The sequence below is a fragment of the Yersinia enterocolitica subsp. enterocolitica genome (assembly GCF_901472495.1).
In the GTDB taxonomy this organism is placed as follows: Bacteria; Pseudomonadota; Gammaproteobacteria; order Enterobacterales; family Enterobacteriaceae; genus Yersinia; species Yersinia enterocolitica.
Genome location: NZ_LR590469.1, coordinates 4,205,450 through 4,263,120 on the forward strand (window position 1 = coordinate 4,205,450; position 57,671 = coordinate 4,263,120).

A 57,671-nucleotide genomic window follows, 5' to 3' on the forward strand; every position below is an offset into this window, starting at 1 on the left:
TGGTCGGCACGGGTTTTGCTAACATGCGGGCCATTTGATGCAATAAAAGAATGGCTGATTTTAGGTTCTGTAACCAATCCATTTCCTCTATGACACTGTATTTCTGGATAATTTATTTTTGGGGCATTAACTATGTGTTCGTTTTGATTTGGCGATTGTACCTGACAAGATGGCACTATAGTCAGTTGTACATTTATTGTGCCGCTTAGCCCCTGGGCTAGCGACGGACTGGCAAGAAAGACCAGCCAAAACATCAACAAAAAATATTTCATGATTTATAACAACATTTTTAACTGCCGCTACCGGAGTTGGTAGCGAGAACTCTAGATATCGGCTAATTATTTAAAAACTTGAAGATTTAACTCACACTAAAAACGTATTTCATTTTTGTTTACAGCACTTGTAGGCTCAGTAAGAGCCTACAAGGAAGCATATTGTATAAAAAATAATCTACACCTGACAATCAAAAACTGAAAATTATGGCTACTACTCTATTTCAAATGTGGGTAGTTTTAAGCGCCAGCGGATAGCGGCAAGCCGGATACCAAGGGTTATCACCATGCCCAGCATCATTGCTTGTTGCAGTGGCATACCAAAAGTATAAAACGCAGTAGCATGCACAATGCCACCAATGATGCAGGCAGTGGCATAGATTTCAGTACGCAGGATCATTGGGATCTCGCGGGCTAATACATCACGGATGATCCCACCTCCGACGCCGGTTATCACCCCCATACAGATAGCGACTAGCGGGCTGGCATCAGCAGCAAAGGCTTTATTGACCCCGATACCCACGAATACCGCCAGACCAATAGCATCCAGTACGGGCAGGATCCATTTTGGGGTTCGCCGTGGTTGCCGCACCAGCAAAATAGTTGCCAGACAAGTTACCATCGCAACAACCAGATCTGTAGGATCTTTCACCCAAAATACTGGGCCATTGGCTAAGGCCATATCGCGAATTGTGCCACCACCAACGGCTGTCACCACACCCAATACCAGCACACCAAACGGATCCATACGCAACTTCCCCGCCAGCAATACACCAGAGATTGCAAATACCGCAGTACCTAAAATATCCAGCCAATAAACCAGCATTAATGTGACTCCGCCACAGAGGATGGAAGGCTGGCCATTTGTTGGCACAGCTGTTTAGCGGCCAGCAGAATACGTGGGCCAGCGCGATTAAACCAGTCCTCATTGAGAGTTATTATTGGTACTGCAAGTTGGGGACGCCAGAAAGCGCTGATGTTATCTGCTTGAGACTTATCACCGCTGACTACGATCACCTGTGGTTGGCGGATCATCACTTGTTCACGGCTGACCTGCGGCCAGGGAACGCGACTACCAGCAAAAATATTTTCACCACCACAAAGGGAAATAACCTCACTCTGCAATGTATGTCCAGAACTGGTAAACAGTGGCTGAGTACCAAATTGCAGGAACGTGCGTAATGGTTGGCTGCGCGCATTATGGCTACGTAACTCGCGAACTTCCTGGCGTAGCTGTTGCGCAGATTGATGTGCTTGCTCTGGATATGGGCTGTATTGGGCCAATTTATCCAGATCATCCGCTATCTGATCAATATTAACGGGATCAGAATAGAAGATCGGAATACCAAAAGAGGCTAATTGATCCAGTGGACGTTGCGGATTCCCCCCACGCCAGGCGAGGATCAAATCAGGCTTTAATGCCAGAATACGTTCGACATTTACCCCCTGCCACGAAGCAACATGTTCTAGTTTTTTAGCGGCTGCTGGGTAGTCAGAGTAAGCACTTACGGCAACCAGTTTATCCCCAAGCCCAGCGGCATAGGCCATTTCTGTAGTGCTGGGTGATAAACTGATAATCCGCTCTGCCGCTAGCACGGGTGAGTTAAACAGGCCAAGCAACAATAACATCGCTGCTTGGGGCAGGATTATTGTTGCTCGTAGCAAGGAGATAATATTAAACCGCACCATTAACCGCGTTTAGCCAGTGACGTTAACATTGCTTCTATCATCAGCGTCGACTGTTTAGCAGCGACAACCAGGAATTCATCAAAACTTAAATGAGATTCTTGATCAGCAACATCAGAAATAGCACGGACGACAACAAAAGGTGTCTTGAATAGGTAACAAACATGACCGATAGCCGCTGCTTCCATTTCAACGGCTGCAACGCTCGGGAAGGTGGTGCGAATGCGAGCCAAAGGAGCTGCACCATTGATAAAGGCATCGCCGCTGCAAATCAGGCCGCGTACTGCATTTAAATCCAATTGTTTGATGCAACTTTCAGCTAATTCAATCAACTTTAGATCTGCAATGAAAGCGGCTGGACAACCGGCCATTTGGCCAGGCTCGTAACCAAAAGCCGTCACATCAGCATCGTGATAGCGTACTTCTGTAGAAACCACGATATCACCGACTTTCAGGCTAGAGGCCAGGCCACCAGCAGAACCGGTATTGATAACAATGTCGGGTTGGCAATGTTCTAACAAGAGAGTGGTGCCCATTGCGGCAGACACTTTACCTATACCGGATTTCAGTAAGGCGACATCAATGCCATTGAGTTGGCCGGTGTAAATCTCACAACCCGCGCGAGACAAGGTTTGGCGATTTTCAATTTTGTCACGTAGCAATGTGACTTCTTCTTCCATTGCACCAATAATTCCTACTTTCATATGAATACCCGCCGATTTTAAAGAATGGATTAACCTGTAATGAGCAATGCACAGTTTATCAGGTAAGTGAGATGGTCGGGTAGTTCACCCAAGATAATGCGTAATGTGCCGCAGTTCATACGCAATCAGCCAAAGTTCACACGTAATCAATTGCATCTTCTGCTGAGAGTGAGTATCACTGTATTTAGATGAATGATCAGGGGGTAATATGTCCGGGATCGACTTTAAACAGAAAATTAGTGTTCAGCGGCCATTTGGTAAACCCAGTTCGGCTGAAGATGAGTATGAGATTACCCGGGTATTTGAAAGTGATCGCGGCCGAATTGTAAACTCTGCGGCTATCCGGCGTTTACAACAAAAAACACAAGTCTTCCCGTTGGAGCGCAATGCCGCTGTTCGTAGCCGTTTGACTCATTCGCTGGAAGTTCAGCAAGTTGGCCGTTATATCGCCAAAGAGATCCTCAATCGTTTTAAGCAAGATAAAAAAATCAGCGCCTATGGGCTGGATAAACTGCTGGATCCTTTTGAAAGTATTGTAGAAATGGCGTGTCTGATGCATGACATCGGTAACCCGCCTTTTGGGCATTTCGGTGAATCAGCAATTAATAATTGGTTTACTAAACAAATGGATCCTAATGGTGGCGGTGCTGAGCCGCGGGGTAAGGATCAATGCCTGGTTAATACATTAAAATTGCGGGAAGGGGAGACTGAGCTCAATATTCTACGTAGTAAAATTCGCCAGGATTTAAGCCATTTTGAAGGTAATGCACAAGCGATTCGTTTGGTTTACAGCTTATTAAAGCTTAACCTCACTTATGCACAGGTTGGCTGTATTCTTAAATATACCAAACCGGCTTATTGGTCTGGCGATATTCCAACCTCTCATAACTATTTGATGAAGAAACCAGGCTTTTATCTTGCTGAAGAAGAATATGTTAAAGATTTACGTCGCGAACTGAATATGGGGGAGTTTAATCGTTTTCCGTTGACCTATATTATGGAAGCTGCGGATGACATCTCTTATTGCATTGCCGATTTAGAAGACGCGGTCGAAAAAAATATTTTCAGTGTTGAACAACTTTATGATCATATGGTGCAAGAGTGGGGTGAGACTACTCATGGTGATTTGTTTGATAAAGTTGTTGGCGGTGCATTTCGTCAATTAGGTCGAGGGCAAGGTCGGCGTAGTTCGGAAGACCAATTCTTTATGTATTTACGGGTGAATACTGTCGGGAAATTAGTTCCGCATGCTGCTCAGCGTTTTATTGAGAATCTACCCGCTGTGTTTTCTGGTTCGTTTAATCAGGCTTTATTAGAAGATTCCAGTCCGGCGTGTAAATTACTGCAAATTTTTAAAAAGGTAGCAGTGAAACACGTATTTAATTATCCAGAAGTGGAACAGCTTGAATTACAAGGATATAGAGTTATTAGTGGTTTGCTTGATATTTATAGCCCGCTATTAGCGATGCCACAAACGGCATTTACGCAATTAGTCGCTGAAGACAGCCACCGGGAATACCCCATTGAGACGAGATTGTTCCATAAGTTGTCGACTAAACATCGCCTGGCTTATGCAGAGTCAACAGAGCGGTTGCGACATTTATCGCCAGAACAACATGAGATATATGAATATTATTACCGAGCGCGTTTAATTCAAGACTATATCAGTGGCATGACCGATCTTTATGCCTATGATGAATATCGGCGTTTGATGGCTGCGGAATAGTATGCAGGAAAACAAAAATGTCCGTTTAATTAACTATAGATTTGTAAAGACGGACAATATTTTTTACTTTTCTGATTATTGGTTCTCTGAACTTCATCCCCCATATTTAATCTTACTATGCAAGACGACTATATCCTTCTTAACTTGAATTGCTGCGTTGCATCCACCCGATTCACTAAATTGAGTTCGATTATCGGGTTCATCAGCTTGACCTGCGGCAAGGCCAATTATTATGGGATAAGTCTGTTATACACCATTTATTGACTCATTATTAATTGTATAGCGAGAGCCAGAATACATGAAAAAAACAACTTTAGTGTTAAGTGCATTGGCATTGAGCATCGGTTTAGCCATGGGGCCGGTTTCTTCTGTCGTTGCGGCAGAAACGGCCTCTTCCAGCAGCCAGCAGCTCCCTAGCCTGGCGCCAATGCTAGAGAAGGTAATGCCTTCGGTTGTGAGTATCAATGTGGAGGGAAGTGCTCAGGTAAGTAATGCCGGCGGCATACCACCACAGTTCCAGCAATTCTTTGGTGATGATTCGCCATTCTGCCAGGACGGTTCTCCGTTCCAAGGGTCACCAATGTGTCAGGGGGGGCCTGGTAGCAGGGGGGGAGCACCCAGCAAGCAGGATTTCCGTGCGCTGGGTTCTGGCGTAATTATTGATGCTGCTAAAGGTTATGTCGTCACTAATAACCACGTAGTAGATAATGCAACCAAAATCAATGTTAAGCTCAGTGATGGCCGTAGTTATGAAGCAAAAGTGATTGGTAAAGATCCGCGTACTGATATTGCATTATTGCAGCTGAAAGACGCTAAAAATCTGACTGCGATTAAAATTGCCGACTCCGATCAACTGCGCGTTGGGGATTATACCGTAGCTATCGGTAACCCATACGGCCTGGGTGAAACCGTCACTTCCGGTATCGTGTCGGCGTTGGGCCGCAGTGGTTTGAATGTGGAAAACTACGAAAACTTTATCCAGACTGATGCGGCAATTAACCGTGGTAACTCCGGTGGTGCATTGATCAATCTGAACGGTGAACTGATCGGGATCAACACGGCTATTCTGGCACCGGATGGTGGCAACATCGGTATCGGTTTTGCTATCCCAAGTAACATGGTGAAAAACCTGACCTCACAGATGGTTGAATTTGGTCAGGTGAAACGCGGTGAACTGGGCATTATGGGTACAGAGCTGAACTCTGAGCTGGCGAAAGCCATGAAGGTTGATGCGCAGAAAGGGGCCTTTATCAGTCAGGTACTGCCAAAATCTGCTGCAGCTAAAGCAGGGATTAAAGCGGGTGATGTGATTGTCAGCATGAATGGCAAAGCCATCAATAGCTTCGCTGGCTTCCGTGCCGAGATTGGTACTTTGCCTGTGGGCAGCAAAATGACCTTGGGTCTGTTGCGCGACGGTAAGCCTGTCAACGTGGAAGTGACATTAGAGCAAAGCAGCCAAACTCAAGTTGATTCAGGCAATCTCTACACTGGTATTGAAGGGGCTGAGCTGAGCAACTCTGATGTGAATGGTAAGAAAGGTGTGAAAGTTGATAGTGTGAAACCTGGCACTGCTGCTGCGCGTATCGGCCTGAAAAAAGGCGATATCATCATGGGTGTCAACCAGCAACCCGTTCAGAATCTGGGTGAGCTGCGGAAAATCCTTGATACCAAACCATCGGTATTGGCATTGAGCATTCAGCGTGGTGATACTTCACTCTATCTGCTGATGCAGTAATCACCACTGATGCAGTAACAAGTATTTATGTAGTAAAAGTATAGATACCGCCACAAAGGGCACAACCGCTTATCGTTGTGCCCTTTCTATTTAGGTTTTGTGGCGGCCGGTATTAGGCTGCGCCGAGATAATTCCGTGCAGCAAAGCGGACATTGTCTATCTCATCTAACAACTCAAGCCACTCAGGTTGTAAGTCTTGTACGTCAGTTTGTTGGCGCAATTGTTGTTCAATCGTCATGCACAATTGCCGCAGTCGCGGTACACCGCTACATGCGCAACTGCCATGAAACTTGTGAATCAGATTCAGAATATCATCGTCATGGCTACCGGCTAGAATCGCCTGCACGCGCTGTATCACTTGTGGCGTAAACTCTAACAACATGGTTAAAAGGTCTTTAGCCAGTGCTTCTTTATTTGCTGCTTGCCTCACCGCAAGTGGCCAGTCTATTGACTCTTTACATTCAGATTGCGGAACTGACTGAATATGAGCCTCACTTTCGCCCTGTTGTTGTAAGGTGTGGGATTGTTGTAAAACATGAGATTGTTGTAAAACATGAGATTGCTGTAAAGCGTGAGGCTGTTCATCATGAAGTTGTGAAGCACTATCAGGTAGATAACGCGAAAGAGCTTGTATCAGCCGAGCTTCATCAATAGGTTTCGCGAGATAATCAGCCATACCCAATTTTAGTAATTGTTCCTGCTGCCCTCTAACGGCGTGAGCCGTGACTGCAATGATCGGGGTGTCCTGATGATGTGACATCTGATGAATCACTTCACTGGCGCGGATGCCGTCAATTTCCGGCATTTGAATATCCATTAAAATGATATCTAGCGTATTTTCACGGGCATAGGCTATGGCTTTTGCTCCGCTGTCACATAACACTGTTTCTTCAACCTGTTCTTCCAGCAAAGTCCCCATTAATTTCAAGTTAGCTGGGTTGTCATCAACGGCCATCACTTTGAAAGGCAGCTTGGGCTGCTTGTGTGCTTGCTCTACCACCGGTAATTCACTATGCGCCTTTTCATAAGACAATAAAGGAATTAACCGGTTAGCGGATATGGGCTTAACCAGGCATGCTTTAGCGCCGATCTGTTTAAGTTGCTCCGCTTCTACCTGTGATTGGCTCGGCAATGCCAAAATAACTTGCTCGGAAATTTTCATTGCTGCGATCAGTTTGTCTTGATGAACAGCCATATTATTGCGGTACGGGATAGGCACCCCGACGAGCAGGAAATCATAATGTTGTATCGGCAACTGGGCCAACGTCAGGCGATGAGTCACCTGTAAAGGAGTGATGCTGAGAATATCTAATGTTGCTCTTGCCGCAGCGGCATTACGTTCAATATAGGCCAGCGTTTTCCCTTCCAGATGCGACATATCTGGGCGGCGGGAGGGAATGGCTTCATTGAGATCCAACGTCAGGTGGAACCTGAAAGTTGAACCCCGATCAACCTGACTGTGGAAGCTGATATCGCCACCCATTTCCTTCACCAATCTTTCGGTGATAACTAGCCCAAGGCCGGTACCCCCGTGGCGACGTGAAATACTGGCATCGGCCTGACGGAATGCCTGGAACAGTTGGGCTTGCTGAGATTCGGAAATACCAATGCCGGTATCGTGAATTTCTACCACCAGCGTCACCTGTTGGCTGGCTATTGCTCGTACTGCCACCAGAATATCGATATTGCCCTGTTCGGTGAATTTAATCGCATTACCCAGCAAGTTTGTGACTATTTGCTGCAAACGCATGGCATCGCCAATCACTTGTTCCGGCACATCTTTATTAACATGTAGGGTCAGTTCCAGGCCTTTTTCATGAGCGGTGTGTGCCAGCAGAATAATGACTTCATCTAGCGCGCCGCGTAGTGAGAACGGGATATGCTCAAGAATCAGCTTTTCGGCCTCTAACTTGGAGAAATCCAGCACGTCATTAATGATGCATAACAGGTTATTTGCTGATCGCTGGATAGTTTGCAGATAGTCAGTTTGCGTTGGGGTCAGTGATGTTTTCAGTGTCTGGCGGGTAAAACCAATCACCCCATTGAGTGGAGTACGTAATTCATGGGACATATTAGCCAGAAATTCGGATTTAATTCGCGCGGCTTCTTGCGCACGTTTTTTCGCCAGCCCCAATTCCACGTTCTGGATTTCCATCTGCTCCAGCGTTTCACGCAAGTCTGACGTGGCTTGATCGATATTCTGTTGCATCTCTTCGTGATAGGCCGCCAGTGACATTGCCATCGAGTTGATACCATTTTTCAAAATATTCAACTCGCCGAGCATATGCCCTTCCACCCGGCTGTCTAATTGCCCGCGGCGAATGCGGTCAACAGCGTTCACCATGTTACGGATGGGGCCAGTGACATCACGCATCAGCCGATAAGCAAACAAGATTGCCACACACATACAGAACAGCAGCAGTAGAGTCGAAATAAAGATTTCTTTATATTGCTGCAAGCGTACGGATTGTAAATCCAAGTCCATGGCGATATAGCCCAATGGCCGATTGGTTATGTCTGAATCAGAAGACCGGTCACTGGACAGGTTGGATTCTGAAACAATAGGCATGCGCAGAATCAAAGAGTCGCCACGGTAGGAAAGCATCAGTGAACTGGGAATAGCGTCGTCTTTCGGCAATCTTAATTGTGAGGAATTGTAATTATAGTTAGATGTGACAAAAAGATTATTATCTGCGTCAAAAACTGATATTGACCGAACAATATTCGAATGGCGACGGTGAAGCAGATTAATTAACTGACGGACAGTATCGCGGTTGCGAAAGGTCATTCCGTACTCACTGGCAACCGCCAGCGGTTCGATAATATTTGTACCTGCGTTAACTAATTGTTTTTGCAGTTCATTGTAACGATTGACCATAAAGGTCGTACTGAGTAACAGCCCAAGAAGCAGTGTGGGGGCCAGGATTAAAATCATCATGCGCGCGCGAAGACTGTATTTGGTCATGGTATTCCAATGTGGGAGAATTAGCAGCTTACGAAACCGATGCTTGATCAATCAATATGGCGCAATTCTACTCTCCAAACCGACGTGTGACGACCAAACAAACGCTCACTGTGACCGTAAACTCGCTTGACCCTTTTGGCCAAGGGGTAGCACACCACCAAGGTAAAGCTATCTTTATTCCTGGCGCTTTACCAGGAGAGCAAGCTGAAATAGAGCTTACCGAGCAAAAGCGCCAATATAGCCGCGGTAAGCTTAAACGTTTGTTGAACCGATGCAACGAAAGGGTGGTTCCTGCTTGCCCTCACTTCGGAATTTGTGGAGGCTGTCAGCAGCAACACGCCAATAGCCAGCTACAGCAAATGAGCAAAGCAGATTCACTCCAGCGTTTGATTATGCGAGAGGCTGGCGCTTGCCCTCAATTAGACCCGGTTATTTGTGGGTCGGAATACGGCTATCGGCGGCGGGCGAGGTTAGGGCTGCTCTATCAACCCAAGCAGCATCGATTGCAAATGGGGTTTCGCCAAACCGAGTCTCATGATTTAGTTTGCATCAAGCACTGCCCGGTTTTACGACCTGAGTTGGAGCGCTTGTTATTACCACTTTATCAATGTTTATCGGGCTTGCAGGCTGTTCGCCGCCTTGGGCATGTGGAGCTGGTATTAGCCGATAATGGTCCGTTGATGGTTTTACGCCACCTTGATACCCTTAAAGAGGTAGACCGTGCGGCGTTAATTGACTTTGCCAAACGAGAGCAGGTCGCCGTCTATCTGGCTGGTGATAGTGATAATGTGGAAAAACTCATTGGTGAGGAACCTTATTACCAGATTGAGGGTCTACGCTTAGCGTTTCATCCGCGTGATTTTATTCAAGTCAATGATACGGTCAACCAGCAAATGGTGGCTCAGGCTATAGCATGGCTGGATGTGCAGCCTGATGAGCGGGTGCTGGATCTGTTCTGCGGTATGGGCAATTTCACCTTGCCGTTGGCAAAGTTGGCTCGTGAAGTGGTTGGCGTGGAAGGAGTTGCGGCGTTGGTAGCGAATGGGCAGTATAATGCTCTGAATAACGCGTTGCCCAATGTGTCTTTTTTCCATGAAAATCTGGAATCTGACATCAGTCGTCAGCCGTGGGCAACACAAGGGTTCGATAAAGTATTGTTAGATCCCGCCCGCGCAGGTGCTGCCGGGGTCATGTCACATATAGTTAAACTGGCGCCAAAGCGGGTGGTATATGTTTCGTGTAATCCCACTACGCTGGCACGAGATAGTCAGGTGTTGTTAGCCGCCGGTTACCGTCTTGCTCAGGTGCGAATGTTGGATATGTTTCCCCACACCGGGCATCTTGAATCTATGGCGCTGTTCATGCAGGAGCCAGGGGTCGCAAAGTAGGGAGAAGTTATGGTTGCGGTACGAAGTGCACATTTGAATCCAGCGGGCGAGTTTGCTCTCGACGATTGGATCGCCAGTTTGGGGCTTCCTAATCCGCAGTCAGGTGAGCGCCTGGCCGAAACCTGGCGGTATTGTGAGCAGCAGACGCAAAACCATCCCGATGCCTCATTGTTGCTGTGGCGCGGCCTTGAAATGGTTGAAATTCTTTCCACCCTTAGCATGGATAATGACAGTATGCGCGCGGCGCTGCTATTCCCGCTGGTGGATGCCAACGTGGTGGATGAAGCTACGCTGACCGAACAATTCGGTAAAGGTATTACTTATCTGGTGCACGGTGTGCGCGATATGGATGCCATCCGTCAGTTGAAAGCGACCCATAATGACTCCATGAGCTCTGAGCAAGTGGATAACGTGCGCCGTATGTTATTGGCGATGGTGGAAGATTTCCGTTGTGTGGTCATCAAACTGGCAGAGCGTATTGCTCATTTGCGCGAAGTGAAGGATGCACCGGAAGACGAGCGCGTGCTGGCGGCCAAAGAGTGTTCCAATATCTATGCGCCACTGGCTAATCGCTTGGGTATCGGCCAGATCAAGTGGGAGTTGGAAGACTTCTGCTTCCGCTATTTGCATCCAGATGAATATAAGCAAATTGCTAAATTGCTTCATGAGCGCCGTATCGATCGTGAGCAATTCATTGATGATTTTGTAGCCACATTGCACAAAGCTATGGCAGATGAAGGGATCAAAGCCGACATTTATGGTCGTCCCAAGCATATCTACAGTATCTGGCGCAAAATGCAGAAGAAGTCGCTGGCCTTCGATGAACTGTTTGATGTGCGAGCCGTACGGGTGGTAGTGGAGCGCTTGCAGGATTGCTATGCCGCACTCGGTATTGTCCATACCCATTTCCGCCATTTGCCTGATGAATTTGATGATTACGTTGCTAACCCTAAACCCAATGGTTACCAGTCAATCCACACCGTAGTGCTTGGGCCACGCGGCAAAACACTCGAAATTCAAATCCGTACCCGTCAGATGCATGAAGATGCTGAACTGGGCGTTGCTGCGCACTGGAAGTATAAAGAAGGTGCTGTCGCCGCCGGTCGTTCCGGTTACGAAGGGCGGATTGCCTGGTTGCGTAAATTGATTGCGTGGCAGGAAGAGATGGCGGATTCCGGTGAAATGCTGGATGAAGTGCGCAGTCAGGTATTTGACGATCGGGTATATGTGTTTACGCCGAAAGGTGATGTCATTGATTTGCCTGCGGGTTCGACACCGCTGGACTTCGCTTACCATATTCATAGCGATGTGGGCCACCGCTGTATTGGGGCTAAAATCAGTGGCCGAATTGTACCGTTTACTTACCAGTTACAGATGGGTGATCAGATTGAGATTATCACCCAGAAACAGCCTAACCCGAGTCGTGACTGGCTGAATCCGAACCTCGGCTATGTGACCACCAGCCGTGGTCGTTCCAAGATTCATAACTGGTTTAGAAAACAAGATAGAGACAAGAATATTCTTGCTGGCCGGCAGATGTTGGATGACGAGCTGGAGCATCTGGATATCAGCCTGAAAGAGGCAGAGAAGCTGCTGGTACCGCGCTATAACATGAATTCAATGGATGAAGTGTTGGCGGCTATTGGCGGTGGTGATATCCGCCTAAACCAGATGGTTAACTTCCTGCAAGGCAAACTGAATAAGCCCACAGCGGAAGAGGCTGATTTAGAAGCATTACGCCATCTGAATAATAAGCATCAGCCGCCACCACGTAACGCCAGCAAAGACAGTGGGCGCATTGTGGTCGAAGGCGTTGGCAATCTGATGCACCATATTGCCCGCTGCTGCCAACCCATCCCCGGTGATGAGATTATTGGCTTTATCACCCAAGGGCGGGGGATATCCATTCATCGCGCTGATTGCGAGCAGCTAGCTGAATTGCAATCCCATGCCCCTGAGCGGATTGTCGATGCGGTCTGGGGCGAGAGTTACTCCAGTGGCTATTCATTAGTGGTGCGGGTGACCGCCAATGATCGCAGTGGTTTGCTACGTGATATCACCACCATTTTGGCGAACGAAAAGGTCAATGTACTGGGGGTTGCCAGCCGTAGTGATACCAAAAAGATGATGGCAACCATCGATATGGATATCGAGATCTACAATCTACAGGTGCTGGGTAGAGTGCTGGCTAAGCTGAATCAGTTGCCGGATGTGATAGATGCCCGTCGGCTCCACGGCAATTGAAATTATCTATACCCAAAGCCATTGGAGTTGCAGGTAGGCGGCAAGCAAACAAATCCCGATGAACTTACTCAGGTAAGTGATTCGGGTGCGTGAGCGCCGCTAACAACCCTGCGACTTTAAGGGCGAAGGATATAAACGGCTACTGCGCTTTGGCATATTGATATTGGGCAGTGCTCGCCCTCCTCACGTACTACGTGTACATTCCGGGGGCTGTGCGCTGGCCGCAATCAATCTGCCTGCGCTCACTACGCCTCGACTGACTATAGCGAAAAATAATGAATCAAAATCATCCTACAACTGACTCCACCGCCTTAGCTTTGCAACGTCTGTTGGACATTATGCGTACCTTACGTGACCCGGAGCACGGCTGTCCGTGGGATCGTAAGCAGACTTTCGACACTATCGCGCCTTATACATTAGAAGAAACCTATGAGGTGCTTGACGCGATTCAGCGTAAGGATTTTGACGATCTTCGTGATGAATTGGGGGATTTGCTGTTTCAGGTAGTGTTTTATGCACAGATGGGGCAGGAGCAAGGGCTATTTGCGTTCGATGATGTTTGTCATGCCATCAGCGATAAGTTGGTACGCCGCCACCCACATGTGTTTCCTGATGCGCCGCAAAACGTTTCAGACGCTATAATTAGCAGTGACACTGCATTGGCAGGGTGGGAATCGCGTAAAGCCGAGGAAAGGGCGGAAAAGGCCTTATATTCGGCATTAGATGATATCCCTGACGCGCTGCCCGCGCTGATGAAAGCGCATAAAATCCAGAAACGTTGCGCATCAGTCGGTTTTGATTGGGACACTCTGGGACCGGTGCTGGATAAAGTCTACGAAGAGATCGATGAAGTGATGTTTGAAGCTCGCCAGGCGGTGGTGGATGAGGAGAAGTTAGGTGAGGAAATCGGTGATTTACTGTTTGCCACCGTCAACTTATCTCGCCATTTAGGCCATAAAGCTGAAAATGCCTTACAGGCGGCAAATCGTAAGTTTGAACGTCGTTTTCGTCAGGTAGAACAAATAGTTACGGCGTCAGGTAAGACTATGGAGAGCGCGACATTGAATGAAATGGAATCTGCCTGGCAGCAAGTTAAAAAGCAAGAAACTGAAATGTAAGGTGTTTTAATTCATTTGATGGATGGTTGTTGAATTTTAATTACGTTAATATATTGAATTATAACGGATAGCAAGACGATATTCCGCACAGAAAAAACGGCGAAAACGGCCACTGATGCGGAGATAGTTTGTAGCGAAACCAAGGTTCGGGTATACTACTTTCCCGTCTTGGTTCTTCCATCGTCTTTAAACCTAAACTCTCAGGTTCAGCATGACAACTAATTATATTTTTGTGACCGGCGGGGTCGTATCCTCTCTGGGTAAAGGCATTGCCGCAGCCTCTCTGGCGGCTATACTTGAAGCCCGTGGCCTCAACGTTACCATCATGAAACTGGACCCGTATATCAACGTGGATCCGGGCACCATGAGCCCGACACAACACGGGGAAGTTTTTGTCACCGAAGATGGTGCTGAAACCGATCTGGATTTAGGGCATTACGAGCGCTTCATTCGCACTAAAATGACCCGCCGTAACAACTTCACTACTGGCCGTATCTACTCTGAAGTTCTGCGCAAAGAGCGCCGCGGCGACTATCTGGGTGCGACTATCCAGGTTATTCCTCATATCACCAATGCAATCAAAGAACGTATCATCGAAGGCGGCGAAGGCCACGATGTGGTATTGGTTGAAATTGGTGGCACCGTAGGTGATATCGAATCCCTGCCATTCCTGGAAGCTATTCGTCAGATGGCGGTTGATGTTGGCCGCGAGCATACGCTTTATATGCACCTGACATTGGTTCCTTATCTGGCAGCGGCTGGTGAAGTGAAAACTAAGCCAACGCAACATTCGGTAAAAGAGCTGCTTTCAATCGGTATTCAGCCAGATGTGCTGATTTGCCGTTCTGACCGCGCAGTTCCTGCTAATGAACGGGCTAAAATCGCCTTGTTCTGCAATGTGCCAGAAAAAGCGGTTATCTCCCTAAAAGATGTTGATTCCATTTATAAAATCCCAGGGCTATTGAAATCACAGGGCCTTGACGATTATATTTGTAAACGATTCAGCTTAACTTGTCCTGAAGCAAATCTCGCAGAATGGGAACAGGTATTATACGAAGAGTCGAATCCAGGTGGCGAAGTGACCATTGGGATGATCGGCAAATACGTAGAATTGCCGGATGCCTATAAATCTGTGATTGAAGCCTTGAAGCACGGCGGGCTGAAAAATCGCCTGACGGTGAACATCAAGCTGATTGATTCACAGGATGTTGAGACGCGCGGCGAAGAGATGTTGAAAGGATTAGATGCTATCCTGATTCCTGGTGGCTTTGGCTACCGTGGTGTGGAAGGCAAGGTTCTGGCGGCACGTTATGCTCGTGAACACAATATTCCTTATCTGGGCATTTGCTTGGGTATGCAGGTTGCACTGATGGAGTTTGCCCGCAATGTAGCGGGAATGGAAAATGCGAACTCCACAGAATTTGTGCCAGACTGTAAGTATCCGGTGGTTGCATTAATCACCGAATGGCGTGATGAAGACGGCAACGTTGAAGTTCGCACGGAAGAGAGCGATTTGGGCGGTACCATGCGAGTGGGGGGGCAGCAATGTCACCTGACTGAAGGTAGCCTGGTTCGTCAGATGTATGGCGAGCCAACCATCGTTGAGCGCCATCGTCATCGCTATGAAGTAAACAACATGTTGTTGAAGCAGATTGAAGCCGCCGGGTTACGTGTAGCAGGGCGTTCTGCGGATAACAAACTGGTGGAGATTATCGAGTTGCCAAATCATCCGTGGTTTGTAGCTTGTCAGTTCCATCCAGAATTTACTTCGACGCCACGTGATGGTCACCCGTTGTTTGCTGGCTTTGTGAAAGCGGCTGGTGAGTATCAGAAGCGCCAGGTGAAATAAAATATTTGGTAGAAGGGGCGGCAGCGATGTCGCCCCCTCTGTCTGGAGTTTTAGTTTAACTTGTACTGAGGAAAATCTAATGTCCAAAATCGTTAAAGTCATCGGTCGCGAAATCATCGACTCCCGTGGTAACCCAACTGTAGAAGCCGAAGTTCATCTGGAAGGCGGTTTTGTTGGTTTGGCTGCGGCACCATCAGGTGCTTCTACTGGTTCCCGTGAAGCACTGGAACTGCGTGACGGTGACAAATCCCGTTTCCTGGGCAAAGGCGTTCTGAAAGCCGTTGCAGCAGTAAATGGCCCAATTGCTCAGGCAGTTATCGGTAAAGATGCCAAAGATCAGGCTAATATCGATAAAATCATGATCGATCTGGACGGTACTGAGAACAAATCCCAGTTTGGTGCTAACGCCATCCTGGCTGTTTCTCTGGCAGCAGCGAAAGCAGCAGCAGCATCTAAAGGCATGCCTTTGTATGAGCACATTGCTGAACTGAATGGTACCCCAGGCAAATTCTCTATGCCACTGCCTATGATGAATATCATCAACGGCGGCGAGCATGCTGATAACAACGTTGATATTCAAGAGTTTATGATTCAGCCAGTCGGCGCTAAAACTCTGAAAGAAGCCGTTCGTATCGGTTCTGAAGTGTTCCATACTTTGGCTAAGGTTCTGAAAGCTAAAGGTATGAGCACAGCGGTAGGCGACGAAGGTGGCTACGCGCCAAACCTGGGTTCTAACGCCGAAGCACTGGCTGTTATCGCTGAAGCGGTAAAACAGGCTGGTTACGAGTTGGGCAAAGACGTGACTCTGGCGATGGACTGTGCTGCATCTGAATTCTATAAAGATGGCAAATATGTTCTGGCTGGCGAAGGCAACAAAGCTTTCACTTCTGAAGAGTTCACTCACTTCCTGGAAGACCTGACCAAACAGTACCCAATCGTCTCTATCGAAGACGGTCTGGACGAATCTGACTGGGCTGGCTTCAAATACCAGACCGAAGTTCTGGGTGACAAAATCCAGTTGGTTGGTGACGATCTGTTTGTAACCAACACCAAGATCCTGAAAGAAGGTATCGAGAAAGGTGTTGCTAACTCTATCCTGATTAAATTCAACCAGATCGGTTCTCTGACCGAAACTCTGGCTGCTATCAAGATGGCGAAAGATGCAGGTTACACCGCGGTTATCTCTCACCGTTCAGGCGAAACCGAAGATGCCACTATTGCCGATCTGGCAGTAGGTACCGCAGCAGGCCAGATCAAAACCGGTTCTATGAGCCGCTCTGACCGTGTTGCTAAATACAACCAACTGATCCGTATCGAAGAAGCGCTGGGCGACCGCGCACCATTCAACGGCCTGAAAGAAGTCAAAGGCCAGTAATTACTGTGCCTTAGCTTTGATTAAAGTTGATGGAAAACCCGCTTCGGCGGGTTAATGAGATGGTCACCCCCACCCTGTGAGCGGTAAGCTGACAGGGTTTTCTTTTTGGAGGGATCATCATGCAAAACGTTACGCTCATCGGCATCGACCTTGGTAAGAATTCATTCCATATTCATTGCCAGGAAAAACACGGCAACACATTATTACGCAAGAGGTTTTCCCGCATTCAACTCACCCAGTTTCTCGCCACCTGCCCGCCTTGCATTGTCGCGATGGAGTCCTGTGCCGGGGCGCATTTTATGGCCCGTCATATCAGCCAGTTAGGGCATCAGGTCAAACTCATTTCTCCGCAGTTTGTCCAACCCTTTGTTAAAATTAATAAAAATGACTTCATCGACGCTGAGGCCATATGCGAAGCCGCTTCCCGTCCCTCCATGCGCTTTGTGACACCCAGAACCGAAGACCAGCAGGCCATGTCGGCTCTGCATCGTGTCCGCGATGCACTGGTGAGGGAGCGGGTCAAAGCCACCAACCAAATGCATGCTTTTTTACTTGAGTTTGGCATAAGCATGCCACGCGGTATTGCGGTGATAAAACGACTGGCGACTGTGCCTGAGGAGCACGAGCTACCGCCTTATTTGGTGCGACTGCTCACCCGACTTCATCAGCATTATGGCTATCTCTGTGAACAGATCGAAGAAATCGAAAGAGAGTGAAAAAACCATCTGGCCGATGATGAAACAGCACAACGCCTGCTCACCATTCCCGGTATCGGGACAAGCACTGCCAGTTTGCTCGCCACCAAACTGGGAGATGGGAAAAACTACCTCAGCAGCCGGGATTTTGCTGCGTCAACGGGATTAGTACCCCGCCAATACAGTACCGGCGGGAAAAGTACCCTGATGGGCATCAGCAAGCGGGGGGATAAAAATCTGAGACGGCTACTGGTGCAGTGCGCGCGGGTCTATATGCAACGGCTGGAGTATCAGTCAGGACGACTGGCGGAGTGGGTTAATGGGCAACTGACACGACATCACTCGAATGTGGTGGCCTGCGCATTAGCGAACAAACTGGCGCGAATAGCCTGGGCAGTCACCACACAAGGAACCGTCTTCAGTAAATAAAAGAGCCAACAGTAAATCTACTGTCAGCTCAATGAGTTACCAAGTGACTTTCTGGTTTTGCGACGACTGATTATTGATGACATGAACGGCACAGCGGCCTGATGATGAACCTGACACAAAAAATGGCTCTTTGAAGCCGACGGGTTTTTTAAGGTTCATCAGGTGCGGAACTCATCATGGCGCGGACATTTTTGTCCACCAGACGCCGAATAGATTTAAGCAAGCCCATCATAAATCAAAATCGGTGTTGCAAAAACGGGGGTGACCATAGATTTTTTATGGCAGTATTTTGGCGCTAAAGAATAATAATATTTATAAAGATAATTTGAGATGGCATTAAACCTATTTTAGATAGAATAGATTGGCGTGACCATATGAAAATATATTAGCTATCTACTCATTTATAAGGATTTATATGAGCGATCTCTCATCTATACTATCTGAAAATACATCATCATTAAGCTATAATAATTTTGAAAACAAAAGAAGTGAATTCAATAATGCTGTTAAAATAAAAGGAGATTATATTTATAGTGTTATGGAACGTGATTTTAGCGGAAAGTCTAGTTTATCAGATCTTTTTCATCACCTATTGCCAAAATTGAGTAAATCTGATTTTGATAATTACTTGAATAAAGCCGATGGTTCATCCAGACGCTATAATTTAGCGAGGATGTTAGTATTACAAGACTCTGGTGTATCCAAAGGGTTAATTTTTCAATCTGTTGAAAATGAGAGTAAATATAGCCTTGTTTACTCTCTTATTAACATCGGATTTAATGAAAATGAGATAAATGATTTATTTCTCAAGCATGATTCTCCCCACGAGATAGATGTAAAAAAATTGTCTCGGGATGCGGATACTTTATTGCGAGAAAAGGCGATACTACAAAATTTAAAAGAACAGTCTACTAATAATACCTCGTTAACTGAAACTTCATTCTCTAAGCGAGATGCGAGTGGATTGAACCCGCCATTCTCTGAGGAGATAGTCTCTTCTCCCCCTAATCAAAAAAAAGAAAACTCAAATAAAAAAACCAAGATAGATATCATAGAGAAAAATAGAAAGATAGCTCGAGCTGTAGAGGATTATGGCGTTAGTAAAAAACTGGCAAGATTTGCATATAACAATAAAATAGTTTTCCATAAATCCATTGTTGTATTAAATAAATTAATAGCTAATGGTATTGGTGATGATAATTTAAAGAAATTAGTGAGAGGGAAATTTGATTTATCTATGCTAAATCATGCTCCGTCTATTACGAATTTCTTTTTGGAGCAATATAACTACAATATTAGTATTGAAGGAAGCAAAGCAAATAATACACTTACAGGTTCTTTGATTATAGACTCCAATGATGTTCTTTCAGGTAAGCCCCGTGAGTTACGCAAGAAGATAATTGAATTTATTAGCTTAAAAAAGGATGATGTGGGTTTTAGTGCAGTAGAGTTAATCACCTTGGTTAACGGCGGTGTATCCGATGAGTTATTATACTCGGTTGCTAAGGGGGAAGTGACAGCCAGCGATGCTTATCTTATTCATGTATTTAAAGTGAGGAGAAATGAGATAAAAACAATATGCAACAAGCTTAGAAACAAGGAATTATCCTCAGAAGATATTTTTAGGTATGCAAGGGGCGTACGTCAAGATGGAAATACCCAACCAGACATAAATAATAAGTTAGCATCCAGTGTTCAAGATACCTTGAGTGGTGAAGTTGAATCTGAGAGAGGGATATCCAGAATTAATGTTGGCACCAATATATCGGAAAATAGATCAGCATTAGACAGACAGAAATCTTAAATAGATGAAGGTGTGAGTAAATCTTTTATTTTATACTTGAATTTATCTAAAGAAACGAATGATGTGATTTTTGACAAAATGAATATCGAGGGCATTTTTCAGAATGTTCGCTTAAAGGATCATAAAAAAATAATTAGCTTTCTTTCGCCAGAACACAATTATGGACTTATGGAAATTTCAAACTTGGTTGTTTTGGCTGAAAATAAGGCATCTGACGATCTATTAAAAAAAGTCGCGAATGGAGATGTCTTATTTCAACAGGCTTATGTTGAAACTCAAAACAGTGTAATTGATACGAATATAGTTGAAAAACGTATTAAACGTGAAATTGGAGAAAATACCGAACAGCAATTTATTGGTGGTGAAATGATAATGGCTAGCCCAAAAGGGTGCCAAGAAAACCAGACATTTGATGAATGCCTCGATATGTTTAATAATAAGAATGAGATAGTTAAATTGGTTGATAAAGCGGTTAATGAGGCAGCAGGAAAATACAAACCTGTTGCGAACAATATTAACTCCACGGTAATATCATCTCAGAAGAGTAATATTTCATCTGAAGGGAACTTCTCCCCCTTAACGTATCTAATGTCATCTATCCTGGAAAATAGCGAAATGCTCTGCTCATATAACTCACCAACCAATTCTAACGCGTGGGCAAGTCTCGGTGATATGTTGGCCGTGAGTTAACGTTAAATACCGGCTTGCTGGTTTGACTCTTCTAAAACTAACCTATTATTACCGCTTGTTTCCTGCGAGATTAATCTGAATCTCGCAGGAACGACCTCATCTGACTCACATCTAACACACCACGGCCGTGCAGATAATTCACCGCCAGTTATAATTAATCATTACTCGAATGATTCGGCAATAATGCATAAAGGAAGATAACTGATGAAACTGAAATACTTAGTGTTACCCGCAATGCTTTTTACCAGCAGTGTGCTGGCAGCAGAGGTTACTGTGACCATGAATGAAGCGCTACCGGAAGGCAATGGTAAAGCTTTGGGTACCGTGACAGTAACCGAAACTCCTTATGGTTTATTGTTCACACCGAACCTGACTGGGCTGGTAGCGGGTATTCATGGTTTCCATCTGCATGAAAATCCAAGTTGTACACCGGGGCAGAAAGACGGTAAAGCGGTGCCCGCACTTACCGCTGGCGGCCACTTTGACCCACAAAAAACCGCTGCTCATCTCGGGCCGTACAATGATAAAGGGCATTTAGGCGACCTACCTGGGCTGGTGGTGAATGCCGATGGGACTTCTACTTATCAGATATTGGCTCCACGGCTGAAATCACTCTCTGAACTGAAGCAACATGCTTTGATGATCCATGCTGGTGGGGATAATTATGCCGACCATCCAATGCCTCTGGGCGGTGGCGGTGCACGAATGGCTTGTGGTGTGATTGAGTAACTGTCTGATACAAACAAACTGGTAGCGACGGTGTTACCAGTTTGGTCACAGCTATGGAATCTGCGATAATCGCCCATTGGTTTGAATGACGATAGAGATACTGATGCAGTACCCGATTAATGAGATGTTCCAGACCTTGCAGGGCGAGGGTTACTTCACCGGCGTACCGGCGATTTTCGTGCGTTTGCAGGGCTGCCCAGTCGGTTGTAGCTGGTGCGATACCAAACATACCTGGGAAAAAGAGGCCGATCGGGAAGTCGATATGCAGCGCATCATGGTAAAAACGGTGGAAAGTGATGCCTGGGCAACCGCCAGTGAACAGCAATTATTAAATATTTTCTCTCAGCAGGGATATACCGCTCGCCATGTAGTCATCACCGGCGGTGAGCCTGCTATTTACGATTTATTCCCTTTAACGACTCAGTTGGAACAGGCCGGTTACAGTTGCCAGATTGAAACCAGCGGTACGCATGAAGTGCAGTGTTCCGCCGCCACTTGGGTCACAGTTTCGCCAAAAGTGAATATGCGCGGTGGACTGAAAGTGTTGCCTCAGGCATTACAGCGCGCAGATGAAATTAAGCATCCGGTGGGGCGTTTACGGGATATCGAAGCACTTGAGCAGCTGCTGGAAACACTGACGGATGATAAAAAGCGGATTATTGCGTTACAGCCCATCAGCCAGAAAGACGAGGCGACCAAGCTTTGTATTGAAACCTGTATCGCCAAGAACTGGCGGTTGTCGATGCAGACACATAAGTATTTAAATATCGCCTAATCCCCTTCGTCCTTGCCGTTACAGCGTTGTTAGCTGCGTTCGTTACTCGGCCCATCCATGAGCCTCGCCTCTGTGAGGCCGCTGCAAGCAGCGTTCAAATCTGCTCCCAGCAGATTTGTCACCCGAATCACTTACTTATGTAAGCTCATCGGGATTTGTTCGCTTGCTGCCTGGCTGTAATGCCAATGACTTTGGGGATCAATTTTACTCGCCGCGATTTATTCAGCGCGATTTATTAGCCGCGAAAAATACAACCCGCAGAACAAGTCTCTTTTACCATGACGGCGCTCAGTTCTGGTAATTGCGGTTTAAGCTGTTGCCAAATCCAGCTGGCCAGCACTTCACTGGTCGGATTTTCCAGACCAGGAATGTCATTCAAATAGTGATGGTCCAAACGTTCCCAAATCGGTTTAAACGCAGCTTTGAGTTCAGCAAAATCCATCACCCAGCCGGAGTGAGCATCAACTTCACCGGTGACCTCGATACGGATCATAAATGAATGGCCGTGCAAACGACCGCATTTGTGGCCCTCTGGTACATGGGGCAACAAGTGGGCAGCTTCAAACTGAAAATCTTTAAATAGGGTGGTGCTCATCATTCTGACCTTATTGACTCAAAAAAACGCCGCATAGTACCGGAAAGCATCGATGCTGGCTATGAATGCGCTAGCGGTGTGGCCTCCCGAGCCTGACGCGTTGTGCTTATCTACAGCGTAGCCTACTGATTTATATACAGACCGACTCAATCTGTGGCGCAATATCAGTGGGCACAAATTTCCTAATAAGTTGAACACTTTAACTCATATCTATTACCTGAAAAACCGCTTAGTCGTTTTGGTTATTTATTATTTCTATTGCTTCTTTAATTGTTATTATCGGGATGGTTAACCTTACAAACATCAAGATTTATTTGCTGAATATATCAGCTGACACTGGCTATAGCTTAAGGGAATTAGTACTGCAATGACGACTCAGGTTCCTCCTAGTTCTTTACTTCCGCTATCGCCGGAGCAGTTAGCCCGCTTGCAGGCGGCGGTGGGTGAGTTTTCCCCAACCCAAATGGCATGGTTATCTGGCTACTTTTGGGGCATGGTTAATCAGCAACCCGGTGCGGTTGTTGCTCCTGCTGTAGCGGCCCCTGCGGCGGTAACTATTACCCTGATTTCTGCCTCTCAAACCGGTAATGCACGCCGCTTGGCCGAACAGTTACGCGATGACCTTGTGGCTGCCAAACTTAACGTCAATCTGGTTAACGCCGGTGATTATAAGTTTAAGCAGATCGCGCAAGAGCGCTTGCTGGTTATTGTGGCCTCCACTCAAGGTGAAGGTGAGCCGGCTGAAGAGGCTGTTGCCCTGCATAAGTTCCTATTCTCTAAAAAAGCGCCGAAATTGCCAGAAACTGCCTTTGCGGTATTGGGTTTAGGCGATACCTCATACGAGCATTTTTGTCAGGCAGGCAAAGACTTCGACAACAAATTGGCTGAGTTGGGTGCACAGCGATTATTGGAGAGAGTCGATGCTGATGTGGAATATCAAGAATCCGCACAGCAGTGGCGTCAACAAATTGTGGCGGCATTGCAGGCAAGAGTCCCCGCGCAATCAGCGGCTGCGGTAGCAGTAACACCAAGCGGCGCGGTTGATGAAATTACCTCCAGCCCATATAGCAAGGCTGCGCCACTGACCGCACAGTTATCTGTGCAGCAAAAAGTGACCGGCCGCAACTCTGAGAAAGATGTACGCCATATTGAAATTGATTTAGGGGACTCCGGGCTGCGCTATCAGCCGGGCGATGCTCTGGGTATCTGGTTTGATAATGACCCGGCATTGGTCGAAGAGTTGTTGGCGCTATTGTGGCTTAAAGGTGATGAGCAGGTCAGTATTGATGGGCAGAATATATCGCTGTCGCAAGCACTGCGCAGCCATCTTGAGCTGACACAAAATACCACCCTGATCGTCGATAAATATGCAGCACTTTCCCGTGATGAAAAATTGATTGCTTTGCTGGCGGATAAATCAGCGCTGCAACATTATGCGAAGAATACCCCAATTGTTGATATGGTTCGTCAGGCCCCTTCAGACCTGAATGCCGATCAACTGGTTGCGCTGTTACGGCCACTAACACCTCGGCTCTATTCCATCGCCTCCTCACAGGCTGAAACCGAGAATGAAGTGCATGTTACGGTCGGTGTGGTGCGCTATGACATTGATGGTCGGCCACGTACTGGTGGTGCATCGGGTTATCTGGCAGATCGGCTGGAAGTGGATGGTGATATTCGCATTTTTATCGAACATAACGATAACTTCCGTTTACCCACTAACCCAGAAACGCCAGTGATAATGATTGGGCCAGGAACCGGTATCGCCCCCTTCCGTGCGTTTATGCAGCAGCGCGAAGCCGATGGTGCTACGGGCAAGAACTGGTTACTTTTCGGCAACCCGCATTTTACTGAAGATTTTCTCTATCAGGTCGAATGGCAACGCTATGTCAAAGATGGCTTGCTGACTCGTATTGATCTGGCATGGTCGCGCGATCAAGCCGATAAAATATATGTACAAGACAAACTGCGCGAACAAGGTGCAGAACTGTGGAACTGGATCCAACAAGGTGCCCACATTTACGTCTGTGGTGATGCTAATCGCATGGCGAAAGACGTTGAGCAGGTTTTACTGGACGTGGTGGCTCTGCACGGCGCGATGGATGCTGAGCAGGCTGATGAATATTTAAGTGAGCTGCGCCTGGCGCGCCGTTATCAGCGGGATGTGTACTGATGAGTGAAAAACACCTTGGGCCGTTGGTCGTGACGGGAAAACTTTCTGACGGCGAGCGCATGAAGTCGCAAAGTAACTTCTTACGCGGGACGATTGCAGAAGATTTGAATGACGGGCTGACCGGCGGGTTCAACGGCGATAACTTCTTGCTGATCCGCTTTCACGGTATGTATCAACAAGATGACCGTGATATCCGTGCCGAGCGCGCTGAACAGAAGCTGGAACCCCGTCACGCCATGATGTTGCGTTGCCGTTTACCCGGCGGAATCATTACCCCGCAACAGTGGTTGGGTATTGATAAGTTTGCTGCGGATAATACCTTATATGGCAGTATCCGTATCACTAACCGCCAGACATTCCAGTTTCATGGCATTTTGAAAGGGAATGTGAAACCAGCTCACCAGTTGCTCAATCAATTAGGTTTGGATGCATTGGCGACGGCAAATGATGTTAACCGTAACGTGCTTTGCACCTCGAATCCGGTGGAATCAGTGCTCCATCAGGAAGCTTATGAATGGGCGAAGAAAATTTCTGAACATTTACTGCCGCGCACCCGTGCTTACGCTGAAATTTGGCTGGATGCAGAAAAAGTCGCGACCACGGATGAAGAACCGATCCTCGGTGCTACTTATTTGCCACGCAAATTTAAAACCACGGTAGTTATTCCGCCGCAAAATGATGTGGATCTCCATGCCAATGACCTTAACTTTGTCGCTGTGGCAGACAAGGGCAAGTTAGTCGGCTTTAACGTGCTGGTCGGCGGTGGGTTATCCATTGCTCACGGTGATAAGAATACTTACCCACGTAAAGCCAGTGAATTCGGCTATATCCCATTGCAACACACTTTGGCGATTGCTGAAGCGGTGGTGACCACTCAACGTGATTGGGGTAACCGCACTGATCGTAAGAATGCGAAAACCAAATATACGCTAGAGCGTGTTGGTGTTGAGGTGTTCAAAGCCGAAGTTGAAAAGCGCGCCGGGGTGAGTTTCGGAGCCATCAAACCTTATCAATTTACTGGCCGTGGTGACCGTATCGGTTGGGTAAAAGGTATTGATAAAAAGTGGCATCTGACCTTATTTATCGAAAATGGCCGTTTGCTGGATTATCCAGGCCGCAGTCTGAAAACTGGCGTGGCGGAAATTGCCAAAATCCATCAGGGCGATTTCCGTTTAACCGCTAACCAGAACCTGATTGTGGCTGGCGTGCCGGAAAAAGACAAAGCGCGCATTGAAGCTCTGGCCCGCGAGCATGGCCTGATGGATGACAGTGTCAGCCCGCAGCGTGAAAATTCAATGGCTTGTGTTTCATTCCCAACTTGCCCATTGGCGATGGCGGAGGCTGAACGCTTCCTGCCGGAATTTGTCACCCGTATTGAAGGTATTTTGCAACAGCACGGTCTGCCCGATGAGCATATTGTGATGCGCGTCACCGGTTGCCCTAATGGTTGTGGCCGTGCTTTATTGGCTGAAATGGGGCTGGTGGGGAAAGCGGTGGGCCGATATAACCTGCATCTGGGCGGCAATCGCGAAGGTACGCGAATACCGCGGATGTATCGTGAAAACATCACCGAAGATGAAATTCTGGCCATTACCGATCAATTGGTCGAGCGCTGGGCGAAGGAACGTCATACTGATGAAGGTTTCGGTGATTTTGTTATTCGCGTCGGTGTTATTGCTCCGGTGATAGATTCAGCCCACGACTTTTATGATGTTCAGGAGGCGGTGTGAGCCAATTTAATCTCAATGAACTTAATGCGCTGCCGAAAGCGGAACAAGCGGCGGCATTGGCGCTGGTTAATGGGCAATTGGAGCATCTAACCGCACAGGAGCGCGTCAGCTGGGCGTTGGAAAATCTACCCGGTGAGTTTGTGCTCTCTTCCAGCTTTGGTATTCAGGCCGCAGTTTGCTTGCATCTGGTGACACGCCAGCAGCCTGATATCCCGGTGATTCTCACTGATACCGGTTATCTGTTCCCAGAAACCTATCAATTTATTGACTCTCTCACCGAAAAACTTCAGCTCAATTTGCAGGTGTTTCGCGCGCAGCAAAGCCCTGCCTGGCAAGAAGCCCGTTATGGCAAACTGTGGGAGCAGGGTGTTGAGGGGATTGAGCGCTACAATGATTTGAATAAAGTTGAGCCAATGAATCGCGCACTGGAAACCTTAGGTGCTCAAACCTGGTTTGCGGGGCTGCGTCGTGAACAATCGGGGAGTCGTGCAAAACTACCCGTTTTGGCAATTGCGCGCGGGGTCTTCAAGTTGCTTCCTATCATTGATTGGGATAACCGCCAGGTTTATCAGTATTTGACGCAACATGGCTTGAGCTACCATCCACTGTGGGAGCAGGGTTATCTCTCTGTCGGTGATACCCATACCACCCGTAAATGGGAACCGGGTATGAGTGAAGAAGAGACGCGTTTCTTCGGCCTAAAACGTGAATGTGGTTTGCATGAAAGCTGATCGCTCAATGAGTGAAGGGTTTACCACACCGAGGGGCTCTTCGGTGACTTACGTCGCTATGACCCCAACGGCACGATTCCCCTTCATTTGACTTTGCCAGCAGTTTGGGGCACTAACGAGCTATTCGCTCACGTGCCAACTCTGCCAGAAACTGGCTACGATTCTTATAACCACGGTGGGTGGCGATAAACTTATCAATCGCAGTGAGTAGATTCTGTGACATCGTCAGATTAAATTTTATTGCCTTACTTTCATACTTGGCTGGATCGATCTCGACAAACCCCAAAATGCCGCCATCTTCTTTTAAACGCGGATCATTGATATACCGTTGTGGATCTTTGGGAGGCGTTGGTAATGGAAAACCTTCATCCATTAGCGCCTCAATATGAGTGGCAAAGGCTTCTTCAGCATTCTGACTAATCTCCGCAAAGGTGTTACCCGCAAAGAAGCAGCCGTCAATATCGGGAAAATAGCCGTCGAATCCTTCTACAGTACTGAAGATGAAAATAGGGTAGATCATGGTTAACTCCCCAAGCTGTTTATACCTGTCTGGTAGCAAGCTGCACCTGTGTTGGCCGCCCCAGCGACTTACTTGTGTAAGCTCTTGGGGAGGTGCAACTTGAACTATTTAGGGTATACCGCGTTGCTTAAATCAATTTAATCCCGGCAATCTGCTGAGCTTGCCGCAGCATGCCTTTGGATAACTCTTTGCGTGGATGAGGGAGCGTAATAATTTTACGGATACCTGGTTTACACAGAGTGATATGGCTCCCATCATTAGTTTTTTTACCTCCTCTGATTTGCCAGCCCGCATCCTGCAATCGCTTTATTAATTCGCCACTCTCCATGTGACCTCCTGGTGAGTACTGGTAGGTATCATACCCACCAGCAAGATTGAGTCAATTATTTATAGGTATCATACCTACCAAAAGTTATACGCGGAAAACACGGAAAAGGGCGACCGTACTGATCGCCTTTGATTTGAATTAATTGGTTTTTTTATTTTTTTTGCGTGGTGTTTCGCATAGTGGAAACTATTTTTTAGCGGCAGCTAACTCTTGTATCAGTGGCAGCAATATCTGTACGGTATCGTGCGTACGTTTGGTGATTCGGCCCGGTAAGAATTTATCCAGATAATTTAAGTTATCCAGTTGGCTTTGATGACGAGTGGTTCCCTGTGGGAAATGCTTACTGATAGCTCGTTGTTGGCAGCCATCTTTATTGCCCAATGTGTAGTTGCTGGCCTCGACGAATAACACCGGTATCCCTGTAGAATCAAAAGCATCCTTTTCTACCCGACATGGCGAAGTCACTTTATCTTTTACGGTGGAAGCTGTAATGCCATAGCGGCGCGCCAGCGCCAGTGCCTGATCCCTGGCAGCCTGAGCCGAAGGTTGGTTACTGGCATTAAAATAGAGGCGATCGCCAGTGATCAGGTTATCTAAATTGATCACCAGCAACGTGTTGGTTTTCTCTGCCGGACTCATTCTTTGTAGATAATTTTCAGTGCCTTGCGCGCCGATTTCCTCGGCACTGAGCGCGACAAAACGCACATCATAGCGCAGAGAGGTTGCTTTGAGGCGCTCCGCCAGCTCCAGCATCACACCCACGCCAGCGGCATTGTCATCAACACCTTGCAAGGTCAGACCGCCCAGATTTTTATCTAAATCTTTATCACTTTGCGGGGTGTAAGTATCAAAGTGCGCCATGATGACTATCTGTTTTTGAGCATCTTCTTTATTGGTTGATACGTTGCGAGCAGCAATTACCGAGGTGGCACTGACGTTGCGCCAGCTTTGCTTGCCATTTTTACTGGTATAGAGATAACGGGTATTGAAGCCACGTAAATCACTCTGATAGCCCATCTGCTGAAAACGATGATTAATATACTCAGCTGCCAGTAATTCAGCAGGGCTGCCTGCCATGCGGCCAGGAAAGTAGGTACTGATATGGCGAACTTGTTGTTCAGCTATTTGACCGGTGGCGGGAGATGTCGCTGCCTGAAGTGGCAGGACGGTCGTTAAACTCAGCGTAAAGAGTGCCCACTTTAGGCAACGACGGGAAAGCATACCGAAATATCCTTGTTTATAGTCTGCGCTATACCTGTTGGCATAGATAACGTCATTAGTATGGGAGTGTCGTGTGTAATAGACAATCCGTATGGCTCCTAAAGTGCAGATATTTATGTCAGCAGATAAGAAAATTGCTCACAGTGATAATCTGAGTGACATCGCTGGGAACCTTACTATCACGCCTATATATCATTATGGAACTTGTAATTACTTTTAGTCATTTCATAAGGTCATAACCCCCCCCTATAGTCACCCTACGTATATGCTTATTATGTAATTGAAGGATGCTGTGGACTATCTACCTCTTTTTGCCGACTTGAAACGACGCCCGGTACTGGTCGTTGGTGGCGGTGAAGTTGCTGCGCGAAAAATTGACTTACTCCACCGCGCGGGCGCACAGGTGCGGGTAGTGGCACAGACTCTTTCATCGGAACTCGAGCAACAATATCAGGATGGCCGCATTGACTGGCAGGCAAAGGATTTCTTGCCAGAACAGTTGGATGAGGTGTTTCTGGTGATTGCCGCGACTAACGATACGGCATTGAACGCGGCGGTTTTCGCGGCGGCAGATGAGCGGCATCTTTTGGCTAATGTGGTTGATGACCAACCCCGTTGTTCATTTATCTTTCCGTCGATTGTCGATCGCTCGCCGCTGGTGGTGGCGATTTCTTCTGCCGGTCAGGCACCGGTTCTGGCACGTATTTTGCGCGAAAAGTTAGAAGCCTTATTACCCGGCAGTTTGGGCCATATGGCTGCTATCGCCGGGCGTTGGCGCGGGCGGGTGAAACAGCACATTGCTTCGATGGGGGAGCGCCGCCGTTTTTGGGAAAATGCCTTTAGCGGCCATTTTGCCAGTTTTGTCAGCCGGGGGCAGCTCGCGCAGGCCGAAGAACAACTGCAATTGTCATTGGAAGGGCAGAGCCGCACTCAGGGTGAAGTCGCCTTGGTGGGGGCGGGGCCAGGTGACCCCGGTTTGTTAACTTTACGCGGTCTGCAAGTTATTCAGCAGGCTGATGTGGTGCTGTATGACCATTTAGTTAGCCCAGAAGTGCTGGATTTAGTTCGCCGTGATGCACAACGCATTTGTGTTGGTAAGCGAGCGGGGGCGCACTCGGTTGCCCAAGAAGAAACCAATCAATTATTAGTCACCTTAGCGCAGCGCGGCAAACGCGTGGTTCGGCTAAAAGGGGGCGATCCTTTTATCTTTGGTCGTGGTGGTGAAGAGCTGCAAGTTGTAGCGCGTGCGGGCATACCCTTTCACATCGTGCCGGGGGTGACAGCCGCTAGCGGGGCGACAGCCTATGCGGGTATTCCTCTGACTCACCGTGACTATGCACAAAGTGTGACATTTATTACCGGGCATTGCCGTGCTGATGGCGATGATGTGGATTGGCAGGCGCTCGCCCGTGGTCGCCAGACGTTGGCGATTTACATGGGCACAGTGAAAGCGGCTGAAATCAGCCAGCAATTAATCGCCCACGGCCGGGCCAGCACCACACCAGTGGCGGTGATTGGTCGGGGCACTCGTGCTGATCAACAAGTCCTGACGGGCACCTTGGCAGAGTTGGAATTATTAGCACATCAGGCTCCAACACCGGCACTGTTGGTTATCGGCGAAGTGGTGGATTTACATCACCAAATTGCCTGGTTTGGGCAACAACCTCAGACTGAACAGGCCATCAGCCCGTCAGTCGTGAATTTGGCATAAAGGATCTGTTATGGACGAAAAACGACTCACTCATTTGCGGCAATTGGAGGCGGAGAGTATCCATATCATCCGTGAAGTGGCCGCCGAATTCGGTAACCCGGTGATGCTCTATTCCATCGGTAAAGACTCTTCCGTGATGCTGCATTTGGCGCGCAAGGCATTCTTCCCCGGTAACTTGCCATTCCCATTGTTGCATGTGGACACCGGCTGGAAATTCCGTGAAATGTATGAATTCCGTGACCACACGGCTAAAGCGTTTGGCTGTGAGTTGCTGGTGCACCGCAATCCGGAAGGGGTGGCGATGGGGATTAACCCATTTGTTCACGGCAGTGCCAAACACACCGATATCATGAAAACCGAAGGCCTTAAACAAGCGCTGAACAAATACGGTTTTGATGCTGCTTTTGGTGGAGCGCGGCGGGATGAAGAGAAATCTCGCGCCAAAGAACGTATCTATTCGTTCCGTGACCGTTTCCATCGCTGGGACCCGAAAAACCAGCGCCCGGAGCTGTGGCATAACTACAACGGCCAGATTAACAAAGGTGAAAGTATTCGCGTCTTCCCGCTGTCTAACTGGACTGAGCTGGATATCTGGCAATATATCTTCCTGGAAAAAATCGACATTGTGCCGTTGTATTTGGCGAAACCACGGCCAGTGGTGGAGCGCGACGGGATGTTGCTGATGGTGGACGACGATCGTATTGATTTGCAGCCGGGCGAAGTGATTACTCAGAAGATGGTGCGTTTTCGCACTTTAGGTTGCTGGCCACTGACCGGTGCGGTGGCGTCCGAGACGCAAACCTTGCCTGCCATTATCGAAGAGATGCTTATCTCGACCACCAGCGAACGTCAGGGTCGTATGATCGACCGCGATCAATCCGGCTCCATGGAGCTTAAAAAGCGTCAGGGATATTTCTGAGGAGCGCCCGATGAACACCAAATTTCAAGGCCAATCAGTGGCAGAAAAACAGCCGATTGTAGAAAGTAAATCAATGATTTTACAAAACAACTCCATCGCCCAACAAATCGCTAATGAAGGCGGGGTGGAAGCTTACCTGCATGCCCAACAGCACAAAACCATGCTGCGTTTTTTGACTTGCGGCAGTGTGGATGATGGCAAAAGTACGCTAATTGGCCGTTTATTGCATGATACTCGCCAGATCTACGAAGATCAGCTCACTACGCTGCACACAGACAGTAAGCGCATTGGTACTCAAGGCGAAAAACTGGATCTGGCATTGCTGGTGGATGGCTTGCAGGCCGAGCGTGAGCAGGGCATTACTATTGATGTGGCTTATCGTTACTTCTCGACTGAACAGCGCAAATTTATCATTGCCGATACCCCAGGGCATGAGCAATACACGCGCAATATGGCGACCGGTGCTTCAACCTGTGATTTGGCCATTTTGCTGATCGATGCCCGCAAAGGGGTTTTGGACCAAACTCGCCGTCACAGCTTTATCGCCACCTTACTGGGTATCCGCCACTTGGTGGTAGCCGTGAATAAGATGGATTTGGTCGATTATCAAGAAAGTGTTTTCGAGCAATTTAAACAAGATTATCTGAGTTTTGCCCAGCAACTTCCCACTGATCTGGATATTAAATTTGTCCCGCTATCCGCGCTGGATGGCGACAATGTGGCCTCTCCCAGTGAGAAGATGAATTGGTATTCTGGCCCGACACTGCTTGAAGTACTGGAAAGTGTTGATGTGGTTAATGCCAGCCGTCAGCAGCCACTGCGCTTCCCGGTGCAATATGTTAACCGGCCAAATCTGGATTTTCGTGGTTATGCTGGCACCTTATCTGCCGGTATCGTGCGGGTTGGGCAAAAAATCAAAGTGCTGCCCTCAGGAGTGGAATCCACTGTTGCGCGCATTGTCACTTTTGATGGTGACTTAACTCAGGCTGGGCCCGGTGAAGCTATCACGCTGGTGCTAACCGATGAAGTAGATATCAGCCGTGGTGATTTATTGGTTGATGCCAGTGAAACCCTGCAAGCGGCGCAAAATGCGCTGGTGGATGTGGTATGGATGGCGGAACAGCCATTGGTGGCCGGGCAAAGTTATGACATCAAAATCGCCGGGAAAAAGACCCGTGCGCGAGTTGAAAATATTCAGTATCAGGTTGAAATCAACTCGCTGACCCAGCGGGTAGTTGAAAGCCTGCCACTCAATGGTATTGGTTTGGTTGAACTAGCGTTTGATGAGCCGCTGGTGCTGGATAGCTATCAACGCAATCGCGATACCGGCGGTATGATCTTCATCGACAGGTTGAGTAATGTCACCGTGGGTGCTGGGTTGATCCGTGAAACGCTAGAGTCGGTTTATCAGGAAAATACTGAGTTCAGTGCCTTTGAACTAGAGCTGAATGCGCTGGTTCGCCGCCACTTCCCACATTGGGGCGCGCGTGACTTGTTAGGGGGGAAATAACGTGCACGTCGATCAGACTAATCATGTGGGTGTCAATGAGCGGGAAGGCGCGCCAGCCGACGAAAATGTCGTCTGGCATCCGCATGCGGTGACCCGAGAAGATCGTGAGCAACAGCATGGGCATCAGGGGGTGGTGCTGTGGTTTACCGGCTTGTCTGGTTCGGGTAAATCTACTGTAGCTGGTGCGCTGGAGCAGGCACTATTTGCTCGCGGTGTCAGCACTTACTTACTTGATGGCGACAACGTGCGCCACGGTTTATGCCGCGACTTGGGCTTTTCTGATGCTGACCGACGCGAGAATATTCGTCGGGTTGGCGAAGTGGCTAAATTGATGGTGGATGCCGGTCTGGTGGTGTTAACGGCATTTATCTCTCCTCACCGGGCAGAGCGCAAAATGGTGCGGGATATGCTGGCATCAGGCCAGTTTATTGAGGTATTTGTCGATACACCATTGGCGATTTGCGAAGCGCGTGACCCGAAAGGATTGTATAAAAAAGCCCGTGCCGGTGAGCTGAAAAATTTTACTGGCATTGACTCTATTTACGAATTTCCTGAGTATCCCGATATTCACTTGCAGGGTGAACAATTAGTAACAAATTTGATTGAACAATTGTTAGACGTGCTGCGTGGTCGAGCTATTATCAAATCCTGATATACCCTTTGCCCTTGAAGCTACAGTGTTGTTAGCTGCGCGCACTCACCCGAGTCACTGACTTGAGTCAGCTCATCGGGGTGAATCCGCTTGCTGCCTATCTGTCACTCCAATGACTTTGGGTATAGATACTTATAGCTGCTGGTAAACGCCCTCAGAGTGTGCCGGTGGTAAACTGTACCCACAGGATTTATATGCTCAATATCACCCAGATTACTATCGACGAACAACGGGAACGGGAGGAGCCGTCTTACTCCTTTCTCGGTGGCGTTACCGGCTTTGTCTTCTATTGGCTGGCGTTCGCGATCCCCTTCTTTGTCTATGGCCCCAATACCGTCTTCTTCTTGCTCTACACCTGGCCGTTCTTTTTAGCTTTGATGCCGGTGTCAGTGTTGATCGGGATTACGCTGAGTATGCTATCGCGCGGTAATGTGCTTATTACTGTAGGTGGCGCTGGTATTGCCGTGGTGTGTTTATTCTGGATGCTATTTTCATTTCTCACCGGCTGGTGAGTACTCAATTCGTGGGCTGTTTGGTTTGACCTAGTGACAGCCCGCTTCAATTTATTCCCCGTCATACTTCAAGTTGCATTTGCGCTGACTCATTTGTCATTAATCGATAATGGCGGCGAAAAAGTGTGCTGAAAATTCGCATTTAATGACATTTTGTCGATTTACATGGTATTTTTGCCGCAAATCGTCCTTTGAGCCTATTTGATTAGTCTCTTAATCTGTGCTTTGTGGCCTATTTCTGTCACACAGTGGAGTCCGACGAAGAGTTGTGGGATGATTATACCCGTCATACTTCAAGCTGCATGTGTGTTGGCTGCTTTCGTTCACCTCAGTCACTTACTTGTGTAAGCTCTTGGGGATTCACTCAATAGCCGCCTTCCTGCAACTCGAATTATTTACGGTATAGGCAGTTTTCAAGGGGCGGGAATGGGAAAACTTACGTTACTATTGCTGATTTTACTTGGCTGGCTACAGTATTCATTATGGCTGGGCAAGAATGGTGTGCATGATTTTGTTCGGGTTAAGGATGACGTGGCACTCCAAGAGGTCAATAACGGCAAACTTAAAGCCCGAAACGATCAGCTATTTGCTGAAATCGATGATTTAAACGGTGGTCAAGAGGCGATCGAAGAACGCGCACGTAACGAACTGGGTATGATTAAACCCGGCGAAAGTTTCTATCGTCTGGTTCCTGACCAATCCAGACGCAATGCGAGTATCCCTTCGACACAAAATAACGCACAACAATAAATAATGAGTAATTTCGCAGTTTCCCTTCCTGAAGTTGTCGCATCTGAAGTTATTGCGCCTGAAATTATTGCGCCTGAAGTTATAGCGCCTGAAGTTATAGCGATAGTACCGGCGGCAGGCATTGGCAGCCGCATGCAGGCTGATTGCCCTAAACAGTATTTAATCGCGGGAGGCAAGACCATCATTGAACATGCTATTTGTTCTTTGCTTGGCCACCCACGAATTCAGCGGATTATTGTTGTGATACACCCGCAGGACACGCAATTCTCTCAGTTATCTATCGCCGATGATCCCCGTATCAGCATGGTTCACGGCGGTGATGCGCGAGCTGATTCTGTCATGGCGGGTTTGCAGCAGGCTGGGCAAGCAGAATGGGTATTAGTCCATGATGCGGCTCGCCCTTGTTTGCACCAAGGCGATCTTGAAAAGCTATTAGCGATCACACAACACAGCAAGGTCGGCGGCATTCTGGCAGCACCGGTTCGTGACACCATGAAGCGGAGCGAGGCTGGGGTTCAAGCCATTGCCCATACGGTTGATCGTCAAGCGCTGTGGCATGCCCTGACACCGCAACTTTTCCCGCTTGAGTTATTAAAAATGTGCTTATCCCGCGCCTTAAAAGACGGCGCAGTAGTCACCGATGAGGCTTCAGCTTTAGAGCATTGCGGCTATCATCCGATATTGGTTTCGGGACGTTCGGATAATATTAAGGTGACGCGCCCAGAGGATCTAGCGCTGGCAGAGTTTTATTTAACCCAACGGCAATATCCAAAGTGATTGGAGTGCAATTAATGCGAATTGGTCATGGTTTCGATGTTCATAAATTTGGCGAAAATGGCAGTGGCCCGCTGATTATTGGTGGGGTGCGCATTCCTTACGAAAAGGGCTTGTTGGCACATTCTGATGGTGATGTCGCCTTGCATGCCGCCACCGACGCATTATTGGGTGCAGCGGCGCTAGGTGATATCGGTAAGTTATTCCCTGACACGGACCCGGCATTTAAAGGAGCCGATAGCCGCGCTTTATTACGTGAAGCATATCGCCGCATTCTGGCGAAAGGCTACCGGTTGGGTAATCTGGATATCACGATTATCGCTCAGGCACCGAAAATGGCCCCGCATATCCCGCAAATGCGCGTTCATTTGGCAGAAGATCTACAATGTCATATGGATGACATCAACGTAAAAGCGACCACCACTGAACAGCTCGGTTTTACCGGCCGTGGTGAAGGTATTGCGTGTGAAGCGGTAGCGCTATTAATTAAAGTTGAACAGGCTTAAGGCATAACTGATGGATATGGACAATCTAACCTGGTTGCACGGCAAGCCCAAGGCGAGTGGCGTTTTAAAAGCCAACCCGGAAGATTTTGTGGTAGTGGAAGATCTGGGTTTTGAGCCGGACGGTGAAGGCGAGCATTTATTGGTTCGTATCCGCAAACATGGCTGTAACACCCAATTTGTTGCTGATTATCTGGCGCGATTCGCCAAAATTCACCCACGGCTGGTGAGCTATGCGGGCTTGAAAGATCGTCACGCAGTCACCGAGCAGTGGTTTTGTCTGCACTTGCCGGGCAAAGAAGCGCCGGATCTTTCGACTTTCGAGCTGGAAGGTTGTGAAGTGCTGGAGTCTGTGCGGCAGAAAAGAAAGTTACGTATCGGTTCATTGAAAGGCAATGCTTTTACCTTGGTATTGCGCCACATAACAGACAATCAGGACGTAGAACAACGCTTGCAACAGATAGCCGCGCATGGCGTACCTAACTATTTTGGTAGCCAGCGATTTGGCCGTGGTGGCAATAATCTGGTGCAGGCTCGCTTGTGGGCGAATAATGAAATTCGGGTGAAAGAGCGCAGTAAACGCAGCTTTTACTTATCCGCCAGCCGTAGCGCCATGTTCAACCTGATTAGCAGTGACCGTTTGGCTCAACAGCAGGCGACGACGGTGCTGGAAGGGGATGCATTACAGCTCTCGGGGCGCGGCAGTTGGTTTGTTGCCGCAGCTGATGAGTTGGCCTTGTTACAGCAGCGAGTCGATGCGGGCGAACTGAATATTACAGCGCCATTGCCCGGTGATGGTGAGCTGGGCACTCAAGGCGCAGCATTAGCTTTCGAGCAGGCATGTTTAGCGGATCAAACCGAGTTACTGGCGCTGATTAAACGCGAACGTGTTGAAGGGGCACGCCGGGCCATTTTGCTGAAACCGCAGAATATGGCATGGAACTGGTGGGATGAGGTCACGTTGGAACTCAGCTTCTGGTTACCCGCCGGTAGTTTTGCTACCAGTGTCGTGCGCGAAATCATGAATCAGGATAATGCCGATGCTGCGGATATTGCTGAGTAACGATGATGGTATTACTGCGCCGGGCATACAGACGCTGGCTGCTGCATTGCGGGAGTTCGCGCAGGTACAAATCGTAGCACCCGATCGTAATCGCAGCGGTTCCTCTAATGCATTGACGCTAGATAGCGCCTTGCGCATTACCACTTTATCGAATGGCGATATTGCAGTACAGCAAGGTACGCCAACAGATTGCGTCTATCTGGGGGTCAATGCGTTAATGCGCCCGCGGCCAGATATTGTGGTTTCTGGCATTAATGCTGGCCCTAATCTGGGGGATGATGTTATTTACTCAGGTACGGTAGCCGCTGCGATGGAAGGGCGGCATTTGGGTTTTCCTGCTTTAGCGGTTTCACTCAATGGGCATCAGCATTATGCGACGGCGGCAGCGGTCACTTGCCGTATATTGCGTGCGTTACAACATAAACCGTTGCGCACTGGCAAGATACTGAATATTAATATACCTGACTTACCCTTATCTGAAATTAAAGGGATTCGGGTGACTCGTTGTGGTAGCCGTCATCCGGCAGAGCAGGTATTTTGTCAGCAAGACCCGCGTGGGCAAGATCTCTATTGGATTGGCCCTCCTGGGGAGAAGTTTGATGTTGCGGAGGACACTGATTTTGCAGCTGTTGAGCAGGGATATGTGTCTATCACGCCGTTGCAGGTTGATTTAACAGCCTATGGGGCTCAAGACGTGGTTGAAAACTGGTTAGCCAGCATGGCTGATTAACCAATATGAGGTCGACGGGGAATGGTAAATAAACGCATGCAAACATTGTTGATGCAGTTACGTCAGCAAGGTATTCAGGACGAGCGCTTGTTACAAGCTCTGGAAGCGGTGCCGCGTGAGCGTTTTGTTGATGAGGCGTTATCCCATAAAGCGTATGAGAACACAGCCTTGCCTATAGGCTCTGGGCAAACTATTTCTCAGCCTTATATGGTGGCGCGCATGACGGAGTTGTTGCAATTAACTCCCACTTCGCGCGTATTAGAGATAGGCACCGGATCGGGTTATCAGACCGCTATTTTGGCGCATTTAGTCGAACATGTATGCTCAGTTGAACGAATCAAAGGGTTACAGTGGCAGGCAAAACGTCGCCTGAAACAGCTGGATCTGCATAATGTCTCTACCCGTCATGGTGATGGCTGGTTAGGTTGGGCATCACGCGGGCCATTTGATGCGATCATTGTGACCGCCGCCCCACCAGAAATACCGAATGCTTTATTAGAGCAATTGGATGAGGGCGGGATATTAGTTCTGCCTGTGGGGGAACAGGCTCAAACATTGAAGTGTGTGCAGCGTCGTAACAATGAATTCAAGGTCGAGACAGTAGAAGCTGTGCGTTTTGTGCCTTTAGTTAAAGGCGAGCTGGCCTGAAAAAAAACCATTATTTCAGTCTTAATTTTCGACTAAAGTCGAAGTGTGGTTTTTTTGTGCTGAAGATTGGACAAAAATCAGTAACATAAATTATATGGTATGGCAGGGGCGCTATTGATAGCATGCGCGCATCTATATTGGATATATCGCTTAATATTGCTGTCATGGGGGAAGCATGAGCACGGGAAGCCCAATGATTACATTACGCCGGGTAGCGGCATGTACGGTTATGAGTTTATGGTTGGTTGGTTGTAGTAATGATAATACAACATCTGCACCCATCAGCAGTGTCGGTGGTGATCGTTCCGGTACCATGCTAAGTGGCTCGGACACTAATAGCTCGGGTGAACGCATCGTTTATAACCGTAGTTACGATAATATTCCCAAAGGAAGCTACAGTGGTAATACCTATACCGTTAAACGCGGTGACACACTGTTTTATATTGCCTGGATAACGGGGAATGACTTCCGTGATCTGGCGGCAAAAAACAATATTGCTGAGCCTTATAGTCTGAATGTGGGGCAATCTATCCAGTTGGGTAATGGTTCTGGCGGTGGAATGTTAGCCTCGACAGATGCCACATCAGGTGGACTAACGAAACCGCCGGCAAATATTCAGAACACAACTACAACGGTTGATTCTCAATCAACTAGCGCGTATTCTGAAAGCTCGGGTAAACAGAATGTTGGCAAAATGTTGCCATCGTCAGGAGCAGTTGTCGCTACAACCGCACCTGTTACCGCGCCAGGCAGTACTATCAGTGACCCTACCAGTAATGGTGGTCCAGTCAGTAACTGGAAATGGCCAACTGAAGGTAAAACGATCGATAGCTTCTCTGCTTCCGAAGGGGGCAATAAAGGGATTGATATCGCCGGTTCTCGTGGGCAACCAATTTTCGCTACAGCAAATGGGCGAGTTGTGTATGCCGGGAATGCACTGCGTGGTTACGGTAATCTAATCATCATCAAACACAATGATGATTACCTGAGCGCCTACGCTCATAACGATACAATGCTGGTCCGGGAACAAGAAGAAGTGAAGGCGGGTCAAAAAATAGCAACCATGGGTAGCACCGGAACCAGTTCAGTAAGATTGCACTTTGAAATTCGTTACAAGGGGAAATCCGTAAACCCGCTGCGTTACCTTCCGCAGCGATAGATTGGGCAGAATACGCTGTATTCTGCTCGCCGGATTCACGGGTAGGAGCAGCATATGAGCCAAAATACGCTGAAAGTTAACGAGTTGCATGAAGATGCTGATTTTGATGAAAACAGTACGGAAACTGAAATTTTCGATGAAAAAGCATTAGTAGAAGATGAACCTACTGAAAGCGAGTTAGCAGAAGATGAGCTGTTGGCACAAGGTGTTACCCAGCGGGTGCTGGATGCGACACAGCTCTATCTTGGTGAGATTGGTTATTCGCCGTTGTTGACCGCAGAAGAAGAGGTTTATTTTGCCCGGCGTGCATTGCGCGGAGATGTGCCTTCACGTCGGCGTATGATCGAAAGTAACTTGCGGTTGGTAGTGAAGATTGCCCGCCGTTACAGTAATCGCGGTTTAGCACTGCTGGATTTGATTGAAGAGGGTAACCTCGGTCTTATCCGTGCAGTGGAAAAGTTTGACCCAGAACGCGGTTTCCGTTTCTCCACTTATGCCACATGGTGGATACGCCAGACAATTGAACGGGCAATAATGAACCAAACCCGTACCATCCGTCTGCCTATCCATATCGTTAAAGAATTAAACGTTTATTTGCGTACAGCGCGAGAACTTTCTCATAAATTAGATCATGAACCGAGCGCAGAAGAGATTGCAGAGCAACTCGACAAGCCAGTTGATGATGTGAGTCGTATGTTGCGCCTTAACGAACGTATCACTTCTGTTGATACACCTTTAGGCGGCGATTCAGAGAAAGCCTTGTTAGATATTCTGTCTGACGAAAATGAAAACGGCCCAGAAGACACCACGCAAGATGACGATATGAAACAAAGTATCGTTAAATGGCTGTTCGAATTGAATGCAAAACAGCGCGAAGTTCTGGCCCGTCGTTTTGGTCTGTTAGGATATGAAGCTGCAACACTGGAAGATGTTGGCCGTGAAATTGGTTTGACACGTGAACGTGTGCGCCAGATTCAGGTTGAAGGGTTACGTCGTTTGCGGGAAATTCTGCAAGCGCAGGGCCTGAGCATCGAAGCATTGTTCCGCGAATAGCGATACTCTCGCAAACAGTCTGGAAAATACAAAAACGGTGAACTGATGTTCACCGTTTTTTTATGGCGACAATTAACCTTTAACTGGGTTACACCATGTTTTTCAGGCGATAAATCCACTCAAGCGCCTGACGTGGTGATAGGGAGTCGGGATCCAATGCCTCTAAGGCTTCCACTGCTGGCGATACCTCTTCATTTAGCAACGTGAGTTGCGAGCCATCAATTTTGCTTGCCGCTGCATTGTTCGACAACGATTCCAGCTCTTTCAGTTTTTGCCGTGCGCGTTTAATCACATCCCGTGGCACTCCGGCCAAGGCCGCAACAGCTAAACCATAACTTTTACTCGCCGCACCATCTTGCACACTGTGCATAAAGGCGATGGTTTCGCCATGTTCCAATGCATCAAGATGAACATTGACCACCCCCTCCATTTTTTCCGGCAGGGTCGTTAGCTCAAAGTAATGAGTAGCAAATAGCGTCATGGCTTTGATACGGCTAGCCAGATTTTCAGCACAAGCCCAAGCTAATGACAAGCCATCATAGGTTGATGTGCCGCGACCAATTTCATCCATTAATACCAAACTTTGTTCGGTGGCATTATGCAGAATATTGGCCGTTTCTGTCATTTCGACCATAAAGGTTGAGCGACCGGATGCCAGGTCGTCAGCAGCACCGACTCGAGTAAAGATGCGGTCAACTGGCCCAATAGTGGCTTGGTCCGCAGGAACATAGCTGCCCATATGTGCCAGTAAGACTATCAATGCGGTTTGGCGCATATAGGTACTTTTACCGCCCATATTCGGGCCAGTAATGATCAGCATTCGCCGTTGAGGTGAGAGTGTCAGCGGGTTAGAAATAAAAGGCTCACTGAGCACCTGCTCCACTACCGGATGACGGCCGCCAGTAATTTTGATCCCCGGTTTATCACTCAGGACAGGGCAGTTGTAGTTGAGTGTTTCGGCTCTTTCGGCCAGATTCGCCAAAACATCAAGTTCGGCTAGTGCATTGGCGCTGGTTTGTAACTCAGGTAGATGCGGCAACAGCAGATCGAAAATTTCTTCGTACAAACCTTTTTCAATCGCCAAAGCCTTGCCTTTCGAGGTCAGAACTTTGTCTTCATACTCTTTCAGCTCTGGAATGATGTAGCGCTCGGCATTCTTCAACGTTTGCCTGCGAACATAATGAATCGGTACCAGATGGCTCTGACCACGGCTAACCTGAATGTAATAGCCATGAACACCATTAAAACCGACTTTTAGGGTATCCAGACCCAGTTTTTCGCGTTCACGGATTTCCAACCGGTCGAGATAATCGGTTGCACCATCAGCCAGCGCCCGCCATTCGTCTAATTCTGCATTGTAGCCAGAGGCGATGACGCCACCATCTCGTACCAATACTGGCGGCGTTTCAACAATTGCGCGTTCCAGTAAATCTTGTAATTCATCAAACTGGCCGACTTGTGACAGTAAATTTTGGATATGGGGAACATTCACTGGCTGCAATAAATGATGAATCTCAGGCAGTTGCTGAAATGCATGCCGCATTCTTGCCAAATCTCTCGGGCGAGCGGTTCGCAGTGCCAGTCGTGCCAAAATACGTTCTAAATCCCCGACCTGACGCAGTGGAGTTTGCAGTTCAGCGGTAATATCTTGCAGACCACCAATGGCTTGCTGGCGATCAGTCAACACTTTGGTGTCACGGATTGGCATATGCAGCCAGCGTTTCAACATGCGGCTGCCCATAGCGGTTACCGTGCAATCGAGGATCGCGGCCAGCGTGTTTTCCGTTCCACCTGATAAATTCTGCGTCAGTTCAAGATTACGACGGGTCGCAGCATCCATAACAATGCCATCTTGCTGACGCTCCATGGTCAAGCCACGGATATGGGGCAGGGAGGTGCGCTGGGTATCTTTGACATATTGCAGCAGGCAGCCCGCAGCCCGCAGTGCCTGATGGGCTTGTTCGACACCAAAACCGATTAAATCGCGGGTGCCGAATTGCAGGTTTAACTGCTGTTTGGCTGTTTCCAGCTCAAACTCCCATAATGGGCGGCGGCGTAAGCCATGTCGATGTTCAATCAACGACATTTGCTCGAAGTTTTCTGGATAAAGTAACTCTGCGGGATTGGTACGTTGTAACTCGGCAGCCATAGTTTCAAGGTCTGCGGGTTCTGCAACTCTAAAGCGGCCTGAACTGATATCCAGCGTCGCATAACCAAATCCGCGCGCATCCTGCCAGATGGCGGCCAGAAGATTATCCTGGCGCTCTTGCAGTAAGGCCTCGTCACTCACGGTACCGGGGGTGACTATTCGCACGACTTTACGTTCAACCGGCCCTTTGCTGGTAGCCGGATCACCGATTTGCTCACAGATAGCCGCTGACTCACCCAATTGAACCAGCTTTGCCAGATAGTTTTCTATCGAATGATAGGGAACACCCGCCATAGGAATAGGTTCACCGGCGGAAGCCCCCCGTTTTGTCAGTGAGATATCCAATAACTGGGACGCGCGTTTGGCATCACTGTAGAACAGCTCATAAAAATCTCCCATCCGATAAAACAGGAGTATTTCAGGATGTTGAGCCTTAAGCCGAAGATACTGCTGCATCATTGGGGTGTGGGAATCTAGCTTATCAGTATTATTCATGCGGTTATGTTTTCTAGTTAAGTCCTTTTTCCAGCCGATATACTAGCCCAGCAGCTCGAAAACTGACATAGCTAAAACTCGAGACGACTCGCAAACAAGGCAGATTAGCCCCAGCACAAAGGGGCCATACAGCTATCTCTCTACGGATGGGATTGGTTCTACCTGAATGCAAGATTTTCGGGGAACAGTGCATGAGCTATCTGGCGCAGGTGATTGGCTTGCATCAGGTCATACTGATACTGGGTAATCATGATAAGACTTTGATAAACATTAGGATCATTGTGCAATTGAATGTATTGCTCAGCCCATATTCGGAACTGGCTCAGTAATGCCGGATCGGGATTGTGGTTAAATTGCAGCAACAAGTTGATATGTCGAATATATTGGTATCTTTCCCACTGTATATAAGGGTTTACCAGGTTGTCTAATGGCTGCATATTAACCAAACCACTTCTTTCACTCAGTGTCAGTACTCGGCCAGTTTTAAAGCCCGCCATCATAAATAGCAAGGTACAACAGGCTGATAACACAATAACGGCATGCAGCCAGCGCTGCCAATGAGGTGGGGGAAGAGGCATTGATATCAACATATGTTCTGGAACCATCAATCGGCCTAATAAAATCAGCACCAACCAATGCGCGGCAGATTGATAAAGAGGGAGTTCGGTCATCAGATGCAACGCTATCGGTAAAGTTAGCACCCAGAGAGGGAAAACAACCTTAGGCTGAATCAAAAGCGGTTTTATATATCCGATAGCTAATACCAGCATCCCCACCAGCGCCACAATGCCGCCCTCGGCCCAGCCATAAAGCACTTCATTATGGGGATGTGAAGGAAAAGAAAAGGGGGTGGGCACGCCTATGTTTTGTATCAGTGTGTGGGCAAAGGCAGACTCAAAGCTACCATAACCCCAGCCTTGCCACGGCTGTTGTCGTATCATGAGCCAGGTGTATTCGAGTATTAACCCGCGTTCTTTATTACTCCCCTCTTTGGATACCAGCGAGCCGCCGATCATCTGCTCCAGCAGATAAGCAGCGACCAAGAGACTGATCAGGCTGCATAGCCATAACCAAGCCATTTTCCGCTGTCGCCAGTAATAGAGAGAAAGCAATAATAAGGTTGTTACTCCTCCGACCCAGCCAATCCTTGATTGCAATAGCAATAACATGCCGGGGAAAACCAGTAGCGTAAGGGTGCTTATGATTCTTATGACACGGTAGCTTGAAACCATAAACAGATAGGCTGCGATGGCATAACCGGTTGCCAAATAGCTAGCCAGAACATTGACTTGCTGGAATATGCCATAAGGACGTTGGGCAAGATCAAACTCCATCCAGTTATCTGCCGTAAAAACAAGCCATTGCAGTAATGCCAAAGTGGCCTGCCCCCAAGCAGACAACAGTATCAGTAGCAGCCAGCCCTGCCGTGTAGTAGAGCTTAATTTCAGCCGAAACAACCCCAGTAGCAGAATTATTCCGCCCCACAAACCGAGTACACGTGGCAACCAGGCACCGACATGTTGTAAAGATGCAGGCCACAATCCAGGAAGCGTTATCATCAGTGCGCCAATCAGCAGCCATAGCTTGCCCGGAGAGGTCACCACATGGGGTTCTTCACTTTGTGGCCAATAGAGTGTCATCACCAGCAACGCCATCATGGCCCAGATGATGATGTTATGAGGAAGATGTAGTCCGGAGCCGCCTCGATTGATCTCATAATGCAGCATGGAGATAAATGTAACGGCCATGAGCAGCAAAACAATGAGGTTAACTTTGCGCGCTGAAAGTGTCGGTTTTATGGATGATAAAGATAGTAATTTCATTATTTTCAATTGGTTGCTGTTTTTCAGACCTGGCAGTACCGGCTCGATCGTTAGCGGCCTACTCGGTATCTTGAGTCATAAATACTCAATAAGAGCGATTATCTTTATTTTTCAGTCGGATAAGCAATAAACCAACGTAATGAATTCATCACTTTAGTTTCTGACATTTTTACTCGATTTTCATCGACCAACTTCATTAATACTAACCTTGCAGTGTAAATATCCAGCTGTGCTTTATCAGCAAGTTCTCTTGTTTTTGGCCAATTGATTACAGGAGGTGGGGATTCGTTGAACTGTTCTTTAAGAGCATGACAGTGTTCTTCCAATATCCCCATAACTTCTTCTTTACGTTGGTCCTTAGGTTTCATTGATTAATTCCTCATGTGATTTAAATTTTAAAAGTGTCTTATTTTTAATTTCTAATATTCTTATTGTTGGGTTTATATTTCCTACGTATTGAATGGAAATTTCCTACAAATAAAAAGACTATTCATACAAGCAATATTCTATCTTCTTATTTATTTTATATGGATTTTATAATTCTTATTATCACCGTCAAAATTAGTGCGAATAATTTTAACAATTAGAAGTAAATACTTAGTCTAATAATTGTTTTCTTTAACTTTATAGATAAATAAAAGATATTTCTTTATATTTCAAGCAATAACTTTACTGAAGGTGTAAATATTCATTTAATTCAGTGTGTTATGTTGGTTTTTGCGTGAGGAAAAATAACGTGTATTTGCATTAAATAAAGGATTAACAAGGTTTTAATGTAATATGGGTAAGGTTTTCCTGCTTTTAGCGTTAGACTTATAAGGATTTAATATCGATTATAATTTGACTTATGGAATAAGCAATCATTAATTTTGACAAAGCGACTTTTAGCGATCTAATCTGTCGATTTGCTGATTTTTGTAGTGGTAAATGTCGAAGGTGCAATGTTTATCGATCAAAGTTATCGATATTATTGTTTTAAATTAGTTAATTGAGATAAACACTCTGAATTTTGACTGTTTGAATTAAATGACTATGAACTATGACATTATATTTGTATTATCAGCGTCGAACAAAAGGGCTATATCGTTATTTAAATTATTTCTTAAGATGCAGGGGTTTCTCAATTCCTCCATTTCAACTTTATGGCTCCAGGCAGTTTACGGTTTATCTTCTCGTATTTAATCGATAAGAAACTGTATGAATTTATATTTTTCAAACGACTTCGATGCGGCATTTACTTTGATTTTATTAAGGTAATTCAGCGGGCAAATTTTAATTGTGTATAAAGGAATCACGTAATGAAACTGAATAAAACTATCTTGGCTGCTGGTCTGGTATTAGGTTTTGCTTCTATGGCTAACGCGGCTGATCAAGGCCAAGGTACTGTGACTTTTAATGGTTCAATCATTGATGCACCTTGCTCAATCGCAGCAGGTTCAGATGCACAGACTGTTGAAATGGGCCAGATCTCTAACGTGGCACTGCAAAATGGCGGCAAATCATCTGCACATGATTTCAAAATCAAATTGGAAAACTGTGACACCACAACGCTGAAAACTGTAACCACCACCTTTGGCGGTGCAGAATCAGCAGCAGTACCTGGCCTGCTGGGCATCACTGGTGTAGCTGAAGGTGCTGGTATTGCAATCGTTGATGGTACTGGTTCTGTTATTACTCTGGGTACTGCGACTGAGCAGCAGACTCTGGTTACTGGTAACAACACCCTGGCATTCTCTGCTTACCTGCAGGGCAGCACTGCATCTGACGCTATCAAACCAGGCAGCTTCTCAAGTGTTGCTGACTTCACCCTGGCTTACCAATAAGTCACCCTTTTCTCATTGGACATGCGGAAAATCCGCATGTCTTTTTCTCTTGAAAAGACACGTATTGGATGAGCCAGGTGATTTATGTCCAGATCATTTTTTTTAATAGTGCCTCCTTCCTTACTGATGGCGTCATTGCTGAGTTTGTCGGTAATGGCAGACCCCATGAAGACAGATTGGGGCCGCGTGAGTATGGAAGGAAGTATTACTGATACTGCTTGTGCAATAGATCCCGGCAGTCTGGAACAGACAATTGATATGGCGATTTTCCCTATCGGTCAGTTAGTTCAGAACGGTGTCGGAGATGAACACCCGTTTGCGATCCGCTTGCTTGATTGCACGATAGTTCACCCAGATCCAGACAAGTCGAACCAGCAGCATTTTGTGGTGACATTTGACGGTGCTGCGGATGGTAATAATTTTGCGGTTAATGGTGATGCCGAGGGAGTGGCAATGCAAATCATTGATGATAAAGGCAATGTTTCGAATCCCGGGGTGGTATCACCGGAGATCAATATTATCCCTGCTGAGATGAAACTCAATTATGCCCTGCGGTTAGTGGGCAATGGCAAGACGCTGCGTGCTGGAACTTATTATTCTAGCGTTCGTTTCAAATTGGATTATTACTGATTTCAATGAGTAAGGTGACATATCTCATGGTATCCGCTCGTTCCATCACCTCCGGTTTTGCCCGTCGTGATTTATTGCGAATTTTGATTGTAGTTACATTAAGTGGCAATGCTTATGGTGTGTTGGCCAGCGATGACATTCAGTTTAATACCGATGTATTGGATACCAAGGATCGCGCTAATTTTGACCTAAGCCAGTTCTCCCAACGCGGCTACATCATGCCTGGGAATTATAACTTGTTGGTTAGCATGAATAAGCAGGAGCTTAGTGAACAACCGATTGTGTTCTACGCCTCAGAAAAAGATGCAAAAAAAAGTGAGGCGTGTTTAACACCCCAGTTAATCGAGTTGTTGGCATTGAAAGAGGATAGCTTCAAAAAGCTGACCTGGTCGCGTGATGGAGAGTGTCTGGATATTAGCAGCTTACCCGGCTTGACCGTGGAAGGTGATTTGGCAAAGTCATCGCTGTACTTGAGTGTGCCACAAGCTTGGCTGGAATACAGCGAACCGGATTGGGATCCTCCTTCTCGCTGGGAGGAGGGTATTCCCGGTGTGCTGTTCGATTACAACTTGTTAGGGCAATTGAACCGCCAGGAAACGAATAATACCAATAACAATACGTTAAGCGGCAACGGGACCACTGGCGCTAATCTGGGTGCCTGGAGATTCCGTGCTGACTGGCAGATGCGTGTCGACCAATCATCGGCTTCATCGACTGAGCGCCAATGGGATTGGAGCCGTTATTACGCTTATCGCGCTATCCCGAGTCTGGGAGCAAAGTTGACGTTGGGGGAAGATTTTTTGAATTCCTCCATCTTTGACAGTTTCCGCTTTAACGGCGCTAGCCTGGCGACGGATGACAATATGTTACCGCCAAATTTACGTGGTTATGCCCCTGAAATTACAGGAGTTGCCCGTACCAATGCGCGGGTAGTTGTCAGTCAGCAAGGGCGTGTGTTGAGTGAAACGCTGGTTGCTGCCGGCCCTTTTCGTATTCAGAACTTGAACAGTTTTGTCTCTGGGACGCTGGATGTGCGGGTAGAGGAACTTGACGGGCAAGTTCAACAATTTCAAGTAAATACCGCCAGTATTCCTTACCTGACCCGCCCCGGAATGGTGCGTTACCGTATCGCTGCCGGTAAGCCTTCGGATATCGGGCATCGGGCGGAAGGGCCAGTGTTTGGCACCGGGGAATTCTCCTGGGGGATCAACAGTGGCTGGTCACTGTTTGGTGGCGCGATGAGTGGTGAAAACGAATATCAAGCGGCATCTATGGGGATTGGCCGTGACTTAATGGAATTTGGTGCGGTGTCGGTTGATATGACCCAATCATGGGCAACGTTACCCGAGCAAGGCACTTTGAGCGGTGGCTCTTATCGAGTCAACTATTCGAAAAACTTTCAGGAAACAGGCAGTCAGGTGACGTTTGCTGGCTATCGCTTCTCTGAACGTAATTTTATGAGCATGAGTGAATATCTCGACGCGCGTTATCGCAGCAATGACGTGGGTGGCAATAAAGAGATGTACACCATCAGCTTCAATCAACAATTTCAGGATCTGGGGCTGAGTGCGTATCTGAACTATAGCCATCAGACCTATTGGGATCGCTCGGCAAATGACCGCTATAACCTGGCTCTCTCGCGTTATTTTGATATCGGTAAAGTGAAAAATGTCAGTTTGACCTTCTCTGCTTACCGTAACCGCTATAACGAAAGCAATGACGATGGCGTGTATTTGTCTATGTCGATGCCATTTGGTAACAGCGCAACCATCAGTTATAGCGCGACGGTGAGTGGCAGTGAACATAGTCAGCGAGTGGGCTATACCGATCGTCTGGATGCTCACAACAACTACCAGATCAATACTGGGGTAGCACGTAGCGGCGTGTTAGTTAGTGGTAACTACAACCACATAGGTAATAGTGCGGATATTAACGCCAATGCCAGTTATCAGGAGGGGCAATACTCTTCCGTTGGTTTAGGTATTCAGGGCGGCGCAACTATCACGGCTGAAGGTGGTGCTCTACATCGGGTGAATACCCTCGGCGGTACCCGATTATTACTGGATACCCAAGGTGTATCTGGTGTTCCGGTTCAGGGATATGGCTCATCAATACGCACCAATCAGTTTGGTAAAGCGGTAGTCGGTGATGTGAATAGCTATTACCGCAATCGGGCCAGTATTGATATCGATAACCTGGCTGACGATGTTGAAGCCAGAGGAACCGTAGCACAGGTCACACTGACCGAAGGTGCTATTGGTTATCGCCGCTTTAATGTGATTTCCGGCGAAAAGGCGATGGCGATGATACGTATGGCAGATGGCACATCACCGCCATTTGGGGCCACCGTATTAAATGAAAATCAGCAAGAGACCGGCATTGTTAACGACGATGGTTCCACTTACCTCAGTGGGATCAAAGCGGGTGAAACCATGTCAGTACGTTGGAATGGTGAGGCGCAATGCAGCATCACCTTACCTAAGGCTCTTTCTCCAGCAATACTGGCGAATCTACTGTTGCCTTGCCAGCCAATAGCCACGGGGGATAAACCTCCGATATCACAGTAGAAAGGTTTAGTACTGAACCTGCGGGTCAGTGCCCGTTCAGATAAGCGAAAAAGTGAGTTACCGCCAGGTTCTGACAACATTAATTCGAGAGAAAAAGTAATGAATTCGAAGGAAAAAGTAATGAAATTGAATAACAAATTGCGTATCACCACCATTTTGGTGACGGCACTGATGACTCAGCAAGCAACAGCAGCGATTGCACTGGACAGAACCCGAGCCATTCTTAATGGTGGCGATAAGTCGATCAGCTTGAATATCAGCAACCAGAATAAGGAATTACCTTATCTGGCGCAGGGATGGATTGAAGATGAGCAGGGTAACAAAATCAATTCACCGTTGACTGTCGTACCTCCGGTTCAGCGGGTAGAACCGGGCGCGATGAGCCAGTTAAAAATACAAAGTTTGCCTGCGGTGAATCAGTTGGCGCAAGACCGGGAAACCTTGTTCTATTTTAACCTGCGCGAAATCCCACCACGGTCGGACAAGCCCAATACTTTGCAGATTGCATTGCAAACGCGCATCAAACTTTTCTACCGCCCTGCGGGTATCGTGCCACAAAAGGCCGATATGTCGACACCTTGGCAAGAGAAGTTACAGCTGACTCGTCAGGGTGATCGCTATCAGGTTAATAACCCGACGCCGTATTACATCACGCTGGTCGATGCCAGTGAGAGCAAAACTGGCAAAACGGCAGCAGGTTTCAAACCGCTGATGATTGCACCAAAAGCGCAGGGCATGTTGGATGTGAGTGCTGCGGCATTAGGTAGCAAGCCAGTGCTGACTTATGTCAACGATTTCGGCGGTCGTCCAAAACTGATCTTCGGCTGTTCGGGTAGCACGTGTTCTGTGGTGGAAAGTATCAAATAACAGTGTATTCCGCTACGACGCATAAGAATAAGACTGGGCGGATGTCTGGCTGAATGATGAAGAAGGAAGATGAGATGGCTGTTAATTGTAGGGGAGTAGTGACCCGGCTGGCCATGATTGGGGTGACAGCCATCGTAACATTTTTAAGTAGCCCGGCATGGGCATTGAATAAGACTGCGACGGTCAATGTCTCAGTCACTATTTTTGCCGCACCACCTTGTGTGATTAACGGTAACAACACCATCAATGTTGATTTTGGCGATACAGTCCTGACCTCAAATATTGATGGTGTTCAATATATGAAGCCAGTGAATTATACGTTGAACTGTACTTCGGCTGCCTCCAATGCATTGAAATTAAGCATCATAGGCAATGGAGCCAATTTTGATACCCGTGTTCTGAAAACGAGTCATTCAGATCTGGGGATCAAGTTGATACGTAATGGGCAGGAATTTCCATTGAATACTGCATCCAATTTTACCTATCCGAATGTTCCTGTCTTGCAGGCGGTACCGGTCAAACAAACCAATGCAACGTTGAGTACGGGCTATTTTTCCGGCACAGCGACTCTGGTTGTGGAGTACCAGTAATGAAAATTAACGCATTGATATCCGGTGGGGTCGTTGCGGTGGTGCTAGCTCTCGGTAGTTCGTTGGCTTATGCCGACAACATGCTGTTCTCCGGCACATTAATTAATCCTCCACCCTGCGTGATTAATGGTGGCAGTACGATAGATGTACCTTTCGGAGAAAATTTGGGTGTGAACAAGATTGATGGCATCAATTATACCCAGACTGTGCCTTATAGCGTGACGTGTGAAACAGTCAGTAGCAGCTTGGAATTAGGTATCACGATTGTCAGTGCTTCCGTGACAACATTTGATCCCGCAGCGATACAAACCGATGTTCAGAATCTGGGCATTCGCATACTGAAAAATGGTATTCCTTTTGCGCTTAATACCCGAGTGGCCTATGACAAAAATAACCCACCGGAACTTAAAGCTGTGCCGGTTAAGGCTACTGGATCAACATTAAGCGAAGGAAGCTTTGAGGCTACCGCTACATTATTAGTGGATTATCAATAGGATCAAATGATGACTAATTTAAATCTGCTGATGCGCGTGGGGAAAGCTATTTTAAGTATTCTTATTCTGAATGTTTTTTGGGCTATACCGGTATTGGCCGCTGATAATATGCGTTTTCATGGTGCATTAGTTGCTGAGCCTTGTACGATTCGTCCGGGTGATGATGCTATTAGTTTAAATTTTGGTACTGTCGTTGATAAATATTTATATTCGAATCAGCGAACACTAGGCAAACAGTTCCAAATACATTTGGTAGATTGTGATATCAGCTTAGGTACAACTGCCAATATTATTTTTACGGGTAATGATAGTGTTAATTTACCCGGATTATTGGCAGTTGATAGTAGTGATATGGGAATCGCCATTGGTCTTGAAACATTGGCAGGAAAGCCGTTGTATCTAAATCAATCGAGTGACGATATCGCACTTGATACAGGTAATAACATTATTACCTTGAAAGCTTATGTTCGAGGTGAACCCGAGGCGATATCTCAACGTACTATTAAGCGCGGTGAGTTCAATGCAGTCGCAACATTTAATCTGCAATATTATTAATGGGGTCTCCCCTCTAATCTTATTTCACTACGAATATGTTAACGCTGAAATTCATTATCAACAGGTTAAATGTGGATAGAGACAATGGAACTTAAACGAATGGAACAGCCTAATATGCGATTAAGTCATAAATATTGCTGGCTAATCGCTTGTGTGCTGTTTTTATTTCCGCTTTATAGTCAGGCCAGTGCCTGGGTTTCGACACAAACGCGAATAGGCGGCCAATATACCGGAACATTCTCCTGGCCAAGTGAGGAACTGACCAATGTACTTTGTACATCCACATCTTGCTCTGTGGCTATCTGTCACTACTCCAGTCTTGAAGATGAACGGTGTCTTAACCCGAGTGCGGCATCAACGCGAGTCATTGTGACTCAAGGTGCAACGGCGAAAACCATGAGAGATGCGTTTGTTAGTCGCAATGGTGCTTCTGGAAGTTGGAGCACCACGACCCCTGTTTTGAGTTCATCCAACACTTGTTTTGGCATCATATATTGGCAAGGTGCTGGCGATTTAAACTTTAGCGGCAACCTGATCCCTGGTTCCTATTGTGGTGCAGTTCCTCCGACCCCGGAAACTTGTGATATTACCGGTGATGTTTATATCAACTACGGTTCGCTTAATCAGCAAAGTGTTGATGGCGCAATAAAAAGTGAACCACTGACGATCAATTGTACTGTCAGAACATCTGTGAAATTAACGCTGGTAGGGGCTAAAAGTATTAACCTGGGGCAAAATGGCAATCTGACGTCCACATTAAAAGTATCAGGGCAAGACTTAGCCAATGGCGTCACGGTAACGGCAAACATCGGTAATACCTCTTTCCCGATTGAGTCAACACTTCATGCTCCAGCATTACCTGACGCGGGCAACTTCTCCGGTAGCGGTGTGGTGATTATGTCATATTATTAATTGAGATTTATATGTACTCATTCGCTGAGTGCATAATTATTGTGAATATAAAATAGAGTTTTCAATTCGTTATTTTTTATATTCATGAAATGGGACAATTACTGTTATTTATATATGACAGGGATTTCCCGTGGTATTTATTTGTATATTTAATTATATTGAATAAATACTATTTTCAGGTTGTAATGTGTCACATTAATATAGTATAAATCTGATGCGTTAGATTAATTGGGTATTAGGCTATAACCTAAAAATGAAACGCATACTTCAATGGGCTATTAAATAAATAGGCTATAAATTTTTATTTTCTCTTTAAGGATTTTCTCATGAAAAAAATGAACATGGCAGTTGCTAATACAATCGTTGGTGGTACTGGTCAAACTTGTAAAGATACTTTCCAGTGGCAGACTAGTGGTACAACTGCAACTTGCATGGCAGTCACTACTTGTACTGATAAGCATGGTAAAGTATTAAGCACTACTTCTGCGCCAAGCAACATTGCTAACTGCCGTTAATTAAGTATTCGTTAGTTTCTATCGATATTTAATCGTATCCCAGGCAAGTGCGGGAGGTATTATTGTACTTGCCTGATTTGTTTTTTAAATGTGTTATTGATGCTTAAATTCAAGAATTTTCGCATTAATTGAATATTATAAAATTATTCCACGGGCATAAATATCGTTTGATTTTGTTTATGTCTTACCTTAACTCTGATTGTGAATAAAACTGACGATGTCTACTGAAAAAAATATGTTTAGGAGTAAGGGGTTCTTTATAGGCTACACACTGTTGGTTATCCTTATTTCTTCATTGATAACAACGGCCTATTTCCACTATTTCGTCCTCAATCAGGATGCACCAGAAAGTTTATTTTCTGTCAGCAGCAGTGACATTGAAAACAGCCCAATCAAAGACGATAACAGCATTATCGAGATCTTCTCTTATGGCTGCCATTACTGCGCCATCAATGAAGATAATGTCAGCCAATTAGAAAACCGTATGCCAGAAGGGACTCGTTTTATCCGCTTGCATATTAGCAGTGATAAAACCACTGGCTTGGGGCGTTTTGCGCCTGTTTTTGCCACCTTATCGGTGATGGGTATTGAGCCGCAACATCGTCAAAGTGCTTACAAAGCGGTACTCGACGACAACAGCGACTTGAGTGATAACCGCCAACTCGAAACCTGGCTAAAAGCCAATGACATTGATGTGGCTAAATATCAGCAAGTGAGCCAGTCCGCTGAAGTTAAAGCGTTAATTTCCTATATGACGGCAGTGACTGCGCATTACAAGATAGATGCAACTCCGACCTTTATTGTTGGCAAAAAATGGATAGCGTTGCAGGACAGGGAATTCCCAGCGTTCTCGGATCACCTCTTGTCATTACTCGAGCACGATAAGGCGCTGGAGAAATAATGAGACTGCTAGCCGTATGGGGTTATTTTGCCTGGCGAAACCAGCTCGATAAGTTGGCTTTTAGTGGGCGCTTATTCGCTCGCGGGCAGGCCAGGGTAGCTATCTGGCTGTTACGGCGTAGTGATTATCGTTTCTTGCTGATGTTCGGTGCTTTGCACCGGGCTTTCGGTTTGGCTTCGCGGCGGCAGAAGAATCTGGCGCGAGTGGCGGCGGCCAACAGCCACTGTTTGCTCAATGGTCAAACTAGCCCATCAGCACAGAATTTTATTGGTACTGCGCAGCGTCGTCAGGTGTTGGAATTGGCGGCAACTTATGGTCAAAACCGGCAAATTTTAGCCCAGTTAGCAGCCTGTACCCAGCAATTAGACTGCCAGGTTAGTGCGCTGCATGACGCCGGTTCTCCGGTTATTTTGGCACCATTGCATATGGTGTCAGATGTGCTGGCTGGCATGGTGGGTGCGAATGTTTATCCGGGTCAGGCGACCGTAGTCGTTTCTGCCAGCGCTGAGGCTTATGAAGAGCAGGCGCGGCAAATGGGTGGGGTAAATATTTCCTATTGTTCCATTCATGCTGATAGCCGTGCCATCGCCGGTAACCTGATGGATGCCATCATGGAAGCAGCCGAGCATAAGCGAAATATTATGATTTTTCCGGATATTACGCCGGACTACACCGTTAATAACCAGCCAGCAGAAACAGCAAAAATGGCCTGCCAACTGTTTAACCGCCCAGCCAATTTACACAGCGGCATCGTTCGTCTTGCCAGAGCATTGTCAGCGCAGGTGGTTTTTTATTATCTGTATTACGACAAAGAAATAAAAATACATATCTATCCTGCACTTAGTGCGCGGGAAGTGAAAAATAAATTGCCTGAATTGATTGAAACATCCTTGACGCAGCATCCACAAGATTGGCTGTTATGGCACTCACATTCGTTATTTTTTATAAACGAATAATGTCACTGACGAAGAATAGTAGAAAATGGAAAAGATAATCCCAACGCTAGTATTTCAAAGCGAAACCAATGAATGTGGTTTGGCCTGTATTGCGATGCTGGCACAGACGCAAGGCATCAATGCGCCGCTGGAAAGCTTGCGTGAGCGTTATCCTGCCTCTGGGCATGGCACATCACTGGCCACGCTTTGTACTATTTTATCTGAGTTGGCAATACCGGCTTATCCGGTGGTGTTTGAACATCAGGAGCTGTCGGCCTTACCGCTGCCTGCCATCTTGCATTATGGTGCCAGCCATTATGTGGTGCTGGCGTATCGTAAAGGTAACTATGTCTGTGTCATGAACCCGGCAATCGGGCAGCAGTTACTGCCGCTGGATGCACTGAAAGCAGAAATCAGTGGTTATGCGCTGGTACTGGACCCGGAAACGCCCGCGTCACCTGACGCGCTGAAAAATATTGAACACAGCAAGCGACTCAGTGCGCTCGATTGCATGAGCTTGAAAGAAACCGCCAGTGTTCGCGGTATCTATTGGCTGATGACGTTGGCGTTTTTGATCTCGCTGACACTGTTTATTATGCCGACTATGGTCAGCAGCGCCATCAATGATGTGTTCTCTTCTGCGGGCGATAAAGATTTTCCCTATTTTTATTTTCTGCTGGTTTTTGTGGTCTCCACATCACTCGCTTTTTGCGTGCGATATATCACCGAGCGTTATATTAAACATTTTGTGGTGCTTAACAGTGTCGCGGGTTTCTCTCGCTTGCTCAGTCACTCGCTGAACTTCTTTGATAAGCGCGCACCGGGTGACATCTTTAGCCGCTTCTCTAACTGGCAGATGGCTGCGACGCAAAAAATCGAGCTGGATAACGGCCTGCGCACCGATTGGATAATCGGTGCCATCGCGTTGGCAGTGATGTGCTACATGAGT

At 47.1% G+C, this 57,671-nt stretch carries 50 protein-coding genes and 1 pseudogene (1 of these 51 cut by a window edge); 40 read left to right on the top strand and 11 right to left on the bottom strand.

Annotated elements, in window-relative coordinates:
* Nucleotides 1–486: 486 nt before the first annotated feature.
* The 3 genes from FGL26_RS19780 to mtnN are packed head-to-tail and all read right to left on the bottom strand — an operon-like array spanning nt 487 to nt 2,662.
* Nucleotides 487–1,098 carry a TRIC cation channel family protein gene (locus FGL26_RS19780; protein WP_011815598.1) on the bottom strand — a complete coding sequence of 204 codons (612 nt, stop codon included), beginning with the start codon at nt 1,096–1,098 and terminating at the stop codon, nt 487–489.
* The gene (gene btuF / locus FGL26_RS19785) at nt 1,098–1,961 is read right to left on the bottom strand and encodes a vitamin B12 ABC transporter substrate-binding protein BtuF (protein WP_005167230.1); all 864 of its coding nucleotides are present in this window, start codon (nt 1,959–1,961) and stop codon (nt 1,098–1,100) included. Before btuF ends, FGL26_RS19780 begins: the two co-directional genes overlap by 1 nt.
* Nucleotides 1,961–2,662, bottom strand: a complete 702-nt coding sequence (gene mtnN / locus FGL26_RS19790; RefSeq protein WP_005167232.1) for a 5'-methylthioadenosine/S-adenosylhomocysteine nucleosidase — start codon at nt 2,660–2,662, stop codon at nt 1,961–1,963. Before mtnN ends, btuF begins: the two co-directional genes overlap by 1 nt.
* 208 nt (nt 2,663–2,870) lie before the next feature.
* On the opposite strand from mtnN, the gene dgt reads away from it, so the two are divergent.
* Together dgt and degP are read left to right on the top strand one after the other, a co-directional pair.
* Entirely contained in the window at nt 2,871–4,388 is a 1,518-nt protein-coding gene (dgt, locus tag FGL26_RS19795) for a dGTPase (protein ID WP_005164096.1), read from the top strand.
* A gap of 298 nt (nt 4,389–4,686) precedes the next feature.
* Nucleotides 4,687–6,123 (top strand): serine endoprotease DegP, encoded by a 1,437-nt coding sequence (gene degP / locus FGL26_RS19800; RefSeq protein WP_032912582.1) that lies wholly within the window; start codon nt 4,687–4,689, stop codon nt 6,121–6,123.
* A gap of 112 nt (nt 6,124–6,235) precedes the next feature.
* On the opposite strand, the gene barA is transcribed toward degP, so the two are convergent.
* Nucleotides 6,236–9,088 (bottom strand): two-component sensor histidine kinase BarA, encoded by a 2,853-nt coding sequence (gene barA, locus FGL26_RS19805; RefSeq protein ID WP_138060267.1) that lies wholly within the window; start codon nt 9,086–9,088, stop codon nt 6,236–6,238.
* A 56-nt stretch (nt 9,089–9,144) separates the two neighbouring features.
* On the opposite strand from barA, the gene rlmD reads away from it, so the two are divergent.
* From rlmD to queE, 10 genes and pseudogenes are all read left to right on the top strand, one after another.
* Nucleotides 9,145–10,476 (top strand): 23S rRNA (uracil(1939)-C(5))-methyltransferase RlmD, encoded by a 1,332-nt coding sequence (gene rlmD, locus FGL26_RS19810; RefSeq protein WP_005167240.1) that lies wholly within the window; start codon nt 9,145–9,147, stop codon nt 10,474–10,476.
* A 9-nt stretch (nt 10,477–10,485) separates the two neighbouring features.
* Nucleotides 10,486–12,720 carry a GTP diphosphokinase gene (gene relA / locus FGL26_RS19815; RefSeq protein ID WP_005167242.1) on the top strand — a complete coding sequence of 745 codons (2,235 nt, stop codon included), beginning with the start codon at nt 10,486–10,488 and terminating at the stop codon, nt 12,718–12,720.
* A gap of 275 nt (nt 12,721–12,995) precedes the next feature.
* The gene (gene mazG, locus FGL26_RS19820; RefSeq protein ID WP_005167245.1) at nt 12,996–13,838 is read left to right on the top strand and encodes a nucleoside triphosphate pyrophosphohydrolase; all 843 of its coding nucleotides are present in this window, start codon (nt 12,996–12,998) and stop codon (nt 13,836–13,838) included.
* A gap of 211 nt (nt 13,839–14,049) precedes the next feature.
* Nucleotides 14,050–15,687: a glutamine hydrolyzing CTP synthase gene (gene pyrG, locus FGL26_RS19825; RefSeq protein WP_005167247.1), complete on the top strand. Its 1,638-nt coding sequence runs from the start codon at nt 14,050–14,052 to the stop codon at nt 15,685–15,687.
* 79 nt (nt 15,688–15,766) lie between these two features.
* Nucleotides 15,767–17,062, top strand: coding sequence for a phosphopyruvate hydratase (gene eno, locus FGL26_RS19830; protein WP_005164105.1), 1,296 nt, complete (start codon nt 15,767–15,769; stop codon nt 17,060–17,062).
* Nucleotides 17,063–17,181: 119 nt separating this feature from the next.
* Nucleotides 17,182–18,186: pseudogene (locus FGL26_RS19835) on the top strand (IS110 family RNA-guided transposase).
* Between the two features lie 415 nt (nt 18,187–18,601).
* Nucleotides 18,602–19,990 (top strand): hypothetical protein, encoded by a 1,389-nt coding sequence (locus FGL26_RS19840; RefSeq protein WP_227746652.1) that lies wholly within the window; start codon nt 18,602–18,604, stop codon nt 19,988–19,990.
* 12 nt (nt 19,991–20,002) lie between these two features.
* On the top strand, nt 20,003–20,680 hold the full coding sequence (locus tag FGL26_RS21730; RefSeq protein ID WP_227746651.1) for a hypothetical protein: 678 nt from the start codon (nt 20,003–20,005) through the stop codon (nt 20,678–20,680).
* Nucleotides 20,681–20,884: 204 nt separating this feature from the next.
* A complete protein-coding gene (gene sodC, locus FGL26_RS19845) occupies nt 20,885–21,409 on the top strand; it encodes a superoxide dismutase family protein (RefSeq protein ID WP_005167260.1) in 525 nt (174 codons plus the stop codon).
* A 103-nt stretch (nt 21,410–21,512) separates the two neighbouring features.
* The gene (gene queE / locus FGL26_RS19850; RefSeq protein ID WP_005167262.1) at nt 21,513–22,184 is read left to right on the top strand and encodes a 7-carboxy-7-deazaguanine synthase QueE; all 672 of its coding nucleotides are present in this window, start codon (nt 21,513–21,515) and stop codon (nt 22,182–22,184) included.
* A 235-nt stretch (nt 22,185–22,419) separates the two neighbouring features.
* Here the strand turns inward: queE and queD are convergent, their stop codons facing one another.
* Nucleotides 22,420–22,779 carry a 6-carboxytetrahydropterin synthase QueD gene (gene queD / locus FGL26_RS19855; protein WP_005167265.1) on the bottom strand — a complete coding sequence of 120 codons (360 nt, stop codon included), beginning with the start codon at nt 22,777–22,779 and terminating at the stop codon, nt 22,420–22,422.
* Between the two features lie 367 nt (nt 22,780–23,146).
* Between queD and cysJ the strand changes: the two genes are divergently transcribed.
* Genes cysJ through FGL26_RS19870 form a run of 3 tightly spaced genes read left to right on the top strand, consistent with a single transcriptional unit; the run spans nt 23,147 to nt 27,413 of the window.
* The gene (gene cysJ / locus FGL26_RS19860; protein ID WP_005167267.1) at nt 23,147–24,952 is read left to right on the top strand and encodes an NADPH-dependent assimilatory sulfite reductase flavoprotein subunit; all 1,806 of its coding nucleotides are present in this window, start codon (nt 23,147–23,149) and stop codon (nt 24,950–24,952) included.
* A complete protein-coding gene (gene cysI, locus FGL26_RS19865) occupies nt 24,952–26,682 on the top strand; it encodes an assimilatory sulfite reductase (NADPH) hemoprotein subunit (protein ID WP_032912589.1) in 1,731 nt (576 codons plus the stop codon). Before cysJ ends, cysI begins: the two co-directional genes overlap by 1 nt.
* Nucleotides 26,679–27,413 (top strand): phosphoadenylyl-sulfate reductase, encoded by a 735-nt coding sequence (locus FGL26_RS19870; RefSeq protein ID WP_005167272.1) that lies wholly within the window; start codon nt 26,679–26,681, stop codon nt 27,411–27,413. Before cysI ends, FGL26_RS19870 begins: the two co-directional genes overlap by 4 nt.
* Nucleotides 27,414–27,525: 112 nt before the next feature.
* On the opposite strand, the gene FGL26_RS19875 is transcribed toward FGL26_RS19870, so the two are convergent.
* The 3 genes from FGL26_RS19875 to FGL26_RS19890 form a co-directional block, all read right to left on the bottom strand.
* Nucleotides 27,526–27,933 carry a type II toxin-antitoxin system HicB family antitoxin gene (locus tag FGL26_RS19875; RefSeq protein ID WP_005167274.1) on the bottom strand — a complete coding sequence of 136 codons (408 nt, stop codon included), beginning with the start codon at nt 27,931–27,933 and terminating at the stop codon, nt 27,526–27,528.
* Between the two features lie 127 nt (nt 27,934–28,060).
* Nucleotides 28,061–28,261 carry a type II toxin-antitoxin system HicA family toxin gene (locus FGL26_RS19880; RefSeq protein WP_005167276.1) on the bottom strand — a complete coding sequence of 67 codons (201 nt, stop codon included), beginning with the start codon at nt 28,259–28,261 and terminating at the stop codon, nt 28,061–28,063.
* 186 nt (nt 28,262–28,447) lie between these two features.
* On the bottom strand, nt 28,448–29,482 hold the full coding sequence (locus FGL26_RS19890; protein WP_005167277.1) for an aminopeptidase: 1,035 nt from the start codon (nt 29,480–29,482) through the stop codon (nt 28,448–28,450).
* A gap of 292 nt (nt 29,483–29,774) precedes the next feature.
* Between FGL26_RS19890 and cysG the strand changes: the two genes are divergently transcribed.
* The 13 genes from cysG (at nt 29,775) to rpoS (ending at nt 41,466) form a co-directional block, all read left to right on the top strand.
* On the top strand, nt 29,775–31,193 hold the full coding sequence (gene cysG, locus FGL26_RS19895; RefSeq protein WP_005167279.1) for a siroheme synthase CysG: 1,419 nt from the start codon (nt 29,775–29,777) through the stop codon (nt 31,191–31,193).
* A 10-nt stretch (nt 31,194–31,203) separates the two neighbouring features.
* On the top strand, nt 31,204–32,112 hold the full coding sequence (cysD, locus tag FGL26_RS19900) for a sulfate adenylyltransferase subunit CysD (RefSeq protein ID WP_138060268.1): 909 nt from the start codon (nt 31,204–31,206) through the stop codon (nt 32,110–32,112).
* Between the two features lie 10 nt (nt 32,113–32,122).
* Nucleotides 32,123–33,622, top strand: coding sequence for a sulfate adenylyltransferase subunit CysN (cysN, locus tag FGL26_RS19905; protein ID WP_005167283.1), 1,500 nt, complete (start codon nt 32,123–32,125; stop codon nt 33,620–33,622).
* 25 nt (nt 33,623–33,647) lie between these two features.
* A complete protein-coding gene (cysC, locus tag FGL26_RS19910) occupies nt 33,648–34,274 on the top strand; it encodes an adenylyl-sulfate kinase (protein WP_307698975.1) in 627 nt (208 codons plus the stop codon).
* A gap of 194 nt (nt 34,275–34,468) precedes the next feature.
* Nucleotides 34,469–34,786 (top strand): DUF3561 family protein, encoded by a 318-nt coding sequence (locus FGL26_RS19915; protein ID WP_005167287.1) that lies wholly within the window; start codon nt 34,469–34,471, stop codon nt 34,784–34,786.
* 426 nt (nt 34,787–35,212) lie between these two features.
* Nucleotides 35,213–35,536 carry a cell division protein FtsB gene (gene ftsB / locus FGL26_RS19920; protein ID WP_005167289.1) on the top strand — a complete coding sequence of 108 codons (324 nt, stop codon included), beginning with the start codon at nt 35,213–35,215 and terminating at the stop codon, nt 35,534–35,536.
* Between the two features lie 3 nt (nt 35,537–35,539).
* Nucleotides 35,540–36,313 carry a 2-C-methyl-D-erythritol 4-phosphate cytidylyltransferase gene (gene ispD / locus FGL26_RS19925; protein WP_005167291.1) on the top strand — a complete coding sequence of 258 codons (774 nt, stop codon included), beginning with the start codon at nt 35,540–35,542 and terminating at the stop codon, nt 36,311–36,313.
* Nucleotides 36,314–36,327: 14 nt separating this feature from the next.
* Nucleotides 36,328–36,816 (top strand): 2-C-methyl-D-erythritol 2,4-cyclodiphosphate synthase, encoded by a 489-nt coding sequence (ispF, locus tag FGL26_RS19930; protein ID WP_005167293.1) that lies wholly within the window; start codon nt 36,328–36,330, stop codon nt 36,814–36,816.
* 10 nt (nt 36,817–36,826) lie between these two features.
* A complete protein-coding gene (gene truD, locus FGL26_RS19935) occupies nt 36,827–37,876 on the top strand; it encodes a tRNA pseudouridine(13) synthase TruD (RefSeq protein ID WP_005167295.1) in 1,050 nt (349 codons plus the stop codon).
* Nucleotides 37,854–38,606 (top strand): 5'/3'-nucleotidase SurE, encoded by a 753-nt coding sequence (gene surE / locus FGL26_RS19940; protein ID WP_005167297.1) that lies wholly within the window; start codon nt 37,854–37,856, stop codon nt 38,604–38,606. Before truD ends, surE begins: the two co-directional genes overlap by 23 nt.
* 21 nt (nt 38,607–38,627) lie before the next feature.
* A complete protein-coding gene (locus FGL26_RS19945; RefSeq protein WP_005167299.1) occupies nt 38,628–39,254 on the top strand; it encodes a protein-L-isoaspartate(D-aspartate) O-methyltransferase in 627 nt (208 codons plus the stop codon).
* Between the two features lie 193 nt (nt 39,255–39,447).
* Nucleotides 39,448–40,413, top strand: coding sequence for a murein hydrolase activator NlpD (gene nlpD, locus FGL26_RS19950; RefSeq protein WP_005167301.1), 966 nt, complete (start codon nt 39,448–39,450; stop codon nt 40,411–40,413).
* Between the two features lie 54 nt (nt 40,414–40,467).
* Entirely contained in the window at nt 40,468–41,466 is a 999-nt protein-coding gene (gene rpoS, locus FGL26_RS19955) for an RNA polymerase sigma factor RpoS (protein WP_005167303.1), read from the top strand.
* An 88-nt stretch (nt 41,467–41,554) separates the two neighbouring features.
* On the opposite strand, the gene mutS is transcribed toward rpoS, so the two are convergent.
* The 3 genes from mutS to FGL26_RS19975 all read right to left on the bottom strand — a co-directional run bounded on the left by mutS (nt 41,555) and on the right by FGL26_RS19975 (nt 46,301).
* The gene (mutS, locus tag FGL26_RS19960) at nt 41,555–44,110 is read right to left on the bottom strand and encodes a DNA mismatch repair protein MutS (RefSeq protein ID WP_005167305.1); all 2,556 of its coding nucleotides are present in this window, start codon (nt 44,108–44,110) and stop codon (nt 41,555–41,557) included.
* A gap of 158 nt (nt 44,111–44,268) precedes the next feature.
* Nucleotides 44,269–45,933, bottom strand: coding sequence for an O-antigen ligase-like protein WaaL-xs (waaL-xs, locus tag FGL26_RS19965; RefSeq protein WP_005167307.1), 1,665 nt, complete (start codon nt 45,931–45,933; stop codon nt 44,269–44,271).
* Nucleotides 45,934–46,037: 104 nt separating this feature from the next.
* Nucleotides 46,038–46,301: a FaeA/PapI family transcriptional regulator gene (locus tag FGL26_RS19975; RefSeq protein ID WP_005167309.1), complete on the bottom strand. Its 264-nt coding sequence runs from the start codon at nt 46,299–46,301 to the stop codon at nt 46,038–46,040.
* Between the two features lie 930 nt (nt 46,302–47,231).
* On the opposite strand from FGL26_RS19975, the gene FGL26_RS19980 reads away from it, so the two are divergent.
* The 12 genes from FGL26_RS19980 to FGL26_RS20035 form a co-directional block, all read left to right on the top strand.
* Nucleotides 47,232–47,756 carry a fimbrial protein gene (locus FGL26_RS19980; RefSeq protein ID WP_005163272.1) on the top strand — a complete coding sequence of 175 codons (525 nt, stop codon included), beginning with the start codon at nt 47,232–47,234 and terminating at the stop codon, nt 47,754–47,756.
* A gap of 126 nt (nt 47,757–47,882) precedes the next feature.
* Complete coding sequence (locus FGL26_RS19985; protein WP_042593262.1) at nt 47,883–48,386, top strand: fimbrial protein; 504 nt, start codon at nt 47,883–47,885, stop codon at nt 48,384–48,386.
* 26 nt (nt 48,387–48,412) lie between these two features.
* Nucleotides 48,413–50,953 (top strand): outer membrane usher protein, encoded by a 2,541-nt coding sequence (locus FGL26_RS19990; RefSeq protein ID WP_005167311.1) that lies wholly within the window; start codon nt 48,413–48,415, stop codon nt 50,951–50,953.
* A 120-nt stretch (nt 50,954–51,073) separates the two neighbouring features.
* Nucleotides 51,074–51,820, top strand: coding sequence for a fimbria/pilus periplasmic chaperone (locus tag FGL26_RS19995; RefSeq protein WP_005167312.1), 747 nt, complete (start codon nt 51,074–51,076; stop codon nt 51,818–51,820).
* A gap of 74 nt (nt 51,821–51,894) precedes the next feature.
* Nucleotides 51,895–52,410, top strand: a complete 516-nt coding sequence (locus tag FGL26_RS20000; protein ID WP_005167313.1) for a fimbrial protein — start codon at nt 51,895–51,897, stop codon at nt 52,408–52,410.
* Nucleotides 52,410–52,904 carry a fimbrial protein gene (locus tag FGL26_RS20005; RefSeq protein ID WP_005167314.1) on the top strand — a complete coding sequence of 165 codons (495 nt, stop codon included), beginning with the start codon at nt 52,410–52,412 and terminating at the stop codon, nt 52,902–52,904. Before FGL26_RS20000 ends, FGL26_RS20005 begins: the two co-directional genes overlap by 1 nt.
* 9 nt (nt 52,905–52,913) lie before the next feature.
* On the top strand, nt 52,914–53,459 hold the full coding sequence (locus tag FGL26_RS20010) for a fimbrial protein (protein WP_005167315.1): 546 nt from the start codon (nt 52,914–52,916) through the stop codon (nt 53,457–53,459).
* An 84-nt stretch (nt 53,460–53,543) separates the two neighbouring features.
* Nucleotides 53,544–54,371 (top strand): MrpH family fimbial adhesin, encoded by an 828-nt coding sequence (locus FGL26_RS20015; protein WP_005167316.1) that lies wholly within the window; start codon nt 53,544–53,546, stop codon nt 54,369–54,371.
* A gap of 326 nt (nt 54,372–54,697) precedes the next feature.
* A complete protein-coding gene (locus tag FGL26_RS20020) occupies nt 54,698–54,886 on the top strand; it encodes a DUF4762 family protein (RefSeq protein WP_005167317.1) in 189 nt (62 codons plus the stop codon).
* Between the two features lie 274 nt (nt 54,887–55,160).
* Nucleotides 55,161–55,787, top strand: a complete 627-nt coding sequence (locus FGL26_RS20025) for a DsbA family protein (RefSeq protein WP_005167318.1) — start codon at nt 55,161–55,163, stop codon at nt 55,785–55,787.
* A complete protein-coding gene (locus FGL26_RS20030; protein WP_011815620.1) occupies nt 55,787–56,743 on the top strand; it encodes a lysophospholipid acyltransferase family protein in 957 nt (318 codons plus the stop codon). Before FGL26_RS20025 ends, FGL26_RS20030 begins: the two co-directional genes overlap by 1 nt.
* A 25-nt stretch (nt 56,744–56,768) precedes the next feature.
* Nucleotides 56,769–57,671 carry the 5' end (the start) of a peptidase domain-containing ABC transporter gene (locus FGL26_RS20035; protein ID WP_005167335.1) on the top strand. The gene runs 1,248 nt beyond the window's last position, so only the first 903 of its 2,151 coding nucleotides appear in the window; its start codon is at nt 56,769–56,771; its stop codon lies off the right edge, out of view.

Excerpts from the sequence above, each read along its gene's own strand:
- btuF (WP_005167230.1), bottom strand. The coding sequence starts at position 1,961 with ATGGTGCGGTTTAATATTATCTCCTTGCTACGAGCAACAATAATCCTG.
- cysJ (WP_005167267.1), top strand. The coding sequence starts at position 23,147 with ATGACGACTCAGGTTCCTCCTAGTTCTTTACTTCCGCTATCGCCGGAG.
- FGL26_RS20010 (WP_005167315.1), top strand. The coding sequence starts at position 52,914 with ATGACTAATTTAAATCTGCTGATGCGCGTGGGGAAAGCTATTTTAAGT.
- nlpD (WP_005167301.1), top strand. The coding sequence starts at position 39,448 with ATGATTACATTACGCCGGGTAGCGGCATGTACGGTTATGAGTTTATGG.
- rlmD (WP_005167240.1), top strand. The coding sequence starts at position 9,145 with ATGGCGCAATTCTACTCTCCAAACCGACGTGTGACGACCAAACAAACG.
- relA (WP_005167242.1), top strand. The coding sequence starts at position 10,486 with ATGGTTGCGGTACGAAGTGCACATTTGAATCCAGCGGGCGAGTTTGCT.
- cysN (WP_005167283.1), top strand. The coding sequence starts at position 32,123 with ATGAACACCAAATTTCAAGGCCAATCAGTGGCAGAAAAACAGCCGATT.
- barA (WP_138060267.1), bottom strand. The coding sequence starts at position 9,088 with ATGACCAAATACAGTCTTCGCGCGCGCATGATGATTTTAATCCTGGCC.
- sodC (WP_005167260.1), top strand. The coding sequence starts at position 20,885 with ATGAAACTGAAATACTTAGTGTTACCCGCAATGCTTTTTACCAGCAGT.
- FGL26_RS19880 (WP_005167276.1), bottom strand. The coding sequence starts at position 28,261 with ATGGAGAGTGGCGAATTAATAAAGCGATTGCAGGATGCGGGCTGGCAA.
- truD (WP_005167295.1), top strand. The coding sequence starts at position 36,827 with ATGGATATGGACAATCTAACCTGGTTGCACGGCAAGCCCAAGGCGAGT.
- FGL26_RS20015 (WP_005167316.1), top strand. The coding sequence starts at position 53,544 with ATGGAACTTAAACGAATGGAACAGCCTAATATGCGATTAAGTCATAAA.
- FGL26_RS19995 (WP_005167312.1), top strand. The coding sequence starts at position 51,074 with ATGAAATTGAATAACAAATTGCGTATCACCACCATTTTGGTGACGGCA.
- mtnN (WP_005167232.1), bottom strand. The coding sequence starts at position 2,662 with ATGAAAGTAGGAATTATTGGTGCAATGGAAGAAGAAGTCACATTGCTA.
- FGL26_RS20030 (WP_011815620.1), top strand. The coding sequence starts at position 55,787 with ATGAGACTGCTAGCCGTATGGGGTTATTTTGCCTGGCGAAACCAGCTC.
- FGL26_RS19985 (WP_042593262.1), top strand. The coding sequence starts at position 47,883 with ATGGCGTCATTGCTGAGTTTGTCGGTAATGGCAGACCCCATGAAGACA.
- FGL26_RS19975 (WP_005167309.1), bottom strand. The coding sequence starts at position 46,301 with ATGAAACCTAAGGACCAACGTAAAGAAGAAGTTATGGGGATATTGGAA.
- cysI (WP_032912589.1), top strand. The coding sequence starts at position 24,952 with ATGAGTGAAAAACACCTTGGGCCGTTGGTCGTGACGGGAAAACTTTCT.
- pyrG (WP_005167247.1), top strand. The coding sequence starts at position 14,050 with ATGACAACTAATTATATTTTTGTGACCGGCGGGGTCGTATCCTCTCTG.
- ispF (WP_005167293.1), top strand. The coding sequence starts at position 36,328 with ATGCGAATTGGTCATGGTTTCGATGTTCATAAATTTGGCGAAAATGGC.
- queE (WP_005167262.1), top strand. The coding sequence starts at position 21,513 with ATGCAGTACCCGATTAATGAGATGTTCCAGACCTTGCAGGGCGAGGGT.
- FGL26_RS20000 (WP_005167313.1), top strand. The coding sequence starts at position 51,895 with ATGGCTGTTAATTGTAGGGGAGTAGTGACCCGGCTGGCCATGATTGGG.
- FGL26_RS19915 (WP_005167287.1), top strand. The coding sequence starts at position 34,469 with ATGCTCAATATCACCCAGATTACTATCGACGAACAACGGGAACGGGAG.
- rpoS (WP_005167303.1), top strand. The coding sequence starts at position 40,468 with ATGAGCCAAAATACGCTGAAAGTTAACGAGTTGCATGAAGATGCTGAT.
- cysD (WP_138060268.1), top strand. The coding sequence starts at position 31,204 with ATGGACGAAAAACGACTCACTCATTTGCGGCAATTGGAGGCGGAGAGT.
- FGL26_RS19875 (WP_005167274.1), bottom strand. The coding sequence starts at position 27,933 with ATGATCTACCCTATTTTCATCTTCAGTACTGTAGAAGGATTCGACGGC.
- FGL26_RS19890 (WP_005167277.1), bottom strand. The coding sequence starts at position 29,482 with ATGCTTTCCCGTCGTTGCCTAAAGTGGGCACTCTTTACGCTGAGTTTA.
- ispD (WP_005167291.1), top strand. The coding sequence starts at position 35,540 with ATGAGTAATTTCGCAGTTTCCCTTCCTGAAGTTGTCGCATCTGAAGTT.
- surE (WP_005167297.1), top strand. The coding sequence starts at position 37,854 with ATGCTGCGGATATTGCTGAGTAACGATGATGGTATTACTGCGCCGGGC.
- mutS (WP_005167305.1), bottom strand. The coding sequence starts at position 44,110 with ATGAATAATACTGATAAGCTAGATTCCCACACCCCAATGATGCAGCAG.
- dgt (WP_005164096.1), top strand. The coding sequence starts at position 2,871 with ATGTCCGGGATCGACTTTAAACAGAAAATTAGTGTTCAGCGGCCATTT.
- FGL26_RS20020 (WP_005167317.1), top strand. The coding sequence starts at position 54,698 with ATGAAAAAAATGAACATGGCAGTTGCTAATACAATCGTTGGTGGTACT.
- FGL26_RS19980 (WP_005163272.1), top strand. The coding sequence starts at position 47,232 with ATGAAACTGAATAAAACTATCTTGGCTGCTGGTCTGGTATTAGGTTTT.
- ftsB (WP_005167289.1), top strand. The coding sequence starts at position 35,213 with ATGGGAAAACTTACGTTACTATTGCTGATTTTACTTGGCTGGCTACAG.
- FGL26_RS20005 (WP_005167314.1), top strand. The coding sequence starts at position 52,410 with ATGAAAATTAACGCATTGATATCCGGTGGGGTCGTTGCGGTGGTGCTA.
- queD (WP_005167265.1), bottom strand. The coding sequence starts at position 22,779 with ATGAGCACCACCCTATTTAAAGATTTTCAGTTTGAAGCTGCCCACTTG.
- FGL26_RS19780 (WP_011815598.1), bottom strand. The coding sequence starts at position 1,098 with ATGCTGGTTTATTGGCTGGATATTTTAGGTACTGCGGTATTTGCAATC.
- degP (WP_032912582.1), top strand. The coding sequence starts at position 4,687 with ATGAAAAAAACAACTTTAGTGTTAAGTGCATTGGCATTGAGCATCGGT.
- mazG (WP_005167245.1), top strand. The coding sequence starts at position 12,996 with ATGAATCAAAATCATCCTACAACTGACTCCACCGCCTTAGCTTTGCAA.
- waaL-xs (WP_005167307.1), bottom strand. The coding sequence starts at position 45,933 with ATGAAATTACTATCTTTATCATCCATAAAACCGACACTTTCAGCGCGC.
- FGL26_RS19840 (WP_227746652.1), top strand. The coding sequence starts at position 18,602 with ATGAGCGATCTCTCATCTATACTATCTGAAAATACATCATCATTAAGC.
- FGL26_RS19945 (WP_005167299.1), top strand. The coding sequence starts at position 38,628 with ATGGTAAATAAACGCATGCAAACATTGTTGATGCAGTTACGTCAGCAA.
- FGL26_RS19990 (WP_005167311.1), top strand. The coding sequence starts at position 48,413 with ATGGTATCCGCTCGTTCCATCACCTCCGGTTTTGCCCGTCGTGATTTA.
- eno (WP_005164105.1), top strand. The coding sequence starts at position 15,767 with ATGTCCAAAATCGTTAAAGTCATCGGTCGCGAAATCATCGACTCCCGT.